This is a genomic window from Kitasatospora hibisci, assembly GCF_043950205.1.
GTDB classification, from domain to species: Bacteria; Actinomycetota; Actinomycetes; order Streptomycetales; family Streptomycetaceae; genus Kitasatospora; species Kitasatospora hibisci.
Genome location: NZ_CP171642.1, coordinates 3,266,228 through 3,323,898 on the forward strand (window position 1 = coordinate 3,266,228; position 57,671 = coordinate 3,323,898).

Annotated in this window: 47 protein-coding genes and 1 pseudogene (1 of these 48 cut by a window edge); 12 read left to right on the top strand and 36 right to left on the bottom strand. The window is 70.4% G+C overall.

Annotation, left to right across the window (positions count from 1 at the left end):
* From ACF9IK_RS13870 to ACF9IK_RS14000, 27 genes are all read right to left on the bottom strand, one after another.
* Window positions 1-762: the 5' portion of an ABC transporter ATP-binding protein gene (locus ACF9IK_RS13870; RefSeq protein ID WP_395294517.1), read on the bottom strand. 258 nt of this gene lie to the left of the window's left edge; the window shows 762 of its 1,020 coding nt (coding positions 1-762); the start codon lies at window positions 760-762; the stop codon falls past the left edge of the window.
* Entirely contained in the window at window positions 755-1,855 is a 1,101-nt protein-coding gene (locus tag ACF9IK_RS13875; protein ID WP_395294518.1) for an ABC transporter ATP-binding protein, read from the bottom strand. Before ACF9IK_RS13875 ends, ACF9IK_RS13870 begins: the two co-directional genes overlap by 8 nt.
* A gap of 14 nt (window positions 1,856-1,869) precedes the next feature.
* Window positions 1,870-2,886, bottom strand: a complete 1,017-nt coding sequence (locus tag ACF9IK_RS13880) for an ABC transporter permease (RefSeq protein ID WP_395294519.1) — start codon at window positions 2,884-2,886, stop codon at window positions 1,870-1,872.
* Entirely contained in the window at window positions 2,879-3,823 is a 945-nt protein-coding gene (locus ACF9IK_RS13885) for an ABC transporter permease (RefSeq protein ID WP_313765382.1), read from the bottom strand. Before ACF9IK_RS13885 ends, ACF9IK_RS13880 begins: the two co-directional genes overlap by 8 nt.
* A gap of 93 nt (window positions 3,824-3,916) precedes the next feature.
* Entirely contained in the window at window positions 3,917-5,563 is a 1,647-nt protein-coding gene (locus ACF9IK_RS13890) for a peptide ABC transporter substrate-binding protein (protein WP_395294520.1), read from the bottom strand.
* A 412-nt stretch (window positions 5,564-5,975) separates the two neighbouring features.
* A complete protein-coding gene (locus tag ACF9IK_RS13895) occupies window positions 5,976-7,067 on the bottom strand; it encodes an ABC transporter ATP-binding protein (RefSeq protein ID WP_395298569.1) in 1,092 nt (363 codons plus the stop codon).
* 13 nt (window positions 7,068-7,080) lie between these two features.
* On the bottom strand, window positions 7,081-8,133 hold the full coding sequence (locus tag ACF9IK_RS13900; protein ID WP_395294521.1) for an ABC transporter ATP-binding protein: 1,053 nt from the start codon (window positions 8,131-8,133) through the stop codon (window positions 7,081-7,083).
* A gap of 16 nt (window positions 8,134-8,149) precedes the next feature.
* Window positions 8,150-9,064, bottom strand: a complete 915-nt coding sequence (locus ACF9IK_RS13905) for an ABC transporter permease (protein ID WP_395298570.1) — start codon at window positions 9,062-9,064, stop codon at window positions 8,150-8,152.
* 76 nt (window positions 9,065-9,140) lie between these two features.
* Window positions 9,141-10,067, bottom strand: coding sequence for an ABC transporter permease (locus ACF9IK_RS13910; protein WP_395294522.1), 927 nt, complete (start codon window positions 10,065-10,067; stop codon window positions 9,141-9,143).
* Window positions 10,068-10,230: 163 nt separating this feature from the next.
* The gene (locus tag ACF9IK_RS13915) at window positions 10,231-11,850 is read right to left on the bottom strand and encodes a peptide ABC transporter substrate-binding protein (RefSeq protein ID WP_395294523.1); all 1,620 of its coding nucleotides are present in this window, start codon (window positions 11,848-11,850) and stop codon (window positions 10,231-10,233) included.
* A gap of 174 nt (window positions 11,851-12,024) precedes the next feature.
* Window positions 12,025-13,044: an ABC transporter ATP-binding protein gene (locus ACF9IK_RS13920; protein WP_395294524.1), complete on the bottom strand. Its 1,020-nt coding sequence runs from the start codon at window positions 13,042-13,044 to the stop codon at window positions 12,025-12,027.
* Window positions 13,037-14,086 (bottom strand): ABC transporter ATP-binding protein, encoded by a 1,050-nt coding sequence (locus ACF9IK_RS13925; RefSeq protein ID WP_395294525.1) that lies wholly within the window; start codon window positions 14,084-14,086, stop codon window positions 13,037-13,039. The genes ACF9IK_RS13920 and ACF9IK_RS13925 overlap by 8 nt, the downstream gene beginning before the upstream one ends.
* A 19-nt stretch (window positions 14,087-14,105) precedes the next feature.
* The gene (locus ACF9IK_RS13930; protein ID WP_395294526.1) at window positions 14,106-15,050 is read right to left on the bottom strand and encodes an ABC transporter permease; all 945 of its coding nucleotides are present in this window, start codon (window positions 15,048-15,050) and stop codon (window positions 14,106-14,108) included.
* A complete protein-coding gene (locus ACF9IK_RS13935; RefSeq protein ID WP_395294527.1) occupies window positions 15,043-15,987 on the bottom strand; it encodes an ABC transporter permease in 945 nt (314 codons plus the stop codon). Before ACF9IK_RS13935 ends, ACF9IK_RS13930 begins: the two co-directional genes overlap by 8 nt.
* A gap of 89 nt (window positions 15,988-16,076) precedes the next feature.
* Entirely contained in the window at window positions 16,077-17,711 is a 1,635-nt protein-coding gene (locus ACF9IK_RS13940; protein ID WP_395294528.1) for a peptide ABC transporter substrate-binding protein, read from the bottom strand.
* Between the two features lie 430 nt (window positions 17,712-18,141).
* Window positions 18,142-20,046 (bottom strand): translational GTPase TypA, encoded by a 1,905-nt coding sequence (gene typA, locus ACF9IK_RS13945; RefSeq protein WP_395294529.1) that lies wholly within the window; start codon window positions 20,044-20,046, stop codon window positions 18,142-18,144.
* 297 nt (window positions 20,047-20,343) lie between these two features.
* Entirely contained in the window at window positions 20,344-21,651 is a 1,308-nt protein-coding gene (locus ACF9IK_RS13950) for a lanthionine synthetase C family protein (RefSeq protein WP_395294530.1), read from the bottom strand.
* A gap of 3 nt (window positions 21,652-21,654) precedes the next feature.
* A complete protein-coding gene (locus ACF9IK_RS13955; protein ID WP_395298571.1) occupies window positions 21,655-24,654 on the bottom strand; it encodes a lantibiotic dehydratase in 3,000 nt (999 codons plus the stop codon).
* 210 nt (window positions 24,655-24,864) lie between these two features.
* Window positions 24,865-26,691: an ABC transporter ATP-binding protein gene (locus ACF9IK_RS13960; RefSeq protein WP_395294531.1), complete on the bottom strand. Its 1,827-nt coding sequence runs from the start codon at window positions 26,689-26,691 to the stop codon at window positions 24,865-24,867.
* A 108-nt stretch (window positions 26,692-26,799) separates the two neighbouring features.
* Window positions 26,800-27,048: a hypothetical protein gene (locus ACF9IK_RS13965; RefSeq protein WP_395294532.1), complete on the bottom strand. Its 249-nt coding sequence runs from the start codon at window positions 27,046-27,048 to the stop codon at window positions 26,800-26,802.
* 224 nt (window positions 27,049-27,272) lie between these two features.
* A complete protein-coding gene (locus tag ACF9IK_RS13970; RefSeq protein ID WP_395294533.1) occupies window positions 27,273-29,036 on the bottom strand; it encodes an ABC transporter family substrate-binding protein in 1,764 nt (587 codons plus the stop codon).
* Window positions 29,037-29,186: 150 nt separating this feature from the next.
* Entirely contained in the window at window positions 29,187-31,799 is a 2,613-nt protein-coding gene (locus ACF9IK_RS13975) for a SpoIIE family protein phosphatase (RefSeq protein WP_395294534.1), read from the bottom strand.
* Window positions 31,800-32,020: 221 nt separating this feature from the next.
* Window positions 32,021-34,669, bottom strand: a complete 2,649-nt coding sequence (locus ACF9IK_RS13980; protein WP_395294535.1) for a SpoIIE family protein phosphatase — start codon at window positions 34,667-34,669, stop codon at window positions 32,021-32,023.
* Window positions 34,670-35,084: 415 nt separating this feature from the next.
* The gene (locus ACF9IK_RS13985; protein WP_395294536.1) at window positions 35,085-35,729 is read right to left on the bottom strand and encodes an NUDIX domain-containing protein; all 645 of its coding nucleotides are present in this window, start codon (window positions 35,727-35,729) and stop codon (window positions 35,085-35,087) included.
* A 225-nt stretch (window positions 35,730-35,954) separates the two neighbouring features.
* Window positions 35,955-37,361 (bottom strand): DUF4190 domain-containing protein, encoded by a 1,407-nt coding sequence (locus ACF9IK_RS13990; protein WP_395294537.1) that lies wholly within the window; start codon window positions 37,359-37,361, stop codon window positions 35,955-35,957.
* A 348-nt stretch (window positions 37,362-37,709) separates the two neighbouring features.
* Window positions 37,710-38,528 (bottom strand): methyltransferase domain-containing protein, encoded by an 819-nt coding sequence (locus tag ACF9IK_RS13995; protein WP_395294538.1) that lies wholly within the window; start codon window positions 38,526-38,528, stop codon window positions 37,710-37,712.
* A gap of 153 nt (window positions 38,529-38,681) precedes the next feature.
* Window positions 38,682-40,064 (bottom strand): hypothetical protein, encoded by a 1,383-nt coding sequence (locus ACF9IK_RS14000; protein ID WP_395294539.1) that lies wholly within the window; start codon window positions 40,062-40,064, stop codon window positions 38,682-38,684.
* 169 nt (window positions 40,065-40,233) lie between these two features.
* On the opposite strand from ACF9IK_RS14000, the pseudogene ACF9IK_RS14005 reads away from it, so the two are divergent.
* The 3 genes and pseudogenes from ACF9IK_RS14005 (at window position 40,234) to ACF9IK_RS14015 (ending at window position 42,282) form a co-directional block, all read left to right on the top strand.
* Window positions 40,234-41,363: pseudogene (locus ACF9IK_RS14005) on the top strand (dihydrofolate reductase family protein).
* Between the two features lie 393 nt (window positions 41,364-41,756).
* Window positions 41,757-42,026, top strand: a complete 270-nt coding sequence (locus ACF9IK_RS14010) for a type II toxin-antitoxin system Phd/YefM family antitoxin (RefSeq protein ID WP_019434848.1) — start codon at window positions 41,757-41,759, stop codon at window positions 42,024-42,026.
* Window positions 42,019-42,282 (top strand): type II toxin-antitoxin system RelE family toxin, encoded by a 264-nt coding sequence (locus ACF9IK_RS14015; protein WP_226076233.1) that lies wholly within the window; start codon window positions 42,019-42,021, stop codon window positions 42,280-42,282. Before ACF9IK_RS14010 ends, ACF9IK_RS14015 begins: the two co-directional genes overlap by 8 nt.
* A 133-nt stretch (window positions 42,283-42,415) precedes the next feature.
* Here ACF9IK_RS14015 and ychF read toward each other — a convergent pair whose 3' ends face one another.
* Window positions 42,416-43,489, bottom strand: a complete 1,074-nt coding sequence (ychF, locus tag ACF9IK_RS14020) for a redox-regulated ATPase YchF (RefSeq protein ID WP_395294540.1) — start codon at window positions 43,487-43,489, stop codon at window positions 42,416-42,418.
* 75 nt (window positions 43,490-43,564) lie between these two features.
* Window positions 43,565-43,957 (bottom strand): glyoxalase, encoded by a 393-nt coding sequence (locus ACF9IK_RS14025; RefSeq protein WP_395294541.1) that lies wholly within the window; start codon window positions 43,955-43,957, stop codon window positions 43,565-43,567.
* A 116-nt stretch (window positions 43,958-44,073) separates the two neighbouring features.
* On the opposite strand from ACF9IK_RS14025, the gene ACF9IK_RS14030 reads away from it, so the two are divergent.
* The gene (locus ACF9IK_RS14030; protein ID WP_395294542.1) at window positions 44,074-44,406 is read left to right on the top strand and encodes a hypothetical protein; all 333 of its coding nucleotides are present in this window, start codon (window positions 44,074-44,076) and stop codon (window positions 44,404-44,406) included.
* Between the two features lie 26 nt (window positions 44,407-44,432).
* Entirely contained in the window at window positions 44,433-44,768 is a 336-nt protein-coding gene (locus tag ACF9IK_RS14035) for a DUF6542 domain-containing protein (protein WP_395294543.1), read from the top strand.
* Between the two features lie 62 nt (window positions 44,769-44,830).
* Here the strand turns inward: ACF9IK_RS14035 and ppgK are convergent, their stop codons facing one another.
* Both ppgK and ACF9IK_RS14045 read right to left on the bottom strand, forming a co-directional pair.
* Complete coding sequence (gene ppgK, locus ACF9IK_RS14040; protein WP_395294544.1) at window positions 44,831-45,577, bottom strand: polyphosphate--glucose phosphotransferase; 747 nt, start codon at window positions 45,575-45,577, stop codon at window positions 44,831-44,833.
* Between the two features lie 159 nt (window positions 45,578-45,736).
* A complete protein-coding gene (locus ACF9IK_RS14045) occupies window positions 45,737-46,711 on the bottom strand; it encodes a 4-hydroxy-3-methylbut-2-enyl diphosphate reductase (protein ID WP_395294545.1) in 975 nt (324 codons plus the stop codon).
* Window positions 46,712-46,798: 87 nt separating this feature from the next.
* Here ACF9IK_RS14045 and ACF9IK_RS14050 point away from each other — a divergent pair, with 87 nt between their 5' ends.
* The 4 genes from ACF9IK_RS14050 to ACF9IK_RS14065 all read left to right on the top strand — a co-directional run bounded on the left by ACF9IK_RS14050 (window position 46,799) and on the right by ACF9IK_RS14065 (window position 50,426).
* Window positions 46,799-48,142: an APC family permease gene (locus tag ACF9IK_RS14050; RefSeq protein WP_395294546.1), complete on the top strand. Its 1,344-nt coding sequence runs from the start codon at window positions 46,799-46,801 to the stop codon at window positions 48,140-48,142.
* Between the two features lie 10 nt (window positions 48,143-48,152).
* Window positions 48,153-49,370: an exodeoxyribonuclease VII large subunit gene (gene xseA / locus ACF9IK_RS14055; protein WP_395294547.1), complete on the top strand. Its 1,218-nt coding sequence runs from the start codon at window positions 48,153-48,155 to the stop codon at window positions 49,368-49,370.
* 50 nt (window positions 49,371-49,420) lie between these two features.
* Window positions 49,421-49,672 (top strand): exodeoxyribonuclease VII small subunit, encoded by a 252-nt coding sequence (locus ACF9IK_RS14060; protein ID WP_395294548.1) that lies wholly within the window; start codon window positions 49,421-49,423, stop codon window positions 49,670-49,672.
* Between the two features lie 151 nt (window positions 49,673-49,823).
* Complete coding sequence (locus ACF9IK_RS14065) at window positions 49,824-50,426, top strand: malonic semialdehyde reductase (RefSeq protein WP_395294549.1); 603 nt, start codon at window positions 49,824-49,826, stop codon at window positions 50,424-50,426.
* 151 nt (window positions 50,427-50,577) lie between these two features.
* Here the strand turns inward: ACF9IK_RS14065 and ACF9IK_RS14070 are convergent, their stop codons facing one another.
* A complete protein-coding gene (locus tag ACF9IK_RS14070; RefSeq protein WP_395294550.1) occupies window positions 50,578-51,093 on the bottom strand; it encodes a DUF4245 domain-containing protein in 516 nt (171 codons plus the stop codon).
* 236 nt (window positions 51,094-51,329) lie between these two features.
* On the opposite strand from ACF9IK_RS14070, the gene glpX reads away from it, so the two are divergent.
* Window positions 51,330-52,370: a class II fructose-bisphosphatase gene (gene glpX / locus ACF9IK_RS14075; protein ID WP_313765355.1), complete on the top strand. Its 1,041-nt coding sequence runs from the start codon at window positions 51,330-51,332 to the stop codon at window positions 52,368-52,370.
* A 90-nt stretch (window positions 52,371-52,460) separates the two neighbouring features.
* On the opposite strand, the gene ACF9IK_RS14080 is transcribed toward glpX, so the two are convergent.
* Both ACF9IK_RS14080 and ACF9IK_RS14085 read right to left on the bottom strand, forming a co-directional pair.
* Window positions 52,461-52,799 (bottom strand): WhiB family transcriptional regulator, encoded by a 339-nt coding sequence (locus tag ACF9IK_RS14080; RefSeq protein WP_395298572.1) that lies wholly within the window; start codon window positions 52,797-52,799, stop codon window positions 52,461-52,463.
* A 406-nt stretch (window positions 52,800-53,205) separates the two neighbouring features.
* Window positions 53,206-53,949 carry a DUF1707 SHOCT-like domain-containing protein gene (locus ACF9IK_RS14085; protein ID WP_395294551.1) on the bottom strand — a complete coding sequence of 248 codons (744 nt, stop codon included), beginning with the start codon at window positions 53,947-53,949 and terminating at the stop codon, window positions 53,206-53,208.
* A gap of 156 nt (window positions 53,950-54,105) precedes the next feature.
* Between ACF9IK_RS14085 and ACF9IK_RS14090 the strand changes: the two genes are divergently transcribed.
* Window positions 54,106-55,773, top strand: a complete 1,668-nt coding sequence (locus ACF9IK_RS14090; protein WP_395294552.1) for a fumarate hydratase — start codon at window positions 54,106-54,108, stop codon at window positions 55,771-55,773.
* Window positions 55,774-55,887: 114 nt separating this feature from the next.
* Here the strand turns inward: ACF9IK_RS14090 and ACF9IK_RS14095 are convergent, their stop codons facing one another.
* Window positions 55,888-56,646 (bottom strand): GntR family transcriptional regulator, encoded by a 759-nt coding sequence (locus ACF9IK_RS14095; RefSeq protein WP_313765353.1) that lies wholly within the window; start codon window positions 56,644-56,646, stop codon window positions 55,888-55,890.
* A gap of 144 nt (window positions 56,647-56,790) precedes the next feature.
* On the opposite strand from ACF9IK_RS14095, the gene ACF9IK_RS14100 reads away from it, so the two are divergent.
* Window positions 56,791-57,192, top strand: a complete 402-nt coding sequence (locus ACF9IK_RS14100) for a hypothetical protein (protein WP_395294553.1) — start codon at window positions 56,791-56,793, stop codon at window positions 57,190-57,192.
* 84 nt (window positions 57,193-57,276) lie between these two features.
* On the opposite strand, the gene ACF9IK_RS14105 is transcribed toward ACF9IK_RS14100, so the two are convergent.
* On the bottom strand, window positions 57,277-57,540 hold the full coding sequence (locus ACF9IK_RS14105; RefSeq protein ID WP_395294554.1) for a hypothetical protein: 264 nt from the start codon (window positions 57,538-57,540) through the stop codon (window positions 57,277-57,279).
* Window positions 57,541-57,671: the final 131 nt, after the last annotated feature.

Genomic DNA, 57,671 nt, shown 5'->3' on the forward strand with positions numbered 1-57,671 from the left:
GGTGTACGGGTGGGTCGGATGGGAGTAGTTCTCGTCCTCCGTCCCGATCTCGACCATCTTGCCGAGGTACATCACACCGACGCGGTCGGAGATGTGCCGGACGATGGAGAGGTCGTGCGCGATGAACATGTAGGAGAGCTCGAACTCGCTCTGCAGCTGCTCCAGCAGGTTGATCACCTGCGCCTGGACGGACACGTCGAGCGCGGAGACCGGCTCGTCGCAGATGATCACCTCCGGCTTGAGCGCGAGGCCGCGGGCGATGCCGATGCGCTGGCGCTGGCCGCCGGAGAACTGGTGCGGGTACCGGTTGATGTACTCCGGGTTCAGACCGACGACGTCCAGCAGGTCCTGGACCGCCTTGCGGCGGTCGCCCTTCGGCGCCACCTCGGGGTGGATCTCGAACGGCTCCCCGATGATGTCGCCGACCGTCATCCGCGGGTTCAGCGAGGTGTACGGGTCCTGGAACACCATCTGGATGTTCCGGCGGACCGCCTTCAACCCGGCACCGGAGAGCCGGGTGATCTCCTCGCCCTTGAACAGCACCCGGCCCGAGGTGGCCCGCTCCAGGTTCATCAGCACCTTGGCCAGCGTGGACTTGCCACAGCCGGACTCGCCGACGATGCCGAGCGTCTCCCCCTTCCGCAGTTCGAAGGAGACGCCGTCGACCGCCTTGACCGCGCCGACCTGCCGCTTGAAGACGATGCCCTGGGTCAGCGGGTAGTGCTTGACCAGGTCCTCGACCTCCAGGATGGGCTCAGCCATGGAGGGTCTCCTTCCAGAAGTGGCAGGCGCTGCGACGGCCCGGCAGGTCGGCGCCCTCGGCGTCCAGCACCGGTGTCAGCCGCGGGAGTTCGGTGCGGCAGCGGTCCGCCGCCCGGTCGCAGCGCGGGTTGAAGGCGCAGCCCTCGGGGATCCGCAGCAGGCTCGGCGGCAGACCCTGGATGGCGTAGAGGCTCTGCCCCTTCTGGTCCAACCGGGGGATCGAGTTGAGCAGGCCCTTGGTGTACGGGTGGGCCGGCCGCGCGTAGAGCTCGTGCACCGGGGCGGTCTCGACGATCCGGCCCGCGTACATCACGGCGATCTTGTCCGCGACGTCGGCGACCACGCCGAGGTCGTGGGTGATCAGGATCAGGCCCATGTTGAACTCGGCCTGGAGCTCCGCCAGCAGGTCCATCACCTGGGCCTGGACGGTCACGTCCAGGGCGGTGGTGGGCTCGTCCGCGATGATCAGGTCCGGCTCCATCGACAGCGCCATCGCGATCATGATGCGCTGGCGCATACCGCCGGAGAACTGGTGCGGGTAGTCACCCACACGCTGTCGCGCGGCGGGGATGCGCACCCGCTCCATCAGCTCGATCGCCTTGGCCTGGGCGTCCCGGCGCGAGGCGCCCTGGTGCACCCGGAACATCTCGCCGAGCTGGTAGCCCACGGTGAGCACCGGGTTGAGCGAGGAGAGCGCGTCCTGGAAGATCATCGCGATCTTCCGCCCGCGGATCGCCCGCCGCGCCTTGGGGGCCATGGTGAGCAGGTCCTCGCCACGGAAGCGGATCGCGCCCGCGGTGATCTTCCCGGGCGGCATGTCGAGGATGCCCATGATCGCCTGCGCGGTCACCGACTTGCCCGAGCCGGACTCTCCGAGCACCGCCAGGGTCTCACCGGCCGACACCGAGTAGCTCACGCCGTTGACGGCCTTGGCCACGCCGTCCCGGGTGTGGAACTCGATGTGCAGGTCGTCGACATCCAGCAGCGGGGTGCCGGGCTCCAGGCTCTCCCGGCCGCCGCCGAGCAGCTCCACCGCGTCCAAGCGCGGCGCGCCGTCCCGGGACGGCTTCGTCGGCTTCGTCGTGTCACTCATCGTCCGCAGCCCTCCTATCGCAGCTTCGGATCGAGGGCGTCGCGGACCGCGTCGCCGAGCATGATGAACGCCAGCACGGTGATGCTCAGCACGATGGCCGGGAAGAGCAGCACGTGCGGCGCGTTCAGGAAGCGGGACTGCGCGTCACTGATCATCAGCCCCCAGGAGATCGCCGGGGACTGGATGCCGATCCCGAGGTACGACAGCGCGGCCTCGGCACCGATGTAGACGCCCAGGTTGATGGTCGACACCACGATCACCGGGGCGACGGCGTTCGGCAGGATGTGCCGGGTGACGATCCGTCCGGTGCCGGCGCCGAGCGCCCGGGCCGCGACCACGTAGTCGTTGTGCTTGTTGGAGAGCACCGCCGAGCGCATCAGCCGGTAGATCTGCGGCCAACCGAGCACGGCCATCACCGCGGAGACCGTCCAGGCGTTGCCCTTGCCCCAGGTCGACATGATCAGCATGCCGCCGAGCAGCAGCGGGATGGCGAAGAAGATCTCGGTGACCCGGGAGAGCGTGCTGTCCCAGAGCCGGCCCACCCAGCCGGCCCAGAGCCCGAGCGTGCCTCCGATGGCGACCACCAGCGAGGTGGTCAGGATGCCGACGATGATCGAGTTTCGGGCGCCCCACACCGTGCGGGTGTAGATGTCGCAGCCCTGGACGTCGAAGCCGAACCAGTGGTCCGCGCTGGGACGCTTCAGCGAGTCGGCGAGGTTGCAGAAGCCGCCCTCGGTCGGGTCCTGGTCGGTGAACAGCTGCGGGGCGACGGACAGCGCCACCATCAGCACCACCAGGAACGCGCCGATCAGGAACAGCGGGTTACGGCGGAGGTCGTACCAGGCGTCGGTCCAGAGGCTGGCCACCCGCTCGGTGCCCGCACCGCCGCCCTTGGCGGTGGCGGCGTCCGCGACCGCGCCCGCGGCCCCGGCGGCCGGCACCGGGCCGGCCGTCCCGGTGCCGGCCGATCCGGTGCCGGTCTGGCCCGGGATCGCCGCCTTCGTGTTCTCGCTCTTCGTCGGCTCACTCATAGCGGATCCTCGGGTCAAGGACGGCGTACAGCAGGTCGACCACCAGGTTGGCGAACAGGTAGACCAGCACCAGGGCGCTGACGATGCCCACCACGATGGTGCGTTCCCGCAGGTAGACGGACTGGAAGAGCTGGTGTCCGACCCCGGGGATGTTGAAGATGCCCTCGGTGATCACCGCGCCGCCCATCAGCCCGCCGAGATCCATGCCGATGAAGGTGACGATCGGGATCAGCGCGTTGCGCAGGCCGTGCCGGATCACCACCCGGAACGGGCTGAGGCCCTTGGCGACCGCCGTCCGGACGTAGTCCGCCCGCATCACCTCGATCAGGCTGGTCCGGGTCAGCCGGGCGACGTACGCCAGTGAGGTCGCGGCCAGCACGTACGCCGGCAGCAGGTAGGAGCGGAAACCCGCCTCCTCGTTGAAGGACACCGTGAAGAAGTCGATGCCCCAGTCGTTCTTCAGCTTCACCCCGAGAAGCAGCTGGAGCACGAAGCCGATCACGAAGGTCGGGATGGAGATGACCATCAGAGTGGAGATCAGCACCAGGTTGTCGAGGAACCGCCCGCGCCGGAGGGCGGCCAGCACACCGGCGGCGACGCCCACCGCCATCTCCAGCGCCACCGCGGCCAGCGCGAGATTGATGGTGTACGGGAACGCGCGGGTCATCACGTCGACGACCTCGTTGCCGCGGTAGTCCTCGCCGAAGTCGCCCTTGAACAGTCCGACCAGGTAGTCCCAGTACTGGACGAAGAACGGGTCGTCCAGGTGGTAGCGGTCCCTCAGGACCGCGACCACGGCGGGGTCCTGCCGCTTCTCACCGGCCAGTGCCGTGATGGGGTCGCCAGGCAGCAGGAAGACCAGTGCGTAGATCAGGAACGTCGCGCCGAGGATCACAGGTATGGCCTGGATCATCCGGCGGACCACATAGCGGCCCATGCGGCCTCCTCGTGGTTCGGGGCACGCCGGCGCCGGGCGGCGCGAGGGTTGCCCGCGCCGCCCGTCAGGGCGTGCCGGTCAGCGGGTTCGAGGTCAGGCCAGCTCGACGTTGGCGAGGTCGATCCGGTTCTGGGCGTCGATGACCACGTTTTTCACGGCCTTGGTGTAGGCACCGGAGGTCATGTACGTGTACACCGGGATGTACGGCAGCTCCTTGATCAGGATGTCGTCGGCCTGCTGGTAGAGCTTGATGCCCTCGGTGTCCGAGGTGGCCGAGTCGGCCTTGGCGAGCAGGGCCTCGAAGTCCTCGTTGACGTAGCCGCCGTAGTTGGACCCGTTCTCGATGGCGATCTTGGAGAAGATCGGCCGCAGGTAGTTCTCGATCGACGGGTAGTCCATCTGCCAGGCCATCCGGAACGCACCGGAGTACTTGTGCTCGCCGAGCGCGGTGAGGATCGCACCGAACTTCTCGAACGGCTTGAAGGTGACCTCGATGCCGAGGTTGCTCTTCAGCTGGTTGCCGACGGCCTCGATCCACTCCTTGTGGCCGCCGTCCGCGTTGTAACCGATCTCCAGGGTGTTGCCGGGCAGGCCGCCGGCCTGGGTGAAGAGCTCCTTCGCCTTCGCCGGGTTGTACTTGGCGGCGTCGCCGAGCGCGCCCTGGCGGTAGCCCGGAATGATCGGGCTGATGAAGTCGTCGGCCGGCTTGCGGGTCCCGGAGAAGATCGTCTTGGTGATCGATTCCCGGTCGATCGCCATCGAGATCGCCTTGCGGATCTCCGGCTTTCCGAACGCCGGATTCGTAGAGATCGGGAATCCGAGGAAGCCGACCCCGGATTCCGGCTTGTAGATGTAGCGGTCACCGAACTCCTGCGCGACGGTCGACATCGCCGAGATCGGCAGCTTGTTGGTGATCTGGATGTTGTCCGCGCGCAGGTCGTTGTACGCGGTGTCCAGCTTGTCGTAAATCTTGAAGGTGACGGAATCCAGCTTCGCCTTTCCGTCCGCCGCCGGGAAGTTCTCGTACCGCTTCACCTTGATCTGCTTGTTGTGCTCCCACTTGCCGTCCATCTGGAACGGCCCGTTGCCGATCGGCGCCTCCTCGAACGCCTTCGGGTCGGCGAAGAAGGCCTTCGGCAGCGGGTAGAACGCGGTGTAGCCGAGCATGGTCTTGAACTGCGAGAACGGCGCCTTGAGGGTCACCGTGAAGGTCCTGTCGTCGACGACCTTGAGGCCCTTGAGCTCCTTGGCGGCCGGCTTCTTGTCCTTGCCCGGCGCCAGCTCGTCGGCGCCGAGGATCTTGTCGTAGAAGGGCAGGCCCTCCTGCGCGTTGTCCTGGTCGGCCCCGTAGTTCCAGGCGTCGACGAAGTTCTGCGCGACGACCTTCTCGCCGTTGTGGAAGGTGTAGCCGTCCTTGAGCTTGATCGTCCAGGTGGTGGCGTCGGTGGTCTCGATCGACTGGGCGACCCGCAGGGTCGGGGCGTTGGTCTTGCGGTCGTACTCGACCAGTCCGGCGAAGAGCTGGGCGAGGACCTGCGCACCCTCGGACTCGGCGGTGTTCTGCGGCACCAGGCCGTGCTGCGGCTCGCCCGACTCGATGCTGATCGAGCCGCCCTTCTTGCCCGATCCGCCACTCCCCTGGTCCGACGACTTCTCGTCCCCACCGGTGCTGCAGGCGGAGATCGCCAGCGCGGTGCACGCCGCCAGCGCGGTCCAACGCATCGTCTTGGTGAGCCTCATTCAACTGCTCCTCGATTTAGGGGCTTACGAACGAACGGCAGGTCCCGCCACTCGGTGTGCCGGACATGGCGGAGGACGACATCGCAGGGCCGATCCACGCAGTTGGCGAGGTGACCGCTGATATGCGCAGAGCAACTATCGATCAACCGACCCCTTCCACGGAATCGCCGTCACATCTCTTTTCAATTACATGCTCAGACCAAGTCGTGACAATGCGCGCCAATTCCTGCATATCGCGCCCGGAGGATTTCGCTCCGGATTCCGGATAACGGACGGCGAGGCCCGGTATCCGACGCCTTACGGAGCGTAATGATAAATTCCGGGCGGGAATTCCGGAGTTCCCGCAGGACAACAGCAGGGCGCGCCCTCCGGAGGGAGGGCGCGCCCTGGTTCGCCGGGTGGACCGGCGCTGTCAAACGGTTTCCGGCGGACCGGCCGCACCCCCCGGCTCGGCCTCGCGTTCGGCCGCGAAGTGGCAGGCCGAGTCGTGCACGGCGAGCCCGTCCAGCCAGGAGGGCGAGGACAGCGGCGGGACCTCCAGGGCACACCGCTCCTGCGCCTTCCAGCAACGGGTGCGGAACCGGCAGCCGGACGGCGGGTTGGCCGGCGACGGCACGTCCCCGGTGAGCACGATCCGGTCGCGGCTCTCGCGCGCCTGCGGGTCCGGTACCGGCACCGCGGAGAGCAGCGCCTGGGTGTACGGGTGGGTCGCGTGGTCGTAGATCTCCGCGTCGGTGCCGATCTCGACCATCTTGCCGAGGTACATCACGCCGACGCGGTCGGAGATGTGCCGGACGATGGAGAGGTCGTGCGCGATGAACATGTACGAGAGGTTGAACTCGCTCTGCAGTTGCTCCAGCAGGTTGATCACCTGCGCCTGGACGGACACGTCGAGCGCGGAGACCGGCTCGTCGCAGATGATGATCTCGGGCTTGAGCGCGAGGCCGCGGGCGATGCCGATGCGCTGGCGCTGGCCGCCGGAGAACTGGTGCGGGTACCGGTTGATGTACTCCGGGTTCAGACCGACCACGTCCAGCAGGTCCTCGACCGCCTTGCGGCGTCCCCCCTTGGGCGCCACCTCGGGGTGGATCTCGAACGGCTCCCCGATGATGTCGCCGACCGTCATCCGCGGGTTCAGCGAGGTGTACGGGTCCTGGAACACCATCTGGATGTTCCGGCGGACCGCCTTCAACCCGGCACCGGAGAGCCGGGAGATCTCCTCGCCCTTGTAGCGGACCGACCCGCTGCTGGCCGGCTCCAGGTTCATCAGCACCTTGGCCAGCGTGGACTTCCCGCAGCCCGACTCCCCCACGATGCCGAGCGTCTCCCCCTGCATCAGGTCGAACGAGACGCCGTCGACCGCCTTGACCGCGCCGACCTGCTTCTTGAAGACGACGCCCTTGGTGAGCGGGAAGTGCTTGACCAGCTCCCGCACCTCCAGGATCGGCTCGCCGCGCCGCACCTCGTGGGCGAAGGCCGCCTCCTCCGGTACCGACGCCCCCATCGCGGTGGCCCCGTCAGCGGTCATGGAGCGTCTCCTTCCAGAAGAAGCAGGCGCTGCCCCGCCCGGCCAGCTCGGTGCCGTCGTCCTCGGTCACCGGGAAGAGCTCCGGCACGTCGCTCCGGCAGATCGCCTGGGCCCGCGGGCAGCGCGGGTTGAAGGCGCAGCCCGCCGGGATCCGCAGCAGGTTGGGTGGCAGGCCCTTGATCGCGTACAGCTCCTGGCCCTTCTGGTCCAGGCGCGGGATGGAGTCCAGCAGGCCCTTGGTGTACGGGTGCGCCGGCCGGGCGTAGAGCTCGTGCACCGGGGCGGTCTCGACGATCCGGCCCGCGTACATCACGGCGATCTTGTCCGCGACGTCGGCGACCACGCCGAGGTCGTGGGTGATCAGGATCAGGCCCATGTGGTACTCGGCCTGGAGCTCCGCCAGCAGGTCCATCACCTGGGCCTGGACGGTCACGTCCAGGGCGGTGGTGGGCTCGTCCGCGATGATCAGGTCCGGCTCCAGCGCCAGGGCCATCGCGATCATGATGCGCTGGCGCATACCGCCGGAGAACTGGTGCGGGTAGTCACCCACGCGCTGCTTGGCAGCGGGGATGCGCACCCGGTCCATCAGTTCGACGGCCTTCTCCTTCGCCTCCTTGCGCGAGGTTCCGCGGTGAGCGCGGAACATCTCGCCGAGCTGGAAGCCCACGGTGAGCACGGGGTTGAGCGAGGAGAGCGCGTCCTGGAAGATCATCGCGATCTTCTGGCCGCGGATCCTCCGCCGCTCCTCCTTGCCCATCGCCAGCATGTCCTGGCCCCGGAAGCGGATCTCGCCCTTGGGGATGCGGGCCGGCGGCATGTCGAGGATGCCCATGATCGCCTGCGCGGTCACCGACTTGCCCGAGCCGGACTCGCCGAGCACCGCGAGCGTCTCCCCGGCCCGCACGCTGTAGTTGACGCCGTTGACCGCCCGGGCCACTCCGTCCCGGGTGACGAACTCGACGTGCAGGTCCCGGACGTCGAGCAGCGGCCCCTCGTAGGGCGCCTCCCGCTTCGGCTTCCCGGTGTCGACCTCTGTGGTCACGATCGCTCCCCTTCGCTCAGCGCAGCTTCGGGTCGAGGGCGTCGCGGACCGCGTCGCCCATCATGATGAAGGCCAGCACGGTGACGGAGAGCGCCGCGGCCGGGAAGAACATCACGTACGGCGCCGTCCGGATCACCTTCTGGGCCGAGGCGATGTCGATGCCCCAGGAGATGGTCGGGTCCTGCAGGCCGATGCCGAGGAAGCTCAGCGTGGCCTCGGTGGCGATGTAGCCGCCGAGCGCGATGGTCGCCACCACGATCACGGGTGCCACCGCGTTCGGCAGGATGTGCCGGACCATCAGCCGCCCGGTGCCTGCGCCGAGCGCCCGTCCGGCCATCACGTAGTCGGCCTGTTTGACCGTCAGAACGGCGCCGCGCATGACCCGGGCGATCTGGGTCCAGCCGAGGACGACGAGGGCGAGGACCACGGCCCACACCGTGCGGCTGGAGAAGCCGTTCAGCAGCACCAGGGCGCCGAGCAGCAGCGGGACGCCGAAGAAGATGTCGATGATCCGGGAGAGCACCGCGTCCACGGCGCCGCCGAAGTAGCCGGCCACCATGCCGGTCAGGCCGCCGAGCAGGGTGACCCCGGCGGTGACGAAGATGCCGACCGTGATCGAGGCACGGGCGCCGTACACCACGCGGGCGTAGATGGAACGGCCCTGGGCGTCGTAGCCGAACCAGCCGGCGCCGAAGAAGTCCGTCCAGTCCGGCCGTTTGAGGTAGTCGTGGACCAGGTCGGCCTTGCGCGGGTTGGCGTCGGTGAAGGCCCAGGGGAAGATCGACATGATGATCAGCAGCAGGATCAGCAGCGCGGAGATCAGGAAGATCGGCCGCCGCCTGAGATCCCGCCAGGCGTCGCCCCAGAGGCTGCGCGCCTCCTCCCGCTTGGTGGCGTTCTCCTCGACCAGGGTCTCCTGCTCGACCGCCATGCCCTGCTCCCCGGCGAAGTCCAGGTGGTCGACGCCCGGCTTCGGGTGCGGCTCGAAATCGCTCTCGTCGTGGAGGTCAGGCATAGCGGATCCTCGGGTCCAGGACCGCGTAGAGCAGGTCGACGATCAGGGAGGCGACCAGGTAGACGATCACCAGGACGGTCACGATGCCGACCACGGTGGGGCCCTCCTTCTGGTTGATCGCCCGGTACAGGACGTTGCCGACGCCCTGCACGTTGAAGATCCCCTCGGTGACGATGGCGCCGCCCATCAGCGCGCCGAGGTCGGTGCCGAGGAAGGTGACCACCGGGATCAGCGAGTTGCGCAGCAGGTGCCGGCTCACGATGGTCCGCCGGGGCAGGCCCTTGGCGACCGCCGTGCGCATGTAATCGGCCCGCAGGTTCTCGCCGATGGACGTGCGGGTGAGGCGGGCCACGAACGCCAGCGAGAGCGAGCCGAGCACGATCGCGGGCAGGATCAGCTGGGAGATGTCGGTCGAGTCCTGCACGGTCGGCGTCACCCAGCCCAGGTTGGTCGCGAAGATCGTCTGGGCGATGTACGCGAGCACGAAGACCGGGATCGAGATCACGACCAGGGTGAGGAAGAGGACCGCGGTGTCCTCGATGCTGCCGCGTCGCAGGCCGGAGATCAGGCCGAGCGCCAGACCGAAGATCAGCTCGAACCCGAAGGCGAGCAGCGCGAGCCTGATCGTCACCGGGAAGGCGTCCGCCATGATGTCGGTGACCGAGCGACCGGTGAAGCTGGTGCCGAAGTCGCCCTGGAAGAGGTTCCCCATGTAGTGCAGGTACTGCTTCCAGACCGGCTGGTCGAGGTAGTACTTGTGCTTGAGGTTGGCCACCACCGCGGGGTCGGCGGCCTTCTGCCCGAACAGCGCCGAGACCGGATCGCCCGGCAGCGCGTAGACCAACAGGAAGATCAGCAGCGTGGCGCCGAAGAACACCGGGATCATCTGCAGCACCCGCCGCAACACGTAACTGCCCATCCGAGCCCTCCTTCCTAGGTGACCGATCGGCCGGACGGCCGACGGGGCCGAGTGCCCGGGCCCCGCCCCCTGTGCGGGGAGGGCGGGGCCTGCCGGGGGTGGGGCCCCTCCTGCCGACACCGGGGTAGGGCCCCTCCTGCCCGATGGCGGGCGAGGAGGGCGATCAGCCCTTGACCTCGACCTGGGTCCAGGCCGGGTTTCCGAAGGAGTCGAAGGTGACGTTCTGGACGTTGGTGGAGTAACCCGAGTTGGTGCGGTAGTACCAGAGCGGGATGGCCGGCATGCCGCTGCCCAGCACCGCCTCCGCCTGCTGGTAGCCGGTCACCGAGCCCTGGATGCTGTCCGCCTGGTCCGCCTGGGTGGACAGCTGGTCGAACTCCGGGTTGCTGTAGCCGAAGTCGTTGGACGCGGCACCGGTGCGGTAGACGTCGGCGAGGAAGTTGGCGTTCAGCGGGTAGTCCTGCACCCAGCCGGTGCGGAACATGCCGTCGATCTGGTGCCCGGTGATCGCCGCGCGGGCGGTCTTGAAGTCGGGCTTCGGGTCGCCGACGCACTCGACGCCGGTGCTCTGCCGGATCGAGTTGCAGACCGCGTCGACCCACTCCTTGTGGCCACCGTCGGCGTTGTAGGTGATCGTCAGCTTGTTGTTCGGGACGCCGCCGCCCTGGGCGATCAGCTGCTTCGCCTTGTCCGGGTTGAACGTGCAGAAGTCCCCGCACTGGCCCGACTTGTAGCCCTCGACGCCGTCCGCGACCCAGGCGCTGGCGGGCGCCCGCGAGCCCTGGAGCACGGTCTTGGTGATGGTGTCGCGGTCGATGGCCATCGAGATGCCCTGGCGGACGAGGGCCTTCTCCGGCGGGGCCCAGTCCGACTGGTACAGCGTGAAGCCGAGGTTCTGGATGGCGCCCTGCGGGGAGTCGATCGCGCGGTCGCCCAGGTCGTTCTTGTACGTGGCCAGTGCGGAGGGCGGCACCTGGTCCATCACGTCCAGGTTGTTGGACTGCAGGTCCGCGTAGGCGGCCTCGGCGGTGCTGTACATCTTGAAGACGACGCCGCCGTTCTTCGGCTTGTCCACGCCCTGGTAGTTCGGGAAGGTCTTGGTGACCACCTGCTGGTTGTGGTCCCAGCTGACGAACTGGTACGGCCCGTTGCCCACCGGCTTCTGCCCGTACCCGGCCGGGTCGTTGAAGAAGCCGGCGGGCAGCGGGGAGAAGGCGATGTAGCCGAGCTTGTACTCGAAGTACGAGACCTTGCCGCTCAGCTTGATGGTGAAGTGCGTGTCGTCGACGACGGTCAGCCCGGACATCTTGGTCGCGGTCGGCTGGCCGCTCTCCGGGTGGACGTCCTTGTAGCCCTCGATGTCCGCGAACCAGGAGCTGTTGATCTGGTTGTTGGTGGACGTCGCGCCCCAGTTCCAGGCGTCCACGAAGCTGCTGCTCTGGACCGGGGTGCCGTCGTGGAAGGTCCAGCCGGACTTCAGCGTGACGTTGAAGGTCTGCGAGTCACTGGTGTCGATGCTCTCGGCGACCTGCATGCGCAGCTTGGCGTCGCTCGGGTCGTAGTCGACCAGGCCCTTGAAGAGGTTCTGGATGATGCGACCGCCGCCGGTCTCGTTCGCGTTGGCCGGCTGCAGCGGGTTCTGCGGCTCGCTGCTCTGGTAGCTGAAGGTCTTGTTGCTGTCCGACGAGCTGCTGCCGCCTCCGCTGCTGCTGCACCCGCTGGCCACCAGGGCCACGGATGTCGCACCGGCGAGGACCCATCGAGCGCGGGTGGCTACGGGCATGGATGTCCCTCCTCAAGGTGTGTGTCGCATCACACCCCATGAGAAGCGCGGCCGTGCGGCGGCGCGAGCCGGGTACCCCCGGACGGGTGCAGGTGCCTGCCCTCCCGGGTTGACGGAACGCCGGAAGGGCCCGCGGCTCGAAAGCCGCGGACCCTTCCGGGTGACGTCCGGGGATCAGACGGCGGCGGCCGTCTCCCGGACCTCGGCGAAGTGGCACGCCGACTCGTGCTTGGCGGCACCGGTCAGCACCTCGGGCACCGCGAGCAGCGGGACCTCGGTGCTGCAGCGCTCCTCCGCCTTCCAGCAGCGGGTGCGGAAGCGGCAGCCGGACGGCGGGTTGGCCGGCGAGGGGATGTCGCCGGTCAGGATGATCCGGTCGCGGCTCTCGCGCGCACCCGGGTCCGGCACCGGCACCGCGGAGAGCAGCGCCTGGGTGTACGGGTGGGTGGCGTTGTCGTAGATCTCCTCGTCCGTGCCGATCTCGACCATCTTGCCGAGGTACATCACGCCGACGCGGTCGGAGATGTGCCGGACGATGGAGAGGTCGTGCGCGATGAACATGTAGGAGAGCTCGAAGTCGCTCTGCAGCTGCTCCAGCAGGTTGATCACCTGCGCCTGGACGGACACGTCCAGGGCGGAGACCGGCTCGTCGCAGATGATGATCTCGGGCTTGAGCGCGAGGCCGCGGGCGATGCCGATGCGCTGGCGCTGGCCGCCGGAGAACTGGTGCGGGTACCGGTTGATGTACTCGGGGTTCAGCCCGACGACGTCCAGCAGGTCCTGGACCGCCTTGCGGCGGTCGCCCTTCGGCGCCACCTCGGGGTGGATCTCGAACGGCTCCCCGATGATGTCGCCGACCGTCATCCGCGGGTTCAGCGAGGTGTACGGGTCCTGGAACACCATCTGGATGTTCCGGCGGACGGCCTTGAGGGCCGCGCCGGACAGCTTGGAGATGTCCTCGCCCTTGAACAGGACCTGGCCGGAGGTGGCCCGCTCCAGGTTCATCAGCACCTTGGCCAGCGTGGACTTGCCACAGCCGGACTCGCCGACGATGCCGAGCGTCTCGCCCTTCATCAGGTCGAACGAGACGCCGTCGACCGCCTTGACCGCGCCGACCTGCTTCTTGAAGAGGATGCCCTGGGTCAGCGGGTAGTGCTTGACCAGGTCCTTGACCTCCAGGATGGGCTCAGCCATGGAGGGTCTCCTTCCAGAGGTGGCACGCGCTGCGGCGGCCGGTGAGCTCCTTGCCGTCCTTGTCGGTCACCTGGTGCAGCTTCGGGATCTCCGAGCGGCACAGGTCGGTGGCGACGTCACAGCGGGGGTTGAACGCGCAGCCGGCCGGGACCTTCAGCAGGTTCGGGGGCAGGCCCTTGATCGCGTACAGCTCCTGGCCCTTCTGGTCCAGGCGCGGGATGGAGCGGAGCAGGCCCTTGGTGTACGGGTGCGCGGGGTTGGAGTACAGCTCGTGCACCGGGGCGGTCTCGACGATCCGGCCCGCGTACATCACGGCGATCTTGTCCGCGACGTCGGCGACCACGCCGAGGTCGTGGGTGATCAGGATCAGGCCCATGTTGTACTCGGCCTGGAGCTCCGCCAGCAGGTCCATCACCTGGGCCTGGACGGTCACGTCCAGGGCGGTGGTGGGCTCGTCGGCGATGATCAGGTCCGGCTCCATCGACAGCGCCATCGCGATCATGATGCGCTGGCGCATACCGCCGGAGAACTGGTGCGGGTAGTCACCAACGCGCTGTCGCGCGGCGGGGATGCGCACCCGCTCCATCAGCTCGATGGCCTTCTCCCGGGCCTCCTTCCGGGAAGCGCCGCGGTGCACCCGGAACATCTCGCCGAGCTGGGCACCGACGGTCATCACCGGGTTCAGCGAGGAGAGCGCGTCCTGGAAGATCATCGCGATCTTCTGGCCGCGGATCTGCCGGCGCTGCTCCTCCTTCATGGCGAGCATGTCCTCGCCGCGGAAGAGGATCTGGCCCTGGCTGATCTTGCCGGGCGGCATGTCGAGGATGCCCATGATGGTCTGGGCGGTCACCGACTTGCCGGAGCCGGACTCGCCGAGCACCGCCAGGGTCTCACCGGCGGCCACGGAGTAGTTGACGCCGTTCACGGCCTTCGCGACGCCGTCCCGGGTGTGGAACTCCACGTGGAGGTCGCGGACCTCCAGTAGCGGGGTGCCAACCTCAAGGCGGCCGCTCTTCTGGTTCTTCTCGATCACGGTGGTCATCGGGTCGTCACCTCTTCTCTCAGCGGAGCTTCGGGTCGAGGGCGTCGCGGACCGCGTCGCCGAGCATGATGAAGGCCAGCACGGTGACGCTCAGCGCGGCCGACGGGAAGAGCAGCACGTGCGGCGCTTCGAGGAACCGGTCCGAGGCACTGCTGATCATCAGACCCCAGGAGATCTGCGGCGGCTGAACGCCGATCCCGAGGTAGGACAGGGCCGCCTCGGCGCCGATGTAGACGCCGAGCGAGATCGCCGACACGACGATGACCGGTGCGATGGCATTCGGAAGGATGTGCCGGAAGGTGATCCGGCCACTCCCCGCGCCCAGTGCCCGGGCCGCCATCACGTAGTCGTTGTTCTTGTTGGACAGCACCGACGCACGCATGATGCGGAAGATCTGCGGCCAGCCAAGCACCGCCATGACCAGCGAGACGCTGTAGGCGTTTCCGGCCCAAGGAATCATCGACATGATCAGCATGCCGCCGAGCAGCAGGGGGATCGAGAAGAAGATCTCGGTGAAGCGGGAGAGAACGCTGTCGACGATGCCGCCCTTCCAACCGGCCCAGAGCCCGAGGAGGGCGCCGACCACCGTCACGAGGACAGTGGTGAGGATGCCGACGATGATCGAGTTCCGGGCGCCCCACACCGTACGGGTGTAGATGTCGCAGCCCTGCACGTCGAAGCCGAACCAGTGGTCCGCGCTCGGCCGCTTCAGCGAGTCGGCGAGGTTGCACGCATCGTTGTCGAACGGGCTTCCGTCGGTGAACCATCCAGGCACGATCGAGAGGATCAGCAGGAAGGTGACCAGTACTCCGCCGATGATGAAGACGGGGTTGCGCCGGAGGTCTCGGACCGCGTCGGTCCACAGGCTCGCAACGCGCTCCGGCTTCTGCTTCTTCTCCGGAGAGTTCTTCGAACTGGTGTCGTCGGACGGGGCCTCGCTGCCCCTGGTGATGGTGTCACTCATAGCGGATCCTCGGGTCGAGCACGGCGTACAGCAGATCGACGAGCAGGGTGGTGACCAGGTAGATCAGCACCAGCAGCGTGACCACGCCGACGATGATCGTGCCCTGCTTCTGGTACACGGACTGGGCGAGCAGACCGCCGATACCGTGGATGTTGAAGATCTTCTCGGTGATCACCGCACCGCCCATCAGGCCACCGAGGTCGGCGCCGAGGAAGGTGACGATCGGGATCAGCGCGTTACGGAGAGCGTGACGGCCGATCACCCGACGGCGCTTCAGCCCCTTGGCGACCGCGGTCCGGACGTAGTCCGCGCGCATGGTCTCCATCAGGCTGGTGCGGGTCAGGCGGGCGACGTAGGCCAGCGACATCGAGGCCAGCACGAAGGCCGGCAGCAGGTATCCCCGCAGTCCGTCGTCCTCATTGAATGAGACCGTGAAGAAGTCGAAGCCGTAGTCGTTCTTGAGCTTGACACCGAGGAGCAGCTGAAGAACGAAGCCCGTGACGAAGACCGGGATGGAGATCACCAGCAGCGTGCTGATGAGCACGAGCTGATCCAGGAACTTGCCCTTGCGGAGGGCCGCCATCACACCGGCCAGGACACCGATGACCGCCTCGAAGACGAAAGCCACGAGGGCGAGGTTCACGGTGTACGGGAAAGCGTCACTGATCATGTCGCTCACGGCGCGACCGGTCAGGCTCTCCCCGAAGTCCCCTTGGAAGACGCCCTTCATGTACTCCCAGTACTGGACCAGGAAGGGGTCGTTCAGGTGGTACTTGTTGCGGATGATTTCCGCGACAACCGGGTCGGCGCGCTTCTCGCCGGCCAGCGCCTGCACCGGGTCGCCGGGCAGGCTGAAGACCAGCCAGTAGATCAGAAACGTCGCACCGATCAGCACAGGGATCGCCTGTATCAGTCGGCGGATCACATAGCGGCCCATCAGACCTCCATACTTTCGGACAAGGAAGGGAGGCGGGAGGACTCGGACTGTAGTCCGGTCCGCCCGCCCCCGTTCGTCTGACTACCAGATCAGCCGGCGAGCTCGACCTGAGCCAGGTTCATGCGACCCTGGGCGTCGGTGTCGAAGTTCTTGATCTTCTTGCTGTAGGCCGCGGAGGACATGTAGGTGTACACCGGGATGTACGGCAGGTCCTGGATCAGGATGTCGTCAGCCTGCTGGTAGAGCTTCAGGGCCTCGTCGTCGGTCTTGGCCTGGTCGGCCTGGTCGAGCAGGGTCTCGAACTGCTCGTTGACGTAGCCGCCGTAGTTGGAGCCGTTGTCGATGGCGACCTTGGAGAAGATCGGACGCAGGTAGTCCTCCATCGACGGGTAGTCCATCGACCACGCCATGCGGAAGGCGCCCGAGTACTGCTTGTCGCCCAGCGCGTCCAGGATCTTGCCGAACTTCTCGAACGGCTTGAAGGTGACCTCGACGCCGAGGTTCTTCTTCAGCTGGTTGCCGACGGCCTCGATCCACTCCTTGTGGCCACCGTCGGCGTTGTAGCCCAGCTCGATGGTGTTGTTCGGAACACCGCCGGCCTGGGTGAAGAGCTCCTTGGCCTTGGCCGGGTCGTACTTGGCCGCGTCGCCCATGGCGCCCTTGCGGTAGCCCGGGATCAGCGGGCTGACGAAGTCGTCGGCCGGGACGCGGGTGCCCGAGAAGATGGTCTTGGTGATCGCCTCGCGGTCGATCGCCATCGAGATCGCCTTGCGGATCTCCGGCTTGCCGTAGGCGTCCGGGTTGGTGGCGATCGGGAAGCCGATGTAGCCGACGCCCGACTCCGGCTTGTAGATGTAGCGGTCGCCGAACTCGGCCTTGACGCCGGCCATCGCCGAGATCGGGAGCTTGTCGGTGGCCTGGATGTTGTCGGCGCGCAGGTCGTTGTAAGCCGTCTCCAGCTTGTCGTAGATCTTGAAGGTGACGCCCTGGAGCTTCGCCTTGCCGTCCGAGGCCGGGAAGTTCTCGTAGCGCTTGACCTTGATCTGCTTGTTGTGCTCCCACGAGCCGTCCATCTCGAACGGGCCGTTGCCGATCGGCTTGTCGCCGAAGGCCTTCGGGTCGGCGAAGAACGCCTGCGGCAGCGGGTAGAACGGGTTGTACCCGAGCATGGTCTTGAACTGCGAGAACGGCGCGGAGAGGGTGACGGTGAAGGTCTTGTCGTCGACGACCTTCAGGCCCTTGAGCTCCTTGGCGGTGGGCTTCTTGTCCTTGCCCGGGGCCAGCTCGTCGGCGCCCTCGATCTTCGCGTAGAACGGCAGGCCCTCGGCGGCGTTGTCCTGATTGGCGCCCCAGTTCCAGGCGTCGACGAAGGACTTGGCGGTGACCTTCTCGCCGTTGTGGAAGGTGTAGCCGTCCTTGATCTTGATCGTCCAGACCTTGCTGTCCGTGGTCTCGATGGACTCGGCCACGCGCAGCTTCGGGGCGTTGGTCTTGAAGTCGTAGTCGATCAGGCCGGCGAAGAGGGCGTTCTCGACCTCGGTGCCCTCGGACTCCGCGGTGTTCTGCGGAACCAGACCGTGCTGCGGCTCACCCAGCTGGACGGCGATGGTGCCGCCGCCGGAGGACGCCTTGTCGTTGCTCTTCGAGCTGGTGCTGCAAGCGGTCGCCGCGAGGGCGATCGCGGTCGCCGCGACGAGCCACTTGGTCTGGGTTGCACCGCGCATGGGGGATGCCTCCTGAAATCGACTTTTCAACGAGGAGAGCACTTCGGGCGGCTGACGCCGCTTCCGCTGTGCCGTCCGCGCTCGTGGTTTCGGCGCGCACCCCTGCGCGTTAACCCTTGACCCGAGCCTGACTGCACCCACTATCCGTCACGCACGGACACGAAAGTGAACACTGCCGATCTCAATTAGGTCACATGAACGGTCGGTAAGTTTCGGAAATCGGACATATAAGACATACCCAGACAGGTACCAAACGGACAGTCGTCATGGATGACGGACTGCCGTGTTCGCTCAGCGGACACCCTGCCGCGGTTAGCGCTATTCCGTTTATACGCGCGTCGACAACTTGGAGTAGTTGAAAAAGATCGCCCCCCTTCCCATTGGAAAGGGGGGCGATCGTTTCAGGCCAAAGGGCCTCGGAAGGCGGAGATCACGCCTTCTTCGCGCGCGAGGCGGTACGGCCGCGGTCCTTCTGGTCGAGGACGACCTTACGGATGCGAACAGTCTCCGGGGTCACCTCGATGCACTCGTCCTCGCGGCAGAACTCCAGCGACTGCTCCAGCGAGAGCTTGCGCGGGGGGACGATCGACTCGGCCACGTCGGCGGTCGAGGACCGCATGTTGGTGAGCTTCTTCTCCTTGGTGATGTTCACGTCCATGTCGTCGGAGCGCGAGTTCTCACCGACGATCATGCCCTCGTAGACCTCGGTGCCCGGCTCGCAGAAGAGCACGCCGCGCTCCTGCAGGTTGGTCATCGCGAAGGCGGTGACGACGCCGGCCCGGTCGGCCACCAGCGAACCGTTGTTGCGGGTGCTCAGGGTGCCGAACCACGGCTCGTGGCCCTCGTGGATCGAGTGCGCGATGCCGGTGCCGCGGGTGTTGGTGAGGAACTCGGTGCGGAAGCCGATCAGGCCGCGGGACGGGACGACGAACTCCATCCGGACCCAGCCCGAGCCGTGGTTGGACATGTTGTCCATCCGGCCCTTGCGGACACCCATCAGCTGGGTGACGGCACCCATGTGCTCCTCGGGGACGTCCACGGTCAGACGCTCCACGGGCTCGTGGGTCTTGCCGTTGACCTCCTTGGTGACCACCTGCGGCTTGCCGACGGTCAGCTCGAAGCCCTCCCGGCGCATGGTCTCGATCAGGATGGCCAGCGCCAGCTCACCGCGGCCCTGCACCTCCCAGGCGTCCGGGCGCTCGGTGTCCAGGACGCGCAGCGAGACGTTACCGATCAGCTCGCGGTCCAGGCGGTCCTTCACCTGGCGGGCGGTGACCTTGCGGTCGACCTTGACGCCGGACTTGGCGTCCGCGCCCTTGCCGCTGCCGCCCCGGCCGACCAGCGGCGAGGTGTTGGTGCCGATGGTCATCGAGATGGCCGGCTCGTCCACCGTGATCAGCGGCAGCGCGATGGGGTTCTCCGGGTCGGCCAGGGTCTCGCCGATCATGATCTCCGAGATGCCGGCGACGGCGCAGATGTCACCGGGGCCCGCCACCTCGGCCGGCTTGCGGGTGAGCGCCTCGGTCATCAGCAGCTCGGAGATGCGGACGTTGGAGATGGTGCCGTCGCGCTTGATCCAGGCCACGGTCTGGCCCTTGCGCAGCTCGCCCTGCTCGACGCGGAGCAGCGCGATGCGGCCGAGGAAGTTGTCGGCGTCGAGGTTGGTGACGTGGGCCTGGAGCGGCGCGTCCTCCTCGAACGTCGGGGCCGGGACGTGCTCCAGGATGGTGGAGAAGAACGGCTCCAGGTTGGTGCTGTCGGCCGGGACGGTGCCGTTCTCCGGCTTGGTCAGCGAGGCGACGCCGTCACGGGCGCAGGCGTAGACGATCGGGAACTCGATCTGGTCCTCGTCCGCGTCCAGGTCCAGGAAGAGGTCGTAGGTCTCGTTGATGACCTCGTCGATCCGGGCGTCCGGACGGTCCGTCTTGTTGATGCAGAGGATGACGGGCAGACGGGCGGTGAGCGCCTTGCGCAGCACGAAGCGGGTCTGCGGCAGCGGGCCCTCGGAGGCGTCGACCAGCAGGACGACCGCGTCCACCATCGACAGACCGCGCTCGACCTCGCCACCGAAGTCGGCGTGGCCCGGGGTGTCGATGATGTTGATGGTGATCGGCGCGCCGCCGTCCTTGGGGTGGTACTTGACCGCGGTGTTCTTCGCGAGAATGGTGATGCCCTTCTCGCGCTCCAGGTCGTTCGAGTCCATCATGCGGTCGTCGAGCTGCTGGTGGGCCGCGAAGGCACCGGCCTGCTTGAGCATGGCGTCGACCAGGGTGGTCTTGCCGTGGTCGACGTGGGCGACGATGGCGACGTTACGGATGTCGTTGCGCGTGGGCATGCCTAGCGGATTCTCCCGGAATCGTGGGTTACGGCGCCCGGCCCGCGAGACGCCGACCGGCGATCCCTGTTGATCGCCGCCGCCCGTTCCGCCTGCTACTACCGGTCCACCCGCCGGGCAGGACATGCCACGGCTTCCTCCTATCGTACGGGGAACCACCCAGGTGGGCCGAAACGGCGGCCTCGGGCGGGACCAAGATCACAGGCTGGGCGGGATAACGATCGGCTCCGCCGTGCACGACTACGGCGTGCACCCTTCCGGTTCCTGTGCTGCGTCTCCCCAGACCGGAACCGCGCGTCATGCGAGCAGCAGGGCCCTGTCCCAACCGGAACGGGCGGGCGCCCCCGTGGCGTAGCACCAGAGTGCGAGCAGTATTCCCACGGCGCCGTCCAGAAAGCCCGGGTGGTTCAGCCGGAGTCCGGTTGCCTCTTGGATCACGGTGAACCCGAACGGAGCCTCGGAGTCGAAGGAATCGATCAGACTTCCGGCCAGCCGGTCGGCCGCCTGGCCGAGGGCGTCAGAGTCCTGCATGTGCCGGAAGGCCTCCGCGACGACCAGCAGTCCTGCATGTCCATGACAGATGCTGGGGCCAGTCAACCCGATTGTGGTCCGGCTCAGAGCCCCGGCAAGCGCGGAACGGGCGGTACGAACCCAATCCGGTTCACCCAGGGCCTCCCCGGCCAGCCGTAGCGAGTTCGCAATGCCCGGGGTGCCGTAGCACCAGGACGGGCGTGTGGCCGAGCCGTCGTGAGGCCGCCCGACCGCGAGTTCGTGCAGGCCGATTCCGGTCGGCCAGAACGGCCCGGCCTCGTCCCCCTGCTGCCACTCCTGCAGCCAACTCACGATCTTGCGTACGGCCGATTCCACCCGCTCGTGTCGGTACCCGTTCCCCCATGCGATCGCGAGGAGTGCCAGGGGCCCGCTGATCCCGTGGGCCAGCCCGAAGTTCCCGTGGCCGCCAGGTGTGTCATCCTCGAATGTCATGCCGTGATCCACCCACCACCCGGGCACGCCTTCCCCGAGATCATCTCGCTGCGAGAGTACGAGTTCGACCACGTAGGACAACACCTCCTGCGCCGCAGCCGCCTCGCCGGCCGCAAGGAGGTGGCGCCCGACCCCGGTGACACCACTGATCACATCGAAATCGTGGAACTGGCGTTTGTGGCCGCCGTCGGCCAAGACTGTCCTCCTGGCTCCGGCGAACCCGGCCATGAACTCGGCAGTCCTGCCGTCGACCCGCGATCTGAGGAGGCCGTAGTCCTCCGGCCCGTGTGCTGCGGCATGGGCGGCGAACGAATATGCGGCCAGCCCGTTGTACAGCCCACCCGCCAACGCATGACTCGCATGCTTGCCGGCCGCCGCCAGGTACTCGTGCGCGACGCGGCGGAAGTACCGATCATGGTGTCCGAGCTCGGCGGGCAGGAGAGTCACGCCGGGGAATCCGCTGGCCAGCGACAGAGGTTCCCACATGGGCTGGCCAGCCGCCTCGCCCGAAGGTGTCCGGCCACCGCTGTCCAGTGCCGTGAGTTCCAGAGCTGCCGGGTCGGCCATCCGCTTGGCAACCTCAAGGACGAGCTCGGCCGCGGTCGATCGCAGATGCGACATGGCTCACCTGGTCCTTTCGAGGTGGGACCATGCTGCATTGCGCACGATACCGCCGACCCGGGTCTCGGTGTCGCGGCTGGTTCCGGCCAGTCTGTTGAAGTGCATGTGGAGCAGACTCCTCAGCACACGCGTTCCCTCCTGCGTGGGCCTAGCGTCCCGGAACAGCGCTCGACCGTACTCCCGGGCAGGATCTGTCCAACGGCTCCAACCAGCCACCAGGGAGGCCCCGGCATCGGTCGTCCGCAACTTCGCCCAGTCACTGGTCGGATCCAGCAGGGCGAGTTCGCTGGCAGGGGGCAGTTCGCTCCGGACAGTCGCAACCCGGTCGATGCTGTCCACGATCCAACGGTTCCACCCCCACTCACCGAACGACTGCAGAAGCCCGATGAAGTTGATCGCGGCCTGCGTGTCTCGGCGCATCGGGAGGGAGCCACGAGCTCTCGCCTGCAGTTGCGCCAGCACGATCTCACTATCCGCGTGGAAGAAGGCCTCGGCAGCCTCCATGAGACCGGGGCCGCCGTACCGTGCGTACTCGGGCTCGTATGCCTCGAGCACGGTGCCGCGAATGAGGCGCTGCGCGACAAGGTCGTCGGACCACTCGTGCACAGCAGCCATCACGTGAGTCCGCATGTCGTCCGGCGTGCCGTGCAGTCTGATCCGCAGGTGTGCGTCAGGATCCGCGTACCTGATGAAGAACCACCGGTCGAAGCGGCCCTCACAGGCGGCCAGCAGCCGCGGAACCTCGAGCGAGAGGAGACGGTCCTGCCCGGTCCGATTCGCGTAGACCTTCAGGTACACCCACTCGCCACCGGGTTGGAAGACGCCCCTAGGGCCGATCATCCGTGTGGGGACGAGGTCCGCGCGCCGACGCGCCACCGTCCGGCGGGAGCCGTCCGGACCGGGTGATGCGGCTACCGTCTCCCGCTTCAGCGGGAAGACGACCTCGTTGGCGTGTCCCCCGCTCCAGCCGAAGTCCTCGTCACCCGCACAGATCTCGAAGAGGCACAGGTCCGGGTTCCTGGTGAGTTCCGCCCTGAGCAGCCTGCAATGCAGGACATCGGTCAGGTCGAGGTCAAGGCACCGGTCGACGAGAACGGTCCTGATCCGGTCGGGAACGTTCCACTGCGCTTGCCAGTCACGGAGTGCTTCCAGCCATTGCGTCCAGTTCTCGTCTCCACCCCCCCTCATTGCATCCGAAGGTAGCCAGCGGGCCGGCTGAAGGATCGTGCGACCGTAGACGACCCTCGGCAGGTACCGGAAGCTCTCGAAGTCGCCCCAGCTCCAGCCCCTCCATTGCTGGAGGCCCTCGCGTGAGAGCTCTGTCATCAGGCGCGCCACGTTCGGGGCGGCGGTGGCAAGGTTCAACATGTGCGGGATCACGACCTTGACCCGGCCGCCGGTCGGAGCCCAGACGAGCCTCAACCTATTTCCGCGTACCACCACGGCAAGGTCTTCGAGGTCGAGGCGGGCATCCTTGTCAGCGACCGGATAGGCGCCGACCGCTATGGTGCGCGCGGCGACGCGCGGCGTCCGGGTCACATTGTGCAGCCTGCTCTCCGCGGGCTGGAAGTCGATCTCCGCGATGATCAGGTCCTCCTCCGCGGACTGGTCCGAGAACAGTTCTCGAAGTAGCGACGTCGCGTCGAGCATGTGGGCGAACCGACCCAGCATGCTGCCAGCAGCCGTCGAGCCGATGGTCGGTGAGATCACCAACCTGAAGTCGCCCGCATCCATGGCAGCGGCCGACGGCGCTAGTATCTGTACGCAGAGGTCCAGCGATTCCGCCGTACCGTCGTCCGGATGGGCCAGCCGGTCGAGGTGCTCGTCGTCCAGCACCAGCTCATCGTTGCCACTCAGGAGGCAGTCCTGCAGGAGGTCGGCGAGGATGCTGGTCCGCTTCGCGTCCTCGCCTGACTGGCCTACGGCCGCCTGCTCGCCGGCGGCCGTTGAGGCGGGCCAGATGTACGAGGCCGGCGCTCCGATTCCCGCATGCGGATCCAACAGATCCAGCAGCGGCACCACAGCGTCCTCTCCATAGCGTTCGAGGAAGAGGGACAGATACTCGCTCTGGTGCCGGGCCACCCGGCGCGGAGCCATCCGCCACAGAGCCGCAGCCGCCTTCTCCGCTTCCTTCGCGACGGTCTGGCCGACCGCGAACTCCGCATCGAGCCTGAGGTCCACCTGGAACGGAGACCGCCCCCCGGAGTGAATCTGCCGCATCGCCTTCGCGGCCACTGCCCGAAGATCACTTCCGGCCCCCGGCCCCGAGCCGGCGTAACGGTCGAGGAGGTCCGCAACGTTCCGCAGAGCGGTTGCATCACCGGCCGCTTCACGTTGAAGGAAGTCGATCAGGTGATCGAGGGGATCCACATCTCCCCCGCCGGCCTGGAACTCGGTGAGGAGTACCTCGTTCCGCATGAGCGAGTGGAGCATCCGATCGATGGTCTCCTCGCCCGCCCCGGGATGTGCATCGCACATCGCCTCCACGAGTCGTCGATAGTTGACGCCGTTCGCCGACTCGTTCATGACGCTTCTCACCGCAGGGGTGAACCGAAGCGATATTTCCGCATTCCTCGACCCAGCAGCCACTCCTTCGCCGGAGCGGGCAGCATAGGGCAGGATGAGCCGCCCACCGCGGACCGAGCACAAATTGTTCCAGGCCACCCCGACCGCGTACCTCGTGTTCCGATCCTCGAGCATTGCCATGGCAACTTCAAGGACCCATCCCGCGTCGGCTCGGACGTGCTTCCGGTGCTCCTCCCCGATCCTCACGCGGGTCTCGTCGGCCAGTGACCCGAGCGAAACCCCTGCCATCGTGCCGAAGGGGGTCGGCCGGTTCTTCATGCGCAGGCGGTAGCGCAGCGTCGACAGCATAACGCGCTCCACCCGCCGGGGGTCCGGCTTCCGGCCGTCCCGAATATCGGACAGAGCCTTCCCGAGTTGCGGGCTGGATATGTCGACAGCCTCGTGGAAGATTTCGTCGGACGCCATCACGGACAGCATCTCCGTCAACTTCACAGAGTAGCCCGGCTGATCCGGATCCAGCACCGGAGGCGCGTCGGCCGGTTGGCCGGAACGACTCGTCGCAAGTCGAACGAGAACAGGCTCCTGCGCTTTGAATTTCTGTCCGCTCATATCCTTCGCTCATTTACAGGATTCAACTCGGGGCCCGCTCAGAAGGTCGGACGCATGAAGGTCACGGATAGACGTGGATTATGGTCCGACATATCCATCGGCCTGCATGGCAAAGAGTTCAGCATAGGTCCCCGCAGCGGAGATAAGCTCGTCGTGTGTTCCCAATTCAACAATTCTGCCACCTGCCAGGACGGCTATCGCATCCGATTCACGGATGCTTCCGAGACGGTGTGTGATCAGCAGGCTGGTTCGGCTCGCACCGAACTCGGCAATCCGGCGTCCCACCTCCTTCTCTGCTTCCGGGTCGAGTCCCGAAGTGGGCTCATCCAGAATAAGGAAGTCTCGCTCATCGCGCATGAGGCCGCGCGCCAGGGCGACCCGCTGCCACTGCCCGCCGGAAAGCATCACACCCGTCTTAGGATCGTTCTTGTCTTCTTCGCTAAAGAAGATCCGGCTGAGTAGCGTCTGATAGCCGAGAGGGAGCCCGGAAAGGACTCCATGAATGCCGGCAAGCTCCGCGGCCTTGCGCACCCGATCGCCATCCGATATTCGCTCGACATCCCCAATGCCGATATTCTCGGCGGCCGACAGGTCATAGAACATAAAGTCCTGAAAGACCGCACCAATTCTCCGCCTGAGATCACCTGCAGGAATGTCTCTGATGTCGACACCATCCCAGTAGATCGCACCGCGAGTGGGATCATGGAATCGGCACAGGAGTTTGACGAGGGTGCTCTTCCCGGCCCCGTTCTTTCCGACTATTCCGACTGTGCTTCCGTGCGGAATGAACAGGCTTGCCCCTTCCAGGACCCACGGCGCGTCGTCGGAATACCTGAACCAGACATCACGTATCTCGATCCCCCAACGCAGCGGCACCACGGACCGTGGCCGTACCGGAGCTGGGACGTCGAGATCCAGATCGATGATGAACAGATAGTGACCGAACAGGATCAGGCTCTCATGCGTCCTGGCAAAAGTCTCCACCAGGCCCGAGGCCGACGTCTGGACACCCGCCACCGCGGCGATGAGCATGGAGACGTCTCCGACCGTCAGCTCACCTTTCCAGGCCGATCGCACCGACCAAGCCAGGGCCAGGCCGGCCGCGGCCGCACCTGCCAGTGCAGTCAGCGCACCGGCACCGAGTTTCTTGCGCGCCAGCGCCCGCTGATGGGAGTCCGACAGCCGTCGATCGGCCATCATTCGCTGCCTGAAGAAGTCACCGGTCCCGTAGAGTCGCAGTTCTTTGGCCGCCCGATTGTTGGCAATCAGCTCACGGTAGAAGAACTCCCGGCGCTGCAACGGCGCAACCAGGTGGAGCACCTCGGCCCGTCGCGAACCGAGATAGAACTCGACCAGAGCCACCGGAACGATCGACAGGACCAATGTGACCGCCAGCACCGGACTCAGCAACCAGAGCGACACGATGAATCCACAGGCCGTCACCAGGCCAGCCACCGACCCCAGCAGCGCCGTGACCACCGCTCCTGGCGCCGTGACGCCCGCTTGCTGAGCCAGGCGCAGGCGGTCTAAAAACTTTGGGTCTTCGAATCTTGCCAGCGTGACAAACTGGTTGATCTTCTTGTAAACCGTGTCGTAGGAACGCGCCGAAACGGAGCGGTCAAGTTCCTCTTTAAGGTACGACTTCACGTGCGGCAAAACCGCCGAGAAAACTCCCGCAAACACCAGGAGGACCAGCAGGAGCATCCCTCCACCGCTCGCTGGCGCGACTCCGGAGGAAATGCCGTCGAGGACCGCCTTCATGAGCCAGGCGGCGACCACCGGAAGGCCCGATCCAAGCAAGCCGACCACCGCCAGGAAGCCAGTGGTCTTCGGCGCTGCGCGATGCGCCAGTGCAAGCGCTCGACCTCCTCGGTGAAAGATCGGATACCGCGTTTCCTGCTTCATGGATCGCCAGCCAATTAGTCGTACAGGTGTTGCGACAGGAGTTTGATCCGCGCCACGGGCCGAAATCTGGAGCGGGCCCCCTGCCTGATCAGCAGGGGGCCCCTTACCTCAGCACTTGCCGGCACACATACCCGGCGCATTGGCGAAGCCATAGGTGCTGCCGCACTGCGTCGGCACGTAGGAGCAGTAACACGTGTAGTTGGGGCCGGTCTGACCGCAGTAGATGCTCTGGCTGGGCATCGTGATCGTGGTGTCCATACGCACGTCATTGCCAGCTTCGACGAACTCGATGTCGAGGTCGAAGATATCGTCTCGCTCCGCTACAGAAGCGACAGGGCTCATTTCCTGGTCCTCCATTTCCGACGGGTAACACGTGACCTCATCCTCGCGGCATGGCGCTGCACCTGTCAAGGCCTGTGCACGGACTTGTTTCATAAGTGGAAAGTGAAAGCCGCATGGATCCGAATCGCCACCGTCAAGCAGATTGAGCAAAAGTTGAGAAATCTCCGATCAGGAAATCCCCCCATATTGAATCATTGATTCCTTACGCCGGAATCGTACGCATCCCAGCCTCAGCAACCCTAGGAGAGGCCGATGTCCTGGAAGCGGGGCCAGCCGTAGCCCCAGGCGCCTGCGGCCGCGATGCCGTCGCGGACGGCGACCAGGTCGGGGCGCTGGTACAGCGGCACCGAGTGGCCGAGCTGCCAGATCCGCGTGTCGGCCTCCTGGAGCAGGGCGAGGCGGGCCGCGGGGTCGAGTTCGGCCGCCGCCCGGTCGAAGAGCCGGTCGATCTCCTCCGTCCCCGCGCGACCGTAGTTGCTGCCGGCCTCCAGTGAGCCGTCCGCGCCCGGCCGGGGCTTGGCGTAGACCGGGCGCTGGTCGACCGCCGGGGACGGCCCGGCGGGCCAGGAGAACAGGGCGAGGTCGTAGTCGCCGGCGGCCAGGTGGCCGGGGACGAACGTGTCGACCGGGACGGCCATGGCCCGGACGGAGATCCCGGTCTCGGCGAGGTCGGCGGTCAGGGCGTCGGCGGTGCGCCGGGCGGTCGCGGAGTCGGCCGGGAGCAGCAGCGACAGGGCGAGCTCCCGGCCGTCCCTGGTCCGGGTGCCGCCCTGCGCGGGACGCTTCCAGCCGGCCGCGTCCAGCAGCCTGTCCGGATCGGCGCGGCCGACGGCGTCGGCGTTGTCCCGGTAGCCGTCCTGGTCGCCGGCCAGCAGGTGGCTGCCGAGCGGGGCACCGGCGAGGCCGAGTGGGGCGAGCGCGGCCTCGGCGATCCGGCGCCGGTCGACAGCCCGGGCGAGCGCGAGCCGGACGGACGGATCGGTGAGCGGTCCGCGGGCGGCGTTGAGGGTGAGCTGGGTGAGCGAGGGCGCGGACGCCCGGTGCACGGTGACACCGGGGAGCGATTCCGCGCGCCGCAGCGCCTCGTCGGCGGCCCGGGCCTGGTCGGCCGAGGCGCCGGGGGCCGCCGGGGCCCGGTCGACCGCCGCCGTCACCGGCGCGATGTCGAGCCGGTCCTGGGCGAGCGCGTCCAGCCGCTGCTCGGCCGGGACGGCCAGGAAGTCGATCCGGTCGGCCTTGGACCGCTCCCCCCACCAGAGCGGACTGCGCGCCGCGGTGGCCCGGCCGCCCACCGGGTCGTACCCGGTGAGCCGCAACGGCCCCGCCGTCAGGTGCGGACCGCCGGCGAGCGGCCGGCTGAAGGCGGCCGGGGTCGCGGTCTCGGCAGCGGGGTAGAGCGGGCCGAACAGCGAGCGCCACTCGGCGTACGGCTGCCGGAAGACCACCCTGACCTCGTGCGGACCGGCGCCCGGGGTGATCGAGTCGATCGCGCCGTACCCGGCCGCCCGGGCGGCCCCGTAAGCGGGGTCGAGGCCGGACAGCGCGGCCCGCTGGGCGGTGAAGTCGGCTGCCGAGAGCGGGGTGCCGTCGCTCCAGACGGCTCGCGGGTTGAGCCGGTAGGTGACCACCTGCGGCAGTTGCCCGGGCGGGGTGGACTCGGCGGACTCCAGGTAGTCCGGGTCGGCGACGAGCCGGCCGTGCTCGTCCGGCCGGAACAGTGCGGGGTAGAGGGCGTGCGCGAGCAGCGCCGAGTCGGCGGTCGCGGCGCCCTGGTAGACGTTCAGCGTGGCCGGGACGGCGTCCAGCGCCCACCGCAGCGTGCCGCCGTCCCGGACGGCGTCCCGCTCGTAGGGGCGGATGTCGCCGGTGACCGCGACCGGGTCCGCGGAGGAGGGGACCGGCGCCGGGGTGCGGGCCGGGGCCGGGGCGCCGGAGCAGCCGGCCAGGGGACCGGCGGCGAGCAGCAGCGCGGCGGCTGCGGTGGTGAGCTGGCGGACGCGCATGGCGGCCATCGAACGCCGCCCGGCCGGAGCCGGGCCCGCCGACACGTCGGCCGCCCGGCGACTGCACCCGGTCGGCGGAACCGTGACCCGCCCGCTCGCCTCCGGCGTGCCCGGGGCCCGAGCCGGTCGGACCGGCCGGTCGGCGCGCCGCTACAGGGCGAGTTCGAACCAGACGATCTTGCCCTTGGGCGTGCGCCGGCTGCCCCAGCGTTCCGCCAGCAGGCTGACCAGCTGGAGCCCGCGCCCGCCCTCGTCGGTCTCCTGGGCGCGACGCTGGCGCGGCTGGGCGTAGCCGTCGTCCCAGACCTCGCAGACCATGGTGCGGTCGCGCAGCAGCCGGAGCCGGATCTCGCCCCGGCCGTGCCGGAGCGCGTTGGTGACCAGCTCGCTGACCAGCAGCTCGGTGGTGTCGACCAGCTCGTCCAGGCCGCGTGCCAGCAGCCAGCTGCAGGCCAGCTCGCGGGCCTTGGCCACCGAGGTCGGCTCCGGCGGCAGGAACCAGTTGCCGACGGCGTCCTCGGGGAAGGCGTGCACCTTGGCCATCAACAGGGCGATGTCGTCCTCGCCGTGGTGCGGGATGAGCTCTCCGAGGACGTGGTCGCAGAGGTCCTCCAACCCCCTGCCCTCGGCGGACAGCGCGGTGCGGAAGGCACGCAGGCCCTCGTCCAGCTGGTGCTTGCGGCTCTCCACCAGGCCGTCGGTGTAGAGGCCGAGTACGGCGCCGTCCGGCAGGGTCAGCTCGACCTCCTCGAACGGCTCGCCGCCGACGCCGAGCGGCAGACCCGGCGGGACGTCGAGCATCCGCGCCGGCTCCCCCGGGCTGAGCAGGACGGGCGGCAGGTGGCCGGCGTTGGCGAAGGTGCAGCGCCGGGTGACGGCGTCGTAGACCGCGTAGACGCACGTCGCGAGGTAGACCTCGCGGGCCTCCTCGTCGGCGCTCGACGTGAGCCGCCCGTACGGGGTGGGCGTCACCGCGGGCGCGGTGTCGTCTCCGAGTCCGCGGGCGATCTCGTCGAGGGCGGAGAGCACCTCGGCCGGGTCGAGGTCGAGCATGGCCAGGGTGCGGACGGCGGTGCGCAGTTGGCCCATCGCCACGGCGGCCCGCAGTCCGCGGCCCATGACGTCGCCGATGACCAGCGCGGTGCGGTTGCCGGGCAGCGGGATGACGTCGAACCAGTCGCCGCCGACCTCGGTGTTGTTGTTGCTGGGCAGGTAGCGGCAGGCGATCTCCAGGCCGCTGGCGGCCGGGTTGCCCGGGGGCAGCAGGCTGCGCTGCAGGATCAGCGCGCGCTCGTGCTCGCGGCGGTAGAGCCGGGCGTTGTCGATGCAGACGGCGGCCCGGGCGACCAGCTCCTCCGCGATGGCCACGTCGCGGGCGTCGAAGGGCTCGCTGCCGATCGCGCGGGAGAGCTGGACCAGCCCGAGGACCTGGTCGCGGGCGACCAGCGGAACGATCAGGGTGGAGCGCAGCAGCGGGTCGGGCCCCGGCTCGGGGACGACGCTGCGGCCGGTGCGCAGCGCCCGCGCGTGCGGGGAGCGGCGCGGGTAGCAGAGGGTGCCGCCCGCCTCGGCGATCGGCAGGCCGGTGACCGAGCCGAGCACCGACGAGGCACCGCCGACCACGCTGGAGACGGCGACCCGGCGCAGTTCGCCGCTGCCGTCGGTGAGCACGGTGTCGCCGAGCCGGCCGGCACTGGGCACGCTCTCCCCGGAGAGCAGAGCGGTGTAGAGGTCGACGGTGGCGAGGTCGCAGAACGGCGGGACGACGACGTCCAGCAGCTCCTTGGCGGTGGTCTCCAGGTCGAGGGTGGAGCCGATGTGGGCGCTGGCCTCGTTCAGCAGGGCGAGGTTGCGGCGGACGCCGTCGGCCTCGCGCTCGGCGACGTGGCGGCTGGTGACGTCGGAGACCTGCCCGGCGACGCCCATCGGCTGGCCGGCCGATCCGTTGAGGCGGTAGAGCGAGACGGCCCAGAGCCGGTTGCCGTCCCGGGTCGGGACGGCGGAGTGGAAGCGCAGGTCGAAGACGGGCTCGCCGGTGGCGAGGACCTTGCGCAGGGCGGCGGTGAGCCGGTCGGCCTCCGAGGTCGGGAAGATGTCGTGGGCGGTGAGGCCTTCGAGGTCGGCGGGGGCCAGGCCCATCCCGGAGGCGAAGGCGTCGTTGACGCGCTGCAGCCGCAGCCGCTCGTCGAACAGGACGAAGCCGGTCGGGGTCTGGCCGAAGACGGCCACCGAGGCGGCGAGGTCGGTCTCGATCCGGCGCAGGCGGCCGAGGTCGACGGCGAGACAGGTGGCGCCGGCGGTGGGCAGCGCGCTGTCGGGCATCAGGTAGAGCTCGGCGAGCCCCTCGCCGCCGGTGGCGTCGCGGTACGGCGCGGTGCCGACCCACTCCTCGCCGGCCAGCGTGCGCTCCAGCCGGGCGCGGCCGCGCTGCCAGAGCTCGCGCGGGACGAAGGTGCTGATCGGGTCGGCGCCGACCGCCTCCGCGGCGGGCAGGCCGAAGAACTCCGCGGCGCGCTCGCTCCACTGGCTGATCCGGCCGTCGGGGCCGATCGCGAAGGTCGCCACCCGGATGTACTCGTAGATCGAGCCCGGATCCCCGGCGCCCCACTGGTCGGTCGCGACCGCGGTGCGGGCGGCGCCGCCGTGGCGGTGCGCGGCGGCCGTCGCGGCCGCGTGGGCGGGCAGGTGCGGCGAGCCGGCCTGCCCGGGCACAGCGGCATGACCGCTGCTGCTCGGCGCGTTACGCGCCGGGGTGCTGTTCAACGGACCGACCCCTCCAAACCCGCGACCGTCCGGATGCCGAGAAGACCGAGTATTCATCATCGAGGGGTGCGTTCACACGCCCTCAACATCACAACATCAGATCGGGCGAAGGTTTTTGTCCTACCGCCCGCGCAACCACAATGCCACGCTCGCGCCCCCTGCCGGAGTGCGCGCTCCCCCCGGCCACCCGATGGCATATGCAGCCCCGCTCTACTCGCGTCCTACTCGGCTCCCGACTCGTCGGGCTCATTACCCGGCAGCGCCTGCTCGAACCAGACGACCTTGCCCATGCCCTCCGCCCGCGCGCCCCACCGGAGCGCGAGCCGGCGCACGAGCTCCAGGCCCCGGCCGCCCTCGTCGGCCTCCGCCGCGTGGCGCTCGCGGGGCGGGTCGGGCAGCGGGTCGGAGATCTCCACGACCAGCGTCTCGCCCAGCGTCAGCCGTACACCGATGGGTGCGCTGGCATAGCGGACGGAATTGGTGACCAGCTCGCTGACCAGCAGCTCGGCGGTGTCGGTCAGCTCCTCGACGCCCCACTCGGCGAGGGTGGCCCGGACCAGCCGGCGGGCCCGGGAGACGGCGGTCGGCTCGGCGGGCAGCGTCCAGCCGGCCGTCGGGGTCCCGGCCTGGCCGTGGCCGAGCCGCGCCAGCAGCAGCGCCACGTCGTCCGGCTCGCGGCCCTGCTCCATGGTGCCCAGCACCGCCTCGCAGGCCGCCTGGATCGACGCGTAGGGCTGCTGGAGGACGGTGATCAGCCGGCCCAGCCCCACGTCGAGGTCCTTGTCGCGGGACTCCACCAGGCCGTCCGTGCAGAGCGCGAGCAGGCTGCCCTCGGGGATCTTCAGCTCGACCGCCTCGAACGGGACGCCGCCGACCCCCAGCGGGGCGCCGGAGGGGAGGTCGAGGATCCGGCCGGTGCCGCCGGGCAGCGGGCCTCCGGTCCGGGTGGGCTCCTCCGTCTCGTCGGCCGGGACGACCAGCACCGGCGGGATGTGGCCGGCCTTGGCGACCGTCAGCCGGGCGGTGGCCGGGTCGAACACCGCGTAGACGCAGGTGGCCAGCAGCGCCTCGTCCGGCCCCTGGGCGAGGTCGTCGGCGAGCTCGTGGACGTGCCGCAGCAGCACGTCCGGCGGCAGGTCGAGGGCGGCCAGCACGCGGACGGCCGTGCGCAGCCGGCCCATGGTGGCGGCGGCCCGCAGGCCGTGGCCCATCACGTCGCCGACCACCAGTGCGGTGCGGTCGCCGGGCAGCGGGATGACGTCGAACCAGTCGCCGCCGACCTCGGTGCCGCTGCTGCCCGGCACGTACCGGTAGGCGACCTCGACGCCGGTGGGCTGCGGCACCTGCTGCGGCAGCAGGGTGCGCTGGAGGGTGAGCGCGGCGGTGCGCTCGCGGGCGTAGAGCCGGGCGTTGTCGAGCGAGCTGCCGGCCCGGTCGGCCAGTTCGACGGTGAAGGCGAGGTCGTCGCGGTCGAAGCCCTCGCGGTAGCCGGCCCGGCTGACCAGCAGCAGGCCGATCACGATGCCCCGGGCCCGCAGCGGCACCACCAGCACGGAGTGCACGCCCAGATCGTGCGCCGCCTGCATCTTCGGGTCGCCGGGGTAGGTGACGTCGCTCAGCTGATCGGCGCCGGAGAGCAGTTCGGGGACGCCGGTGCGCAGCACCCGGCCGCAGGCCGAGTTCTCGGCGAAGGTGATCCGGGCTCCGCGGCGCAGCATCACCTCGACCTCGGGGCCGTCCTGGACGGAGGCCGTGCCGAGCTGGAGCAGCGAGGTGCGGCGGTCGTGGCCGTGCCGGGGCAGGTCGTCGCCGTGCGCGACGGCCTGCAGCAGGATGACCGCGGAGTGGTCGGTGAGCCGGGGGACGACGGCGCCGGCCAGCTCCTGGGCGATCCGCGAGGCGTCCAGCAGGTCGCCGACCCGGGAGCCGAACTCGTTCAGCAGGGAGAGCCTGCGCCGGGCGTGCTCGACCTTGGCCACCGCCCGGTAGCGCTCGGTCACGTCCATCACGGTGCCGGAGATGCCGAGGACCCGGCCGGCCCGGTCGGTCATCCGGCTGTAGGAGATCGAGCGGTAGCCGGAGCGCGCGGTGACCGGCGAGGCGAGGGTGACGTCGATGACCGGCTCACCGGTGGCCAGGACCTGGCGCTGGATGGCGGTGATCTCGTCGGCGGCCCGCTCGGGCAGGGTCTCGCCGGTGGTGCGGCCGACGTGGTCCTCGGTGGCCATGCCGTTCATCGCGGCCAGGGTCCGGTTCACGGCGGTGTAGCGCAGGTCGGTGTCGAGGACGGCGATCCCGAGCGGGGACTGCTCGAACAGCGCGTCGCGGACCGCGAGGTCGCGCTCGACGGCCCGGACGGCGGCCGCCTCCGCCAGGTTGGCCTGCAGGAACGGGGTCCCGTCGCCGTCCACCAGGAGCGAGATCCGGGCGTCGACGGCCACCGGGGCGCCGTCGCGGTCGCGCAGCTCGGCGGGGCCGGTCCAGCGGCCGTGCCGCAGGGTGGCCTGGATCGCTGCCCGGATCCGGGCCACCTGGTCCTCGTCCGGGATCAGCTCGTCGATCCGGCGACCGACCAGCAGCTCGCTCGGCCAGCCGAGCAGTTCCTCGGCGGCCGGGCTCCAGAGGACCACCCGGCCGGCGGTGTCCAGGATCGCGATGGCCACCTTCACCACGTCGAGCAGGTTGCCCTCGGCGCTCGTGCCGGGACCGCCCGGCTCGGCTCCGGCAGTGCCGGGGAACGGCCGTCCGGGCCGGCTGCGGACGGCGGCGGGCGGGGTCACGTCGGCCACCACGAGGGAGGGCGCGGGCCGGCCGGGCGGCTCGGCGGGAGCGACGGCAGAAGGGTCGGCGGCAGCGGGGTCGGCGGCCACCGGGGCGGTGGTGCTCCTGCGGCGGCGGCCGGCCGGCGGCTGGGGCGGCGCCGGGCGCACGCCGCGCCGCAGCCGCGCGCGGGCGGCCGCGCTCCCCCGGGCGCCCGTGCGTCGCGCGCCCCCGCCGCCGCTACCGGTACTCGACACCGACGGGGCCTCCGGCTCTGGTCGGGATCGGCGTCGCCGGCTGGAACGGCTCACCGATGGTGACGAATAGTGCCGAAAAGTGACATACCCAGCAGAACCAAGGCTATCCCGGCTTCTGTGTCTTCTTGTCCGATTGACCTACCTGGCGTATTGCGCGCGGCGGGCCCAGCTGCTCCGGAGCCCGGCTGCCCTGACGGACAGCCACTCAGGAGGCCGCGCACGGGGGGGACCGCGGCGCACGGGGGCGGCTGCTCAGGCGGCCGGCGGTTCAGGCGGCCGGAGGCGGTGGGTCGAGCAGTCGGGCGAGGTCGGGCAGGACGGCCCGGTCGTGGTCGATCCAGTCGACGTCGGCCAGTTCACCGGGGCCGAGCCAGCGCAGCTCGTCGTGGTCCTCCAGCGGCCGGGGCTCGCCGGAGATCAGCTCGGCCGCCCAGAGCCGCAGCTCCAGCCCCGGCCGGACCAGCCAGGCCCCCGGCAGCCGCTGCAGCGCCCTGGCCCGGACGCCCAGCTCCTCCAGCAACTCGCGTTCGAGCGCCTGCGGCTCGGTCTCGCCGGGCTCGGCCTTGCCGCCGGGGAACTCCCAGCGCCCGGCCAGCTCTGCCGGCGCGCTGCGGCGGGCGGCCAGCACCCGGCCGCCGTGGATCAGCGCGCCGCCGACCACGATCCGGTTCGCCGTGCCGCTCGCGCCGGTCGTCGCCGCGGTGGTGGCGGCGGCGCCTGCGGCTGCGCTCCTGCCGGCGGTCGCCCCGGCGGCATCCGTCGGCCGGGCCGTGGGCTCCGTCCAGTACAGCTGCTTGTGGCCGCGTGCCTCGAACTCGGCCACCACCCGCTCCGCCTCGTCCCGGGCCAGGCCCTCCGCGACCCGGAAGCGGTTGCCGTTGTCGTCCTGCCGCATCACCCGAAAGGTGTCCATGGCGGTGAGCTTAGGACGTGCCGGACCACCGCACGGACCCCGGTGCGACGGCCCGGGCCCCGGCCCGCGTGGGGGCTCGGGCCGGGGCCGCGTCCACCGGACGCTACGCGCGCCGCGCTACCGGCGCGTACGATCCCTGTTAACGCCGGGTAACCGGGGCGCCGAGGGCCGGTCGCCCAGCCGGCGCCGCCCGCACCTGGGGCTTCCCCGGTCCCGCAGGCCCCGTCAGACCTGGATGTCGCCGACCTGCTCCCCGGTCGAGAGTCCGAGCTCGCGCCGGATCTCGGTGGTCAGCCTGGTCGACCTGGCCACCAGCGTCTTCGCCCGCCGCACCTCGCGTTCGAGCGCCGTCCCGTCGGTGGTCTTCGCGGCGGTGTCCCAGGCGGTCGCCGCCTCCCGCTGGGCGGCCGCCAGCTCGGCGACCTTCGGCCGGGCGCCCTCCGGCCAGTTCGTCGACGTCCTGGAGAGGTCCTCGGCCTCCTTGCGGGAGGCCTCGGCCATCGTCCGGGCCCACGCCCGGAACTCGGAGCGCGCCTCGTCGATCTCGGCGTCCGGCTCGTCCCAGTACGCGCTGTTGAAGGCCCGGGCGGCCTCCAGATAGGCGAGCTGGGCCGGGTTCAGACTGGCCCGGTCGGTTCGGACGCTCCCGCGGTGCAGGCCTTCGCGGTCCTCGTAGGCGCAGGTGACCTCGTGCTCGCCGGACTTCCAGTTGGCCCGGCTCGGGTAGAGGTAGACCTCGTCCATGCCGTCCGGCACGGCCCAGTAGTCGAGGGCGTACTCGTCGAGCACCGGGCCGCAGAGCGCGGCGGCGCGCTCGCGGACCCGGGCCTCACCCGGGTAGCCCGGGCCGTCGCTCTCGGGGATGCGGGCGGTGCCGGCCACCTCGCCCTGGTGCGGGAGCATGCAGGGCACCCGGCTCACCCAGAAGACCGACTGGTCCGCGGTGCCGGACCCGGGGTCGGTGCCGGAGCGGTCGCCGGGCAGGTTGTAGCAGTGGCCGGCACTGAGCGAGGACCAGACCACGGCCCCCGGCGGGGCCTTGGGGGCACGGGCGGGGCGGCCGGCGTCCTCCGCGACGTCGACGCCGGCGGCGACCACTCCGAGGAGGCCCGCCAGGAGGCCGAGCGTGCCGAGCGCACCGAGGACGACGCCGGTCACGGCCATGGCGCGGCCGCGCTCGTTGCGCCGGTGGAGCTGGATCAGGGCGACGATGCCGAAGACCAGCGGGAGCGGCCACAGACAGAGCAGGCCGGTGACCAGCGCGGCGACGGCGAAGCCGTTGGTGGCGCCGGGCGCCTGCGGATAGGCGTAGCCGGGCTGGTAGCCGCTCAGCGCGCCGGGAGGGACGGTGGCCCAGCCGGTGGCTGCGGGCGGGGGGACCTGCCCGGCGGGCGGTGGGGTGGGCGGGACATGCGGAGTGGCGCCGGGCGCGGGAGCCGCCCAGGGATCGCCGGGGCCGGCGGGTGCGGGGCCGGCGGGTGCGGGGCCGACGGGTGCGGGGCCGACGGGTGCGGGGCCGACGGGTGCGGGGCCGACGGGTGCGGGGCCGGCGGGTGCGGGGCCGGCGGTCGTGACCGGCTCCTCGGCTCCCGCCGGAACCGGCTTGGTCAGCTCGACCCGGTCGGCGGGCACCGTCGCGGTGACCGGGGCCGCGCTCTCGTCCGGTTCCGGCCCGACCGCCGCCGTAGCCCCAGCCGCCGTAGCCCCAGCCGTCGCCGCCGCATCCGGCCCGGCTCCGTCGGGCACGGGTGCCGGCGCAGCTCCCGGCGCGGGCGCGGACGCATCGGGCTCGGGCTTGGACACGTTGGGCTCCCCGGCCCGCCGCTCGCGGGCATCAGCTCGGCAGTTCGACTCGAACGCTCCGTGGACCGACCGACCGCCGAGCGGCGGGCGGCCATGGGAACGGACGCGCGACTCTACCCGATCTTGCGAAGGCCCCTTCGCCCATTTCCCCGGCCCGCCGCGCCACTTCCGGACGGGCTAACCTCGCGCCAGCACCTCCCCGTGCAGCATCGCGAACCAGCCGTCCCCGTCCGCGGCCCAGGCGCGCCAGCCGGCCGCGATCCGCTCCAGCTCCGCACGGTCCGCGAACCCCTCGGCCACCGCCGTCCTGGCGATGCCGGTACCCACGATCCGGTCGGCCCACATCCCGCCCCACCAGGCGCGCTGCTCCGGCGTCGCGAAGGTCCAGCTGCTGGACGTGGCGGTCACCTCCGTGAAGCCCGCCGCGCGGGCCCAGGACAGCAGCCGCCGGCCGGCGTCCGGCTCGCCGCCGTTGGCCCGCGCGACGTCCCGGTACAGCTCCAGCCAGCGCTCCAGCTCCGGCGCCTCCGGGTACCAGGTCATGCTCGCGTAGTCGACGTCCCGGACCGCGACCACGCCGCCCTCCGCCGTCACCCGGCGCATCTCCCGCAGCGCGGCCACCGGGTCGGCCACGTGCTGCAGCACCTGGTGGGCGTGCACCACGTCGAACTCGCCGTCGGCGTAGGGAAGCTCGTGGACGTCCGCGACCTCGAAGACCACGTTCGCCAGCCCGCGCCCGGCGGCGAACCGGGCCGCCGTCTCCAGCACCTCGACCGAGGTGTCCACGGCCACCACCCGGCCGGCGGGCCCGACCAGTCCGGCCAGGTCCGCGGTGATCGTGCCGGGACCGCACCCGACGTCCAGCACGGCCAGCCCGGGCCGCAGTTCGGGTTTCAGGTAGGCCGCCGAGTCGTCGACGGTGCGGGAGCTGTGCGAGCGCAGCACCGGCTCCTGGTGACCGTGGGTGTAGACGGCGTCGCGCTGCTGTCCGGTCAAGGCGGACCCCCTCGGGTGCGGTCGGTCTCCGATGCCTCCGACGCTACTCCCCATCCCGCATGACGAGAAGATTCGTCTCATATGCCGATCGGAGCGCAGCGCGCGAGAGCCCCCGCCCGGGAGCGCGCGGGGGCTCTCGGCTCTCTGCCGACCTCAGTTGACGGTGAACCAGGTGCTCCGCGACTTCTTCCACTCCGGGTGGGTGAGATCCTTGGCGTCGACGCCGTCGCCGTAGAGGTCGGCCGACCCGTCGTCGGTGATCAGCTGCACCCGGGCGCCCGGGGCGGTGAGGTCCGGCACGTCCGGCACGGCCTCCCAGCCGCCCGCGTCGGAGGTCGGCAGGTCCAGCAGCCTGACCGGCTGCGAACCGGGCCGGCCGTCCCAGCGGTAGAGCGCGTACGGGTCGGAGTTGTCGTCCGCCGCCCACGAGCCGGCCACGATGACGTACTGGCCGAGCGCGTTGCGCCGGATGTCCCGGACGGAGAGCCCGCCGAGGTCGAGCTCGATCGGGGCGCCGAACGTGGCGTGCACCGAACCGCCCGGCAGCGACGGAAAGTTGGTGACCGGCACGATCAGCGCCCGGCCGCCGGTGACCGCCGGGGTCAGCGGCGCGCGGAAGCCCACGTACGCGGTGGTGGTGCTGTCCGGCGCGAACTCCAGGCCCTCGACGTTGAAGCCGTCGACCTGCTTGGGCGCCTGGCCGTCCGCCGCGCCCGCCGCGAAGCCGTAGCGGTTGCCGTTGGCCTGGTCCCAGGCGATCAGGTCGGCGCGCAGTCCGGTGTACTTGCCCGCGAGCGCAAGCTGGGTGCTCGCGCCCGAGCCGGTGACGGTGGTGGCGAAGACCGTGTGCCGCTCCGCCTTAATGACGCCGTCCTTGTTGTTGCCCAGCGAGCCGGTCCAGTAGATCGTGTCGCCGACCCGGGCGGCGGCCTCGATGTCGATCTCCTTGGAGACGCCGAGCGCCGAACCGAAGTCCCAGGTGCGGACCGGCGCGCCGGAGGCGTTGCGGTCGTAGAGCCGCAGCACGTTGGACTCGTCATCGGCCACCACGATGTAGCCGCCGCCCGCGTCCACCGCCGCCGAGGCGTCGCTGGAGCCGGTCAGGTAGCGGCTGTCGGCCGCGTGCTGCACGACCGCCGAGGCCGCGTAGTGCAGCGTCCTCGTCGCCGTCTTGCCGCCGAGGCCGGTGACCTTGACGGTGAGGTCGGTGTAGCCGACGCCCCGGGCGGCGACCGAGAGGGAGCGGGTCCCGGTGGTGCCGGTGACCGTGACGTCGCCGGTGCGGGCGACCGAGCTGCGCGTGGTGGCGGAGGCGGCGACGGTGAGCGCGGATGCCGCGGCACCGCTCTGCGCGACCGTGACGGTGACCGTCGGATCGCCGGTGGCGCCGACCGCGCCGGAGAGGTAGCCGGTCGAGAGGGTGATCGTGGGAGTGCCGTACGTCGCGGCGGCGGCGGATCCGGCGGGCACCGCGAGCACCGGCAGGGCGGCGACGGCGACGGCCAGCGGCAGCAGGCCGCGGGAGGGACGGGACACGGGGACAGCCCTTCGACGTGGGGGCGGTGCGAGGTCCGGACCAGGGTGGGGCCCCTCGGCGAACGCCGCCCCTCCGGCAGCGGGCCGCCGGACGAACAGCAACCCTCGTGCGGCTCCCCGCGGCCGGCGGGCCGTACCGTGGAGCGGCACCCGACAGAACGGTTCCACCATGACCGCCACGCGCCCCTTCGTCCTGTTGAGCGCCGCCGTGTCGCTCGACGGACACCTCGACGACGCCGGCCCCGAGCGGCTGCTGCTCTCCAACCCGGCCGACTTCGACCGGGTGGACGAGGAGCGCGCCGCCAGCGACGCGATCCTGGTCGGCGGCAACACGCTGCGCGCGGACAACCCCCGGCTGCTGGTCAACGCCCCCGCCCGGCGGGCCGCCCGGCTCGCGGCCGGCCGGCCCGAGTACCCGCTGAAGGTCACCCTCAGCGCGAGCGGCGCGCTCGACCCGTCGCTGCGGTTCTGGCACACCGGCGGCGCCCGGCTGGCGTACACCACCGACGCCGGGGCGGCCGTGCTGCGCCCCGCTCTCGACGGGCTGGCCGAGGTGGTGGCCCTCGGCGGCACGGTGGACCTCGGCGCGGTGCTGGACGACCTCGGCGCGCGCGGAGTGCGCCGGCTCATGGTCGAGGGCGGCGGCAGCGTGCACACCCAGTTCCTGGCCCGGGGCCTGGCCGACGAACTCCAGCTGGCCGTCGCCCCGTTGCTGGTCGGGCAGGCGGACGCGCCGCGCTTCGTCCACCCCGCGGCCTTCCCCGGCGGCCCGGCCCGCCGGATGCGGCTGCTGGGGGCACGTACCGTGGGCGACGTCGTCCTGCTCAGGTACGCCCCGAAGGAGCCCGCCCCGTGACCGCCGACCTCGACTTTCTGCGGAGGGCCGTCGAGCTCTCCCGCCGGTGCCCGCCGTCCGAGACGGCGTTCTCGGTCGGCGCGGTGATCGTCGGCGCGGGCGGCGAGGTGCTCGCGGAGGGCTACAGCCGCGAGTCCGACCCGCACGACCACGCCGAGGAGGCGGCCCTGGCCAAGCTCCCGGCCGACGACCCCCGGCTGCGCGGCGCCACCGTCTACAGCTCGCTGGAGCCGTGCGGGCGGCGCGCCTCGCGTCCGCGGCCGTGCGCCAGGCTGCTGATCGCGGCGGGCGTCCCGCGGGTGGTGGTGGCGTGGCGTGAGCCGGCCACCTTCGTCGTGGAGACCCAGGGCGCGGCGCTACTGGAGGCGGCCGGGGTCGAGCTGGTGGAGCTGCCGGAGCTGGCCGAGGAGGCCCGCGCGGTCAACGCCCACCTGCTGGGCTGAGCCCGCCGGCCGGCGCCGGGCCAGCGCGTCGGCCTGCTCCTCGGGGCGGAGCATCGCCGGGAACGGCGGCTCCGGGAAAGCCTGTTCGAACGACTCGTGATTCCCCCGTCGAGCGATCGGCGCGCATCCGACCGCAGGCCGATCAACCGAGCGACAGGGGCGGTCAACACGCCCCTCCGCCCCCGGATCCACACAGGGGTCAGACGTTGAAGCAGAACCTTCAGCACAGCGCTCCGACCTGCGAAAACACGGTTTCCGGGGCCCCCATCCAGCACCCGATCCAGCACGGTGCAAGTTCATCCAGCACATCCAGCACACGCGACCGCGACGAAGCCCGTCGCCCGCACCGGGGACGCGTTGTGTACATCTGAGTCACTCGGTACGCTTGGGCGCATGACGCAGCCGCTGCCCATAGAGTCCATCCGCGATGTGCGTGCCCACCTCGCCGAGGTCGTGGAGCGCGCCGATCGCGACGACGTGCCCACAGTGATCACGCGCCGGGGCAAGGAAGTCGCCGCCGTCGTCTCCATCGAGGTACTTCGCAAGTACCAGGAGTGGGAAGAGCGCGAGATCAATCGGATCATCGACGAGCGCATGGCCAACCCCGCGCCCGGCATCCCAATCGAGGACATCATGAGGGAGACGCTGGCACGCGGTGAGTGAGTACCGAACCGTCTTCCGCCCCGAGGCACAGGCCGAGCTTCGGAAGATCCCCCGCGACATGGCGCTGCGCATCCTGGCCAAGCTGACCGAGTTGGAGACCGACCCCCTCGGCTTCAACACCACCGCACTCGTGTCCCAGCCCGAACGGCGCCGCCTGCGCGTCGGCGACTACCGCGTCGTCTACACCATCGACAACGGAGAACTGGTGGTCTGGGTCGTTCACGTGGGACACCGGTCCACCGTTTACGACACCTGATTGCCGCTGACCACACGTCAGAGTATCCAGCACCCATCCAGCACGGTGACGACGAAGGGGTCGGACTCGATAGAGCCCGACCCCTTCTGACTTGCACGTTTGACTCAACGCCCAACGTGCAGTAATTACGCGACTACACGTTGAAGCGGAACTCCACCACGTCGCCGTCCTGCATGACGTACTCCTTGCCCTCGATGCGGGCCTTGCCCTTGCTGCGGGCCTCGGCGATGGAGCCGGTCTCGACCAGGTCGTGGAAGGAGATGACCTCGGCCTTGATGAAGCCCTTCTGGAAGTCGGTGTGGATCACGCCGGCGGCCTCGGGGGCGGTGGCGCCCTTCTTGATCGTCCAGGCGCGGGCCTCCTTGGGGCCGGCCGTGAGGTAGGTCTGCAGGCCGAGGGTGTCGAAGCCGACCCGGGCCAGGGTGGCGAGGCCGGGCTCCTCCTGGCCCATCGACTGGAGCAGTTCGAGAGCCTCGGCGTCGTCCAGCTCGATCAGCTCGGACTCGATCTTGGCGTTCAGGAAGATCGCCTCGGCGGGGGCGACCAGCTCGCGCTGCGCGTTCTTGAAGTCCTCGTCAGCCAGCTCGTCCTCGTCCACGTTGAAGACGTAGAGGAAGGGCTTGGCGGTCAGCAGGTGCAGCTCGCGGATCGGGGCGGTGTCGAAGCCGGCCTCGAAGAGCGTCTTGCCGGTCTCCAGGATCGCCTGGGCGGCCTCGGCGGCGGCCAGGACGGGGGCGGTGTCCTTCTTCAGGCGCGCCTCCTTCTGGAGCCGGGGCAGCACCTTCTCGATGGTCTGGAGGTCGGCCAGGATCAGCTCGGTGTGGATGGTCTCGATGTCGTCCTTGGGCGACACCTTGCCGTCCACGTGCACCACGTCCGGGTCGGTGAAGGCGCGCACGACCTGGCAGATCGCGTCCGACTCGCGGATGTTGGCCAGGAACTTGTTGCCCAGACCCTCGCCCTCGCTGGCGCCGCGCACGATGCCCGCGATGTCGACGAAGTCGACGGTGGCCGGGAGGATGCGCTGCGAGCCGAAGATCCCGGCGAGCTTGGCGAGGCGCTCGTCCGGGACGCCGACGACGCCGACGTTGGGCTCGATGGTGGCGAACGGGTAGTTGGCCGCCAGCACGTCGTTCTTGGTCAGGGCGTTGAACAGGGTCGACTTGCCGACGTTCGGCAGGCCGACGATTCCGATCGTGAGCGACATGAAGCGAAGTCCCGTGGGCTTGGAGGAGTTGGGTCGGCACCGTAAGGGCCGATCCCCCAGTCTACGGGCAGCCGGTCAGGCGCCCGCCGCCGCCGGTAGCGGCTCCAGGAACTCCAGCCGGTTGCCCAGCCGGTCGTGGCTGTGGAAGCGGCGGTGCCCGGGCAGCTCGCCGTCCCAGACGACCTCGTGGCCGTGGGCGGCCAGGTGGTCGGCGAGCGCGTCCAGGTCGTGCACCTGGATCCCTGGGTGGCCCTTTCGGGAGGGGCGGAAGTCCGCCACCACGCCCAGGTGCACCTCGACCCCGCCGCCGCGGAACCAGCAGCCGCCGCGCGCCGCCAGAACCGGGGGCTTGGGGAGCTCGGCCATCCCGAGCACGCCGTGCCAGAAGGCGCGGCACTCGTCCTCGGCCCCGGCCGGGATGTCCAGCTGCACGTGGTGCAGCCTCTCGAAGGCGAATCCCGCGCTCATGCATCCCCCCGGACGAGTTGATCGACGATCACATCAGTACTCCGTTCGAAGACACGGAGCAAGCTCCCGAAGGGCCATTACACAGTGTGGCGATGATCGGACCGTACGTTGGGTGGGTGGAGCAGAGCATCCGAACCCAGCCGCCAGGGCCCAGACGCCGACCGCCGAACGGCGCGGCCGGGGCCGCCGTCCCCGGCCCCGGGCGGGCCCCCGAGACCGCCGGGCCGGTCGGGGCTGCCGCCCCCGCCTCCCGGCTGCGCCCGGTGGCCGGCGCCACCGACCGCGGCCGTCCCGGCGGCGCCCGGCCGCGACTGCACCTGCCGTTCGCCGCGCGCACCGGCGAACGCGCGGACGGGCGGGCCCCGAGCGCACCGGCGAACGCGGTGCGCTCGGGGGCCCGAACGGCCGCCTCTACGGGCGCCGGCGCACCGGGCGGCCGACCCGGCTGACCGCGGTCGGCACCGGCGTGGCCGCGATGGCCGCGACGGTCGCGGCGGCCGGCCTGGACCGGCTGCTCTTCGGCGGGCTCGGGGTGCTGTTCGGCATCGGCTACCTGGTGGTCTGCTTCCAGCTGGCCGTCCGGGTGCGCTTCGCCGACCTGCTGGCCGCACCGATCAGCGGGCCGATCGCGTTCGCCGTCGCCCTGCTGCTGCTCGGCCCGGTCGCCTCCGCCGGGGTGACCGCCCAGGTGGTGGCGCTGGCGACCGGCCTGGCGCTGCGGGCCGGCTGGCTGTTCTCCGGCACCGGCCTGGCAGCGGTGATCGTGCTGGCCCGGTTCGTCGCCCAGAAGCGGATCCACCGGGCGCGCTGAGGGGCGGCCGACCGGCCGCCCCTCCTGTCGCACCCGCCCGCCGCGCCCTCCCGGCGACCCGATCAGCCGGCGGCCCGGTCCGCCGCCATCGCCGCCCCGACGATCCCGGCGTCGTTGCGCAGCTCCGCCGGGACGACCTGCGCCCCCCGTGCGCGCATCAGCGGCAGGAACTTCTCGTGCTTGCGGCTCACCCCGCCGCCGATCACGATCAGCTGCGGCGAGAAGAGCATCTCCACCAGGTCGAGGTACTCGTCGACCCGTCCGGCCCACTCCGCCCAGCTCAGCCCGTGCCGCTCCCTCGCCGCCGAGGAGGCCCGCCGCTCGGCGTCCTTGCCGCGCAGCTCCAGGTGGCCCAGCTCGGTGTTGGGCACCAGAGCGCCGTCCACGAACAGGGCGCTGCCGATGCCGGTGCCGAAGGTGAGCACCAGCACCACGCCCGGCCGGCCGCGGCCAGCGCCGTGGGTGAGCTCGGCCAGCCCGGCGGCGTCGGCGTCGTTGAGCACGGTGGCCGGCAGGTCGAGCGCCTCGCGGAACAGGCCCGCGGCGTCCAGGCCGATCCAGCCCTTGTCGACGTTGGCGGCGGTCCTGGTCCGGCCGCTCACCACCACGCCGGGGAAGGTCAGGCCCACCGGGCCCTGGTGGTCGAAGTGCCGGACCACCTCGCGGACGGCGGCGACCACGGCCTCCGGTGCGGAGGGCTTCGGGGTGAGGACCTTGTACCGCTCCTGGGCGAGCACGCCCCGGCCGAGGTCGACGGGGGCACCCTTGATGCCCGACCCGCCGATGTCCACACCGAATACCGCCGCCATGACGACCGCCCTCCGCCGACTCCGCTGTCCACGACCGCAGGCCGGGTCGGTTGTCCACAGCCTGTGCATACCTGTGCCCAAGCTACGAGAGCGCGCCCGGGCGCGCACAGCGGAGGACCCGGCACCCCGTGGCGGGGGGCCGGGTCCTCGTGGCCGGGGTCAGAGCTTGCCGGCGGCCTCGGCGCGCAGGTCGCGGCGGAGCTCCTTGGGCAGCGAGAAGGTCAGGTGCTCCTCGGCGGTCTTCACGGTCGACACGTCGCCGTAGCCGCGCGCGGCCAGCCACTCCAGGACGCCCTCGACCAGGATCTCCGGCACCGAGGCACCGCTGGTCAGGCCGACCGTGGTGACGCCCTCCAGCCAGGACTCCTGGATCTCCTCGGCGAAGTCCACCAGGTGCGCGGCCTTGGCGCCGTACTCCAGGCCGACCTCGACCAGGCGGACGGAGTTGGAGGAGTTCCTGGAGCCGACCACGATCAGCAGGTCCGTCTCGGGCGCCATCTGCTTGACGGCGACCTGGCGGTTCTGGGTGGCGTAGCAGATGTCGTCGCTGGGCGGGCTGACCAGCAGCGGGAAGCGCTTCTTCAGCTCGCCGACGGTGGCCATGGTCTCGTCCACCGAGAGCGTGGTCTGGGAGAGCCAGACGACCTTGGACTCGTCGCGGACCTGCACCTGGGCGACGTCCTCGGCCCCGTCCACCAGGTGGATCCGGTCCGGGGCCTGACCCATGGTGCCGATGACCTCCTCGTGGCCCTCGTGGCCGACCAGCAGGATGTCGAAGCCCTCGTCGGCGAAGCGCACGGCCTCCTTGTGCACCTTGGTCACCAGCGGGCAGGTGGCGTCGATGGTGGCGAGCCTGCCGGCCTTGGCCTCGTCGTGGACGGAGGGCGCGACGCCGTGGGCCGAGAACACCACGATCGAGCCCTCGGGCACCTCCTCCGTCTCGTCGACGAAGATCGCGCCCTTCTTCTCCAGGGTCTGCACCACGTACTTGTTGTGGACGATCTGCTTGCGGACGTAGATCGGCGCCCCGTACTGCTCCAGGGCCTTCTCCACGGCGATCACGGCGCGGTCGACGCCCGCGCAGTAGCCCCGGGGGGCGGCGAGCAGGACACGGCGCTGCGCGGTGTTGGACATGGCTCCATCGTACGGGCGGCGGCGGGCCGCGCCGACGCGCGGCGCCTTCGGCCGGGATTCGACCGTCGATGCCCGATCGTGTTCTCCATGAGCGAGCGAGTCGAAACCGGCGGCCTGCGGCGCAGCCTGGGCGTGCGCGATCTGATGGTCTACGGGCTGCTGTTCATCGCCCCGATGGCGCCGGTCGGCGTGTTCGGCGTGCTGGACGCGAAGAGCCGCGGAGCGGTGGCCGCGGTCTACCTGGCGGCGACCGTCGCGATGGGGTTCACCGCCTGGTCGTACGCCCAGATGGTGCGGGCGGTGCCCCAGACCGGCTCGGTGTTCGCCTACGCGCGGGCCGGCCTGGGCGAGGGGCCCGGCTTCATCGCCGGCTGGATGGCGATGCTCGACTACCTGCTGATCCCGGCGGTGGCCTACCTCTTCTCGGGCATCGCGCTGCACTCGTTGGTCCCGGGCGTGTCGCGCTGGGTCTGGACGGCCCTGGCGGTGCTGGTGACCACCGCGCTCAACCTGGCCGGGGTGCGGACGGCGGCCGCGGCCGGCTTCGCCGTGCTGGCGATGGAGCTCGCGGTGCTGGCGGTGTTCACGGTGGCGGCGGTGGTGGTACTGGTACGGGACGGCGCGCAGCGCGGCTGGGACACCCCGCTGACGGCCGTCGGCGGCTTCTCCGCGACCGCGGTGCTCTCGGCGGTCTCCGTGGCCGTCCTCTCCTTCCTGGGCTTCGACGCGATCGCCACCTTCGTCGAGGAGGCGGTCGGCGCCTCGGCGGCGGTGGCGCGGGCGGTCCTCTGGTGCCTGGTGCTGGCCGGCGTGCTGTTCGTCGCGCAGACCTACCTGGCCGCACTGCTGGAGCCGGCGACCCCGCAGGAGCTGGCCGCCGACCCGGCCGCCCAGGGCTCGGCGTTCTACGACACGGTGGAGGGCTCCGTCGGGCACTGGCTGCACGTGCTGGTGGCGGCGAGCAAGGCGATCGGCGCCGCCTTCGCCGCGCTGGCCGGCCAGGCCGCGGCCGGGCGGCTCCTGTACGCGATGGCCCGGGACGGGCGGCTGCCGCGGGTCCTCGGAACCGTCGACCCGGCCTCGGCGGTGCCGCGCCGGGCGCTGCTGGCGGCGGCGGTGATCACGATGGCCGCGGCGGTCTGGGCGGCCGAGCGGGACGACGGGCTGGACCGGCTGACCTCGGTGGTCAACATCGGCGCGCTGACCGCCTTCGCGCTGCTGCACGCCTCGGTGGTCGGCTGGTACGCGGTCAAGCACCACTCCCGCAATTGGCTGGGGCACCTGGTGGTGCCGGTGCTGGGCATCGCGGTGATCGGGGCGGTGGTCTACGAGGCCTCGCACGCGGCGCAGATCGCCGGACTGGTCTGGTTGGCGGCGGGAGTCGTCGTCCTGCTCGTCCAGGGGGCCTCGGCTGTCGGCATCCGCCGATAGCCTCGTACGCATGGCCAACACCAGCTCCCCCGAAGCCCCGCTCCCGGTCGGCAAGGTCTCCGCGCTGATCGGGGGTTGGATCGACCGGCTCGGCGCGGTCTGGGTGGAGGGGCAGATCACCCAGCTCAGCCGGCGGCCGGGCGCAGGCGTGGTGTTCCTGACGCTGCGCGATCCGCAGGCGGACGTCTCGCTGACGGTGACCTGCTTCCGCTCGGTCTTCGACCGGGTCGCGGACGTGGTGCAGGAGGGCTCGCGCGTCGTCGTGCACGCCAAGCCGGAGTGGTACGCGGCGCGCGGGCAGCTCTCGCTCCGGGCGGCGGAGATCCGGATGGTCGGGCTGGGCGAGCTGCTGGCCCGGCTGGAGCAGCTGAAGCGGCGGCTTGCCGGCGAGGGGCTCTTCGCGGCCGAGCGGAAGAGGCCCCTGCCGTTCCTGCCGCAGTGCATCGGCCTGGTCACCGGGCGCGGCTCGGCGGCCGAGCGGGACGTGCTGGAGAACGCCCGGCGGCGCTGGCCGGCGGTCCGCTTCGAGGTGCGCAACGTCCCGGTGCAGGGTCTCAGTGCGGTGGAGCGGGTGAGCGCGGCCGTACGGGAGCTGGACGAGCACCCCGAGGTGGACGTGATCATCGTCGCCCGGGGCGGCGGCAGCGTGGAGGATCTGCTGCCGTTCTCGGACGAGGGCCTCGTCCGGCTGGTCGCGGCGGCGCGGACGCCGGTGGTCAGTGCGATCGGGCACGAGCCGGACCAGCCTCTGCTCGACTTCGTCGCCGACCTGCGCGCCTCCACCCCGACCGATGCCGCCAAACGGGTGGTGCCGGACGTCGGCGAGGAGCTGGCGAAGGTGCGGAACCTGCGCGACCGGGCCCGCCGGCACGTCCTCGGCCGGGTCGACCGGGAGCAGCACGGACTGGACGGCGTGCGCAGCCGCCCGGCGCTCGCCGTGCCGCACCGGATGCTGGACGGGCGCGGCCAGGAGGTCGCGGCCCTGCTGGAGCGGGCCCGGCGGACCCTCGGACACCGACTGGACCACGCACAGAGCGACCTCGGGCACACGCTGGCCCGGGTGGTCGCGCTCTCCCCCGCGGCGACCCTGGATCGCGGCTACGCGGTGCTCCAGCGGGCCGACGGCACGGTGGTCACCGACCCAACCCAGGTCGCGGCAGGGGCCGCACTGCACGCCCGGGTGGCGGGGGGCGGCTTCTCCGTCACGGTGGCCGACGCCGCGGAGTAGCCGGGCGGAACGGGGGCACGGTGTCGGTGCCAGCCCCTACCCTGGCATCCATGGCAGAGCAGGAGCAGGTGGAGGCGGCGCCGCGGACGCCGGACGACGCGCTCGGGTACGAGCACGCCCGGGACGCGCTGCTGGAGGTGGTGCGGCAGCTGGAGAACGGCGGCACCTCGCTGGAGGAGTCACTGGCGCTGTGGGAGCGCGGCGAGCAGCTGGCGAAGGTCTGCCAGCGGTGGCTGGACGGCGCGCGGGCCCGGCTGGACGCGGCGCTGGCCGCCGAGGAAGGCGCCCCCGAGAGCGACTGACGATGCGTCAGCCCAGGTCAGAGCCTGGTGACGCAGCTCACATTGACGCCCGGGAACAGTTGAATCTTCACTCATGTTGTGCACGTGTGATCGGCGCACGCCGGTCGGACCGACGAATCCCGTCCCCGTCACTCTTGAGGTGTAGAGAAGCATGACCACCGACGCCCTGGTACTGGACGCCGCCGCTCAGGACCTGCTCTTCCGCGAGGCCCGTACCGCCAACACCTTCTCCGACGAGCCGGTGACCGAGGAGCAGATCCAGGCCGTCTACGACCTGGTGAAGTACGGCCCGACCGCGTTCAACGCGCAGCCGATGCGCGTCGTCCTCGTCCGCTCCGCCGAGGCCCGCGAGCGCCTCGTCGAGCACATGATGGACGGCAACAAGGCCAAGACCCTCTCGGCCCCGCTGGTCGCCATCCTGGCCGTGGACAACGAGTTCCACGAGGAGCTGCCGACCCAGCTGCCGCACTTCCCGCAGGCCAAGGACCTCTTCTTCACCGAGCGCCCGGTCCGCGAGTCCACCGCGAACCTGAACGGCGCCCTGCAGGCCGGCTACTTCATCGTCGGCATCCGCGCCGCCGGCCTGGCCGCCGGCCCGATGACCGGCTTCAACGCCGCGGGCATCAACAAGGAGTTCTTCGCCGACGGCGAGCACTCGGTGCTGGCCGTGGTGAACATCGGCAAGCCGGGCGAGGACGCCTGGTTCCCGCGTTCGCCGCGCCTGGCCTACGACGAGGTCGTCACCACCGTCTGAGCTCCCGGCACGGCGAAGGGCCTCGCACCGGTTCCGACCGGTGCGAGGCCCTTCCGCATGGACCCTGCCGCATGGACCCTTCCGCACAGACCCGGCCGAGGGGACCCGGCGCGCCGCACGGTGCGCCACAGGCCGGCGCCGGCGCGCGGGACTACTTCAGCGCCTGCGCCAGCTCGGCCAGCTCCTCGTACGAGGCGGTGCCGGCGAGCACGGTGGTGGCGGTTCCGCTCCGGATGGTCAGCGCGCGGTCCTTGGTTCCCTGCAGCCGCTCCCAGGCCGTCCCGGCCACGTCGGCCGTGCCGTCCGGCTTGGCGCCGGCCACGACCGAGGAGAGCAACGCGTCGCGGTCGAGGTCGCTCTGTTCGAGGGCCGCGTACTGGCCGGACGGGGTCACGAAGCCCAGGTGCCAGGCGTTGCCCTTGCCCTTGCCCAGCGAGGCGGGCTCGTAGCTCACCGAGGTGGCCCGCCACCGGTCGGACAGCCCGTCCGGGGAGAGCAGCGGGTACGGCGCGGCACGCTTCGCGGAAGCCGCGGCCACCCTGTACTCCTTGGTGTGGACCCCGTCACCACTCGCGTCGTGCGGCAGGAACAGGTACCCGATCCAGACCACGACGCCGACCGCCAGCATCGACAGGACCATGTCCCGTACCGTCTGCCGGCCCCTCATGCCTCTGCTCTCTCCAGCCACCCCCACATGGTGACCCATCCGGTCTCGGACACCGGCACCCGGGGTGCCCTCGTACGGGTGAACAGGGACAAACCGACCGCTTCCGGCCCGGGGCGGCGACCCGCGCCACAGACAGTCATGTCGTGGGCAGATACGATCGCAGAACCCTCACCACGGCGTTCGACCTGGCAGTAGTCGGGCGCTCACTGGCCGTCGCGTACAGAGAGGTAACGACGATGACCACGCAGTACCCGCACACCCTCCCCCGGGCCCTGGAGGTCGCGCCGGAGGCTCCCGACCGGAACCTCGCGCTCGAACTCGTCCGGGTCACCGAGGCCGCCGCGATGGCCGCCGGGCGCTGGGTCGGCCGCGGCGACAAGAACGGCGCCGACGGCGCCGCCGTCAAGGCCATGCGCACGCTCGTCTCCACCGTCTCGATGAACGGCGTCGTCGTCATCGGCGAGGGCGAGAAGGACGAGGCGCCGATGCTCTACAACGGCGAGCGGGTCGGCGACGGCACCGGCGCCGAGTGCGACGTCGCGGTGGACCCGGTCGACGGGACCACGCTCACCGCCAAGGGCATGAACAACGCCGTCGCGGTGCTGGCCGTCGCCGACCGCGGCACCATGTTCGACCCCAGCGCGGTGTTCTACATGGACAAGCTCGTCGCCGGCCCGGAGGCCGCCGAGTTCGTCGACATCACCGCGCCGCCGGCCGTCAACATCCGCCGGGTCGCCAAGGCCAAGGGCTCCGCCGTCGAGGACGTCACCGTGGTCATCCTCGACCGGCCGCGCCACCAGGGCCTGGTCCAGGAGATCCGCGAGGCCGGCGCCCGGATCAAGTTCATCTCCGACGGCGACGTGGCCGGCGCCATCATGGCCGCCCGCGAGGGCACCGGCGTCGACCTGCTGATGGGCGTCGGCGGAACCCCCGAGGGCATCATCGCGGCCTGCGCCATGAAGTGCATGGGCGGCGTGATCCAGGGCCGGCTCTGGCCGAAGGACGACGCCGAGCGCCAGAAGGCCCTCGACGCCGGCCACGACCTGGACCGCGTCCTCACCACCAACGACCTGGTCAGCGGCGAGAACGTGTTCTTCGTCGCCACTGGCATCACCGACGGCGAGCTGCTGCGCGGCGTCCACTACCGCCAGGAGACCGCCACCACCAGCTCGCTGGTCATGCGCTCCAAGAGCGGCACCATCCGGGAGATCCACTCCACCCACAAGCTGTCCAAGCTGCGGGCCTACAGCGCGATCGACTTCGACCGCGCCAACTGATCCCGGACGCACCCGCGTCGACGACGCCCGCGGCCTCGGCGGAATCCCCCTCCGCCGAGGCCGCTGGCGTTCCCGCCGTCCGGGCCGCGCTCAGCCCGCTATCCGCCGGCGGGCCGGCACCCGGGCCGCCTCGCGCAGCTCGGTGTCCCGGCGCCGCCGCCGGGCCAGCACCACCCTGCGCTCGGCGGCCGTCAGCCCGCCCCAGACGCCGTACGGCTCCGGCTGGGCCAGCGCGTGCTCGCGGCACTCCAGCAGCACCGGGCAGCGCGCACAGACCTGCTTCGCCTGCTCCTCGCGCGAGAGCCGGGCCGCCGTCGGCTCCTTGGAGGGCGCGAAGAACAACCCCGCCTCGTCCCGCCGGCAGGCCGCACCGGTGTGCCAGGGGTCGTCGTCGCCCTGCGGCTGCGGCACTGGCCGGTGCTCCAGCACCCGGGCGGTCGCAACCGGCGACACGACGGGCGAGCTGGCGGGCGACACGACTGGCGTGGTGGGGCGGGACTCGATCGGATGCAGCACGGCCGTACTCCTGACGAGGCTCTCGGACACGGGGAAGCTCGCACCCCTGCCCGGCTGCGAGCCCCCGCTCTTCACCCCCCGGGCCGGCCTCAGGCCGCCTCCGGTGCGCAGCCGTACAAGAAGCGATGTGCGAGAGGAACTACCCCGCCGCGCCGCGATTCATGCACACTGCACGCAATCGACTACAGCCTGCACTCGCCGCAACGGCGAGTGCCCGGGCGGGAGTTGTTCCCACCCGGGCACCCGGCCACCACCGGCGGCCGGCCGTCGACCTGCCGGTTCTGCCCCGCACCGGCCCTACGGACGGGGCCAAGACGGCCTATTCGGAGCCGAGTTGCTTGCGCACCCACTCCTTGAGCTTCTTGCCCTTGCGCGGCTTCGCCTCGCAACCGCCGAACACCGCAGCGCCCTTGACCCGGACGACCGGCGCGTAAGGGTCCGCCGCCGTCTGCTCCTTGACGTCGAAGCCGCCGAAGATCCCGACGCCGCTGCCGTGCAGGCTGACGTTCTCCGGCACCTTGATCTCGACCCCGCCGAAGACGGCCATCACCTCGATGACCACCTCGGGCGACTCGAAGACGGCGTCGGTCAGGTCGATCTCGACGCCGCCGAACGCCGCGACCGCCCGCAGGTGCGAGCCGACCCGCCAACGGCCCTTGCGGGACGCCCCGCCGAAGATCGCGACCATGGTCGGCGCCTCCTGCCGGGCCGGCAGCCGGACCGGCCCGTCCGGACGCGGGCCCTGCTCCGGAGCGCCCAGCGGGGGCTTCTCGAAGGAGATCGAACGGTGCACCGGAAGGTCCCTGGTCAGCGGCACCAGGTCACCCAAGGTCTTGGCGGCGTAGGCGGCTTCGATCCGCTCGGCGTGCTCCTCGACGTCCAGCCGGCCCTCGGCGTAGGCGTCCCGCAGGAGCTCGGCCACGCGTTCGCGGTCCGCGTCGGAGGCCCTCATCTCGGCCTCCGCCACCGGGGCGTGGTCGGCGCGAGCCGGCGGCTTCGTCTCCGGCTTGGTCATCGGTACGGGCGGCTGGCCCTGGTCGTCCCTCGACGGCGAGTTGTCCACGGGGTCAAGACTAGCCACCGGGGCAAGCCCCGTACGCATGTCCGAGTGAGCCCGGTCACGCAGGCGGACCTGTCCGCGTACGGCGCTCCGGCGGGTCCTACCCTTGAGGGTGCTTCGCCGACGCAGCCGGAACACGGAACACTAAGGACCTCCCCCATGGCTCCCACGCCAGACTTCGAGTACAGCGACCTGCTCCCCCTGGGCGCCGACCCGACCCCGTACCGCAAGCTGACCTCCGAGGGTGTCTCCACCTTCGAGGCCGGCGGCCGCACCTTCCTCCAGGTCGAGCCCGAGGCCCTGCGGCTGCTCACCGCCGAGGCGATGCACGACATCTCGCACTACCTGCGCCCCGCCCACCTCGCCCAGCTGCGCCGCATCCTGGACGACCCGGAGGCCAGCCCCAACGACCGCTTCGTCGCGCTGGACCTGCTGAAGAACGTCAACATCTCGGCCGGCGGCATCCTGCCGATGTGCCAGGACACCGGCACCGCCATCGTCATGGGCAAGCGCGGCCAGAACGTGCTGACCGGGGGCGGCGACGAGGCCGCCATCGCGCGCGGCGTCTACGACGCCTACACCAAGCTCAACCTGCGCTACTCCCAGATGGCCCCGGTGACCATGTGGGACGAGAAGAACACCGGCAACAACCTGCCGGCGCAGATCGAGCTGTACGCGACCGACGGCGACGCGTACAAGTTCCTCTTCATGGCCAAGGGCGGCGGCTCGGCCAACAAGTCGTACCTGTACCAGGAGACCAAGGCGATCCTGAACGAGGCGAGCATGCTCTCGTTCCTGGAACAGAAGATCCGCTCGCTCGGCACCGCCGCCTGCCCGCCGTACCACCTGGCGATCGTGATCGGCGGCACCAGCGCGGAGTTCGCGCTCAAGACCGCCAAGTACGCCTCCGCGCACTACCTGGACCACCTGCCGACCGAGGGCGACGCGAAGACCGGGCACGGCTTCCGGGACCTCGAACTGGAGGCCAAGGTCACCGAGCTGACCCAGAAGATCGGCATCGGCGCGCAGTTCGGCGGCAAGTACTTCTGCCACGACGTGCGCGTGGTCCGCCTGCCGCGCCACGGCGCCTCGCTGCCGGTCGCGATGGCCGTCTCCTGCTCGGCGGACCGCCAGGCACTGGGCAAGATCACCGCCGAGGGCGTCTTCCTGGAGCAGCTGGAGACCGACCCGGCCAAGTACCTGCCGGACACCACGGACGACCACCTCGACGACGACGTGGTGCGCATCGACCTCGACCAGCCGATGTCCGCCATCCGCGCCGAGCTCTCCAAGTACCCGGTGAAGACCCGCCTCTCGCTGACCGGCACGCTGGTCGTGGCCCGCGACATCGCGCACGCCAAGATCAAGGAGCGCCTGGACGCCGGCGAGGGCATGCCCAAGTACCTCCAGGACCACCCGGTCTACTACGCGGGCCCGGCCAAGACCCCCGAGGGCTACGCCTCCGGCTCCTTCGGGCCGACCACGGCCGGCCGGATGGACTCCTACGTCGACCAGTTCCAGGCCGCCGGCGGCTCGATGGTCATGCTCGCCAAGGGCAACCGCAGCAAGCAGGTCACCGACGCGTGCGCCCAGCACGGCGGCTTCTACCTCGGCTCCATCGGCGGCCCGGCGGCGCGGCTCGCCCAGGACTGCATCAAGAAGGTCGAGGTCCTGGAGTACGCCGAGCTCGGCATGGAGGCCGTCTGGCGGATCGAGGTCGAGGACTTCCCGGCCTTCATCGTGGTCGACGACAAGGGCAACGACTTCTTCCGCGAGACCACCGAGGGCCCGCTGATCACCAGCCTGCGCGTCCGCTCCAAGGAGTAGCCGCTCCCGCCCCTCCGGCACCCCGGACCGCCCCGGCCGCGACCCCGCGGCCGGGGCGGTCCCGCGTTGCGGCGGGGCCTCCCGGGCCTCCCGGGTCTCCCGGGCGTGCAGGGCTCAGGCGTCGAAGTCGTACTCCAGGACGTAGGAGGCCGCGTCGAGGGTCATCTCGTTCAGCTCGACCACCTGCCCCTCGTCCGCGAAGGCCGTGCGGCAGATCAGGATGACCGGCGTGCCGGCCGACAGCCCCAGGCGGGCGCTCTCCTCCGCGCCGGGCATCCGCGAGCGGACCTCCTCGCGGAAGTGGACCGGCTTCGCACCGATCTCCGCCAGCCGCGCGTAGGTGCCGCCGGGCCCGGTGTCCTCACGGGTGATCGCCGTCCCCGCGACCAGGCCGGCCGGCAGGTACGAGGTGGAGAGCAGCACCGGCTTGCCGTCCAGGACGAACCGCCGGTGCCGGACGCACATCGGTGCACCCGGGTCGACGCCGAGCACCCGGGCCACGTGGTCCGGCGCCCCCTGCTCGGTGACCGACACCTGGTCGACGACCAGGTTGCGCCGGTCGATGTCCGCCGACCATATCGACCGGCCCGAGCCCCACTGCCCCTGGGCGAGCCGCTGGATCCCGCGCCGCCGCAGCGGCCGGAAGTCCCGGACGAAGACCCCGGCGCCCCGGCGCGCCTCGGCGATGCCCTCGCTCTGCAGCACGCCGAGCGCCTGGCGGGCGGTCATCCGGGCCACGCCGTACTCGTCCATGAGGTCGTTCTCGCCGGGCAGCCGGTCACCGGCGCGGTACTCGCCGGCGTCGATGGCCGCCTTCAGGGTGTCGGCGATCCGCTGGTACTTGGGCTGTTTCTCGCCACTGCTGCCGACCATCGCCTTCTCCTCGTCCTCGCCCGGAAATCGTAGGCGCACCCGCGGCCGTCGGTAAGCCGATGGAACCGGTCAGGGCCGTTGACATCTCTAGAGATATTAGCTTCTCTAGAGATGCTGGGTAGTACCAGAGCAAGGAGCACTGCGGTGACCACCCGTAAGCGCGACGCCGCGGCCTACCGACCGCGAGTGGGTGAACTCGTCCTCGACAGCAGGACCGGACGCACCGGCATCTACATGGACACCATCGGCGGGGAGCATTACCTGCGCCCCGAGTCCGGCGGCCGCGAGTGGACGGCTCTCCCGGGCCGGGTCGGGCCGGTGCCGGATCAGGTTCCGGGCCCGGCCCGAACGCCGGCCCGGACCTCCGGCATTGCCGCGGAACCGGATCGGGCCCCGGCCCCGGCAGCGGAACGCGGCTTTCGCAAGGAATCGGATCACTCGCCCGAAAAGTCAGCATTTGCAGCCGTCAAGCAGAGATCCACCCGGGAAGCACTACGGGGGATCTTGCAGGGTTCACGGCGAATCCGGAATTCCGGAACGGCCTGACGCCCCCTCCGTTATCGATAGCCGCAATGGCGAGTGCCCTGCGCTCCGCGTCACGCGGAGCGCAGGGCACTGGCGTGGCGCATGTTACGGGTGTGCCGCGATGATGCCCTGCGGCTCGAAGACCTCGCCCGGCTCGCCGGTCGCCGGAGTGGCGGGCTCCACGACACGCTCGGACTCGTCGCCGAACAGGTCGTCCTCAAGGTCCGCCTTCTGCTCAGCGGTCGGCTCGGTGTATTCGCTCGGGTCCGAGGACGCGGCCACTGCGCCCTCGACCGCCTCGCCCGCCTCCACAGCGGCCTCATCGGCCGTCCTGGTCGGCTCGGGGGTCTCGCTCTGGTCGTTGGCCATGGGCGGCCGCCTTTCGGTCATCAAATGTCTTCGGCCCCACCGGCATGGCGCGGGCGCGTCGCCAGTATCGTAGGGTTGATTAAATGTCCGATAAACATCGTGCGGCTTGCCGTGTTGTCCGGCAGAGTCGG

Excerpts from the sequence above, each read along its gene's own strand:
- ACF9IK_RS13875 (WP_395294518.1), bottom strand. The coding sequence starts at position 1,855 with ATGAGTGACACGACGAAGCCGACGAAGCCGTCCCGGGACGGCGCGCCG.
- ACF9IK_RS13880 (WP_395294519.1), bottom strand. The coding sequence starts at position 2,886 with ATGAGTGAGCCGACGAAGAGCGAGAACACGAAGGCGGCGATCCCGGGC.
- ACF9IK_RS13885 (WP_313765382.1), bottom strand. The coding sequence starts at position 3,823 with ATGGGCCGCTATGTGGTCCGCCGGATGATCCAGGCCATACCTGTGATC.
- ACF9IK_RS13890 (WP_395294520.1), bottom strand. The coding sequence starts at position 5,563 with ATGAGGCTCACCAAGACGATGCGTTGGACCGCGCTGGCGGCGTGCACC.
- ACF9IK_RS13895 (WP_395298569.1), bottom strand. The coding sequence starts at position 7,067 with ATGGGGGCGTCGGTACCGGAGGAGGCGGCCTTCGCCCACGAGGTGCGG.
- ACF9IK_RS13905 (WP_395298570.1), bottom strand. The coding sequence starts at position 9,064 with ATGGCGGTCGAGCAGGAGACCCTGGTCGAGGAGAACGCCACCAAGCGG.
- ACF9IK_RS13910 (WP_395294522.1), bottom strand. The coding sequence starts at position 10,067 with ATGGGCAGTTACGTGTTGCGGCGGGTGCTGCAGATGATCCCGGTGTTC.
- ACF9IK_RS13915 (WP_395294523.1), bottom strand. The coding sequence starts at position 11,850 with ATGCCCGTAGCCACCCGCGCTCGATGGGTCCTCGCCGGTGCGACATCC.
- ACF9IK_RS13920 (WP_395294524.1), bottom strand. The coding sequence starts at position 13,044 with ATGGCTGAGCCCATCCTGGAGGTCAAGGACCTGGTCAAGCACTACCCG.
- ACF9IK_RS13925 (WP_395294525.1), bottom strand. The coding sequence starts at position 14,086 with ATGACCACCGTGATCGAGAAGAACCAGAAGAGCGGCCGCCTTGAGGTT.
- ACF9IK_RS13930 (WP_395294526.1), bottom strand. The coding sequence starts at position 15,050 with ATGAGTGACACCATCACCAGGGGCAGCGAGGCCCCGTCCGACGACACC.
- ACF9IK_RS13935 (WP_395294527.1), bottom strand. The coding sequence starts at position 15,987 with ATGGGCCGCTATGTGATCCGCCGACTGATACAGGCGATCCCTGTGCTG.
- ACF9IK_RS13940 (WP_395294528.1), bottom strand. The coding sequence starts at position 17,711 with ATGCGCGGTGCAACCCAGACCAAGTGGCTCGTCGCGGCGACCGCGATC.
- typA (WP_395294529.1), bottom strand. The coding sequence starts at position 20,046 with ATGCCCACGCGCAACGACATCCGTAACGTCGCCATCGTCGCCCACGTC.
- ACF9IK_RS13950 (WP_395294530.1), bottom strand. The coding sequence starts at position 21,651 with ATGTCGCATCTGCGATCGACCGCGGCCGAGCTCGTCCTTGAGGTTGCC.
- ACF9IK_RS13955 (WP_395298571.1), bottom strand. The coding sequence starts at position 24,654 with ATGCTGTCCGTGATGGCGTCCGACGAAATCTTCCACGAGGCTGTCGAC.
- ACF9IK_RS13960 (WP_395294531.1), bottom strand. The coding sequence starts at position 26,691 with ATGAAGCAGGAAACGCGGTATCCGATCTTTCACCGAGGAGGTCGAGCG.
- ACF9IK_RS13965 (WP_395294532.1), bottom strand. The coding sequence starts at position 27,048 with ATGGAGGACCAGGAAATGAGCCCTGTCGCTTCTGTAGCGGAGCGAGAC.
- ACF9IK_RS13970 (WP_395294533.1), bottom strand. The coding sequence starts at position 29,036 with ATGCGCGTCCGCCAGCTCACCACCGCAGCCGCCGCGCTGCTGCTCGCC.
- ACF9IK_RS13985 (WP_395294536.1), bottom strand. The coding sequence starts at position 35,729 with ATGGACACCTTTCGGGTGATGCGGCAGGACGACAACGGCAACCGCTTC.
- ACF9IK_RS14010 (WP_019434848.1), top strand. The coding sequence starts at position 41,757 with ATGACGCAGCCGCTGCCCATAGAGTCCATCCGCGATGTGCGTGCCCAC.
- ychF (WP_395294540.1), bottom strand. The coding sequence starts at position 43,489 with ATGTCGCTCACGATCGGAATCGTCGGCCTGCCGAACGTCGGCAAGTCG.
- ACF9IK_RS14025 (WP_395294541.1), bottom strand. The coding sequence starts at position 43,957 with ATGAGCGCGGGATTCGCCTTCGAGAGGCTGCACCACGTGCAGCTGGAC.
- ACF9IK_RS14035 (WP_395294543.1), top strand. The coding sequence starts at position 44,433 with ATGGCCGCGACGGTCGCGGCGGCCGGCCTGGACCGGCTGCTCTTCGGC.
- ppgK (WP_395294544.1), bottom strand. The coding sequence starts at position 45,577 with ATGGCGGCGGTATTCGGTGTGGACATCGGCGGGTCGGGCATCAAGGGT.
- ACF9IK_RS14045 (WP_395294545.1), bottom strand. The coding sequence starts at position 46,711 with ATGTCCAACACCGCGCAGCGCCGTGTCCTGCTCGCCGCCCCCCGGGGC.
- ACF9IK_RS14050 (WP_395294546.1), top strand. The coding sequence starts at position 46,799 with ATGAGCGAGCGAGTCGAAACCGGCGGCCTGCGGCGCAGCCTGGGCGTG.
- xseA (WP_395294547.1), top strand. The coding sequence starts at position 48,153 with ATGGCCAACACCAGCTCCCCCGAAGCCCCGCTCCCGGTCGGCAAGGTC.
- ACF9IK_RS14060 (WP_395294548.1), top strand. The coding sequence starts at position 49,421 with ATGGCAGAGCAGGAGCAGGTGGAGGCGGCGCCGCGGACGCCGGACGAC.
- ACF9IK_RS14065 (WP_395294549.1), top strand. The coding sequence starts at position 49,824 with ATGACCACCGACGCCCTGGTACTGGACGCCGCCGCTCAGGACCTGCTC.
- ACF9IK_RS14070 (WP_395294550.1), bottom strand. The coding sequence starts at position 51,093 with ATGAGGGGCCGGCAGACGGTACGGGACATGGTCCTGTCGATGCTGGCG.
- glpX (WP_313765355.1), top strand. The coding sequence starts at position 51,330 with ATGACCACGCAGTACCCGCACACCCTCCCCCGGGCCCTGGAGGTCGCG.
- ACF9IK_RS14090 (WP_395294552.1), top strand. The coding sequence starts at position 54,106 with ATGGCTCCCACGCCAGACTTCGAGTACAGCGACCTGCTCCCCCTGGGC.
- ACF9IK_RS14095 (WP_313765353.1), bottom strand. The coding sequence starts at position 56,646 with ATGGTCGGCAGCAGTGGCGAGAAACAGCCCAAGTACCAGCGGATCGCC.
- ACF9IK_RS14105 (WP_395294554.1), bottom strand. The coding sequence starts at position 57,540 with ATGGCCAACGACCAGAGCGAGACCCCCGAGCCGACCAGGACGGCCGAT.